Raw genomic sequence first — 57,671 nt, 5'->3', positions numbered from 1 at the left:
TTGGCGAACTCAAGGCCGCCGGAAAAACCCGCGACCCGGACGAATCCGTCGTCAAGCTGATGCTCTAACTCAAGGGCTGGCGCTTTAGGGCGAATTTTCTAGACTCATCTGCTTGAATGCCCGCGCGGCAACGTCAATGACTGGCCTGCTTGCGAAAAAAATTAAACTCGGGTAACCAATGGAGCTGGCAAGTTCCCTGCAAAGGAACCGACGAGTTCCTGGCATACGTTTCCTCATTGGCCCTCGATGCGGAATTAACGGTCACCCGAGCAGCGTACCTGGTATCGGCTGTGTAGCTTGCGGCACACGATCCGGGTACTCGTCTGAAGGACAATGGAGCGTCGTAGATGAGCAACAAGAACAACGATGACCTGAAGTATCAAGCCTCGGAAAATACCCTGGGGTTGAATCCCGTCGTCGGCTTGCGCAGAAAAGATCTGCTGGCCTCTGCCCGCATGGTGCTGACCCAGGCCATCAAACAACCGCTGCACAGCGTCAAGCACGTCGCCCATTTCGGCGTCGAACTCAAGAATGTCCTGTTCGGCAAATCCGAACTGCAACCGGCCGGCGACGACCGTCGCTTCGCTGACCCGGCGTGGAGCCAGAACCCACTCTACAAACGCTACCTGCAAACCTACCTGGCGTGGCGCAAGGAGCTGCACGCCTGGATCGACGACAGCAACCTCTCGCCCGCGGACATCAGCCGCGGGCATTTCGTGATCAACCTGATGACCGAAGCCATGGCCCCGACCAACTCGGCGGCCAACCCGGCAGCAGTCAAGCGCTTCTTCGAAACCGGCGGCAAGAGCCTGCTCGATGGCCTGTCCCACCTGGCCAAGGACCTGGTGCACAACGGCGGGATGCCGAGCCAGGTCAACATGGGCGCGTTCGAGGTCGGCAAGAGCCTGGGCGTGACCGAAGGCGCCGTGGTATTTCGCAACGACGTGCTGGAGCTGATCCAGTACCGGCCCATCACCGAGCAGGTCCACGAGCGACCGCTGCTGGTGGTACCGCCACAGATCAACAAGTTCTATGTATTCGACCTGAGCCCGGACAAGAGCCTGGCGCGCTTCTGCCTGCGCAGCAACGTGCAGACCTTCATCGTCAGTTGGCGCAACCCCACCAAGGAACAGCGCGAGTGGGGCCTGTCGACCTACATCGAGGCGCTCAAGGAAGCGGTGGACGTGGTCACGGCCATCACCGGCAGCAAGGACGTGAACATGCTCGGCGCCTGCTCGGGCGGTATCACCTGCACCGCGCTGCTGGGCCATTACGCCGCCCTCGGCGAGAAAAAGGTCAATGCCCTGACCCTGCTGGTCAGCGTGCTCGACACCACCCTGGACACCGACGTGGCGTTGTTCGTCGACGAACAGACCCTGGAAGCGGCCAAGCGCCATTCCTACCAGGCCGGTGTACTCGAAGGTCGCGACATGGCCAAGGTGTTCGCCTGGATGCGCCCCAACGACTTGATCTGGAACTACTGGGTCAACAATTACCTGTTGGGCAACGAGCCGCCCGTGTTCGACATCCTGTTCTGGAACAACGACACCACAAGGCTGCCGGCGGCGTTCCACGGCGACCTCATCGAAATGTTCAAGAACAATCCACTGATCCGTCCCAATGCACTGGAAGTGTGCGGCACGCCCATCGACCTCAAGCAGGTCACCGCCGACATCTTCTCCCTGGCCGGCACCAACGACCACATCACGCCGTGGAAATCCTGCTACAAGTCGGCACAGCTGTTTGGCGGCAAGGTGGAGTTCGTGCTGTCGAGCAGCGGCCATATCCAGAGCATCCTCAACCCGCCAGGCAACCCCAAGTCGCGCTACATGACCAGTGATGACATGCCGGCCAAGGCCGAGGACTGGCAGGAGAATTCAACCAAGCACACCGACTCCTGGTGGTTGCATTGGCAGGCCTGGCAGGCCGAGCGCTCGGGCAAACTGAAAAAAGCCCCGACCGTGCTGGGCAACAAGACCCACCCGGCCGGTGAAGCGGCGCCCGGCACTTATGTGCATGAGCGGTAATGGATGCAACTCGTCTGGCGCGGGAGTGGGCTTGCTCACGAATACATCCCGCCAGCCGACACTGAATGCAAGGCCCACACCGCTGGCGAACATGAAACTCATGTTCACAGCGGATCCAATGTGGGAGCGAGCTTGCTCCGGGCGGCGATCCGACGATGACGGCGGCACATCCAACAGCAATGTAGGCTGACACACCGCAATCACGAGCAAGCTCGCTCCCACAGGGGATCGGGGGAAAAATGAAAGACAGCGACCCAACCCACAGGGCTTGAAGCATGCCGCAACCGTACATCTTCCGTACCGTCGATCTGGATGGCCAGACCTTGCGCACCGCGGTACGTCCCGGCAAGCCTCACTTGACGCCGCTGCTGATTTTCAACGGCATCGGCGCCAACCTCGAGCTGGTGTTCCCGTTCATCCAGGCCCTGGACCCGGACCTGGAAGTCATCGCCTTTGACGTACCCGGTGTCGGCGGCTCATCGACGCCCAACCGGCCGTATCGCTTTCCTGGCCTGGCCAAACTCACCGCGCGAATGCTCGATTACCTGGACTACGGACAGGTCAATGTGATCGGCGTGTCCTGGGGAGGCGCCCTGGCCCAGCAGTTCGCCTATGACTACCCCGAGCGCTGCAAGAAGCTGGTGCTGGCGGCCACTGCGGCCGGGGCGGTGATGGTGCCGGGCAAACCGAAGGTGCTGTGGATGATGGCCAGCCCCCGGCGCTACATTCAACCGTCCCATGTGATGCGTATCGCCCCGCTGATCTACGGCGGTTCGTTCCGCCGCGACCCGAGCCTGGCAGCCAGCCATGCGGCCAAGGTTCGTTCGGCGGGCAAGCTCGGTTATTACTGGCAACTGTTCGCCGGCCTGGGCTGGACCAGCATCCACTGGCTGCACAAGATCCACCAGCCGACCCTGGTGCTGGCCGGCGACGACGACCCGCTGATCCCGCTGATCAACATGCGCATGCTGGCCTGGCGCATTCCCAACGCCCAATTGCACATCATCGATGATGGCCATCTATTCCTGATCACCCGGGCCGAGGCGGTGGCGCCGATCATCATGAAATTCCTCGAGGAAGAACGTCAGCGTGCAGTGATGCATCCGCATCCCTCGCCGCTGGGCGGCGGCTGAAACCGCCCATTAGCGCCTGGCAGGACGCCGGACCGCGCAGCGACCCGAAACAGCGACTATGTTGTCTGGTTCGGTGTGTTTGTTTTTAGCCTGATGACGAAGGAGTTGACTCATGCGCGACAAACCGGCGAAGGGTTCCATGCCCGCCCCTGCCAGCTTCATCAACGCACAAAGTGCGGTCACCGGCCTGCGTGGCAGGGACCTGCTGTCCACCTTGCGCAGCGTTGCCGTACACGGCTTGCGCAACCCGGTGCACAGTGCCCGGCACGCGTTGAAGCTGGGCGGTCAACTGGGCCGAGTGCTGCTGGGCGAGACCCTGCATCCCACCAACCCCAACGACCAGCGTTTCGCCGACCCCACCTGGCAGCTCAATCCGTTCTACCGCCGCAGCCTGCAGGCCTACCTGAGTTGGCAGAAACAGGTGACGAGCTGGATCGACGACAGCACCATGAGCCAGGATGACCGCGCCCGCGCCCACTTCGCCTTTGCCCTGCTCAACGACGCCGTTTCGCCGTCCAACACCTTGCTCAACCCGCTGGCGGTCAAGGAACTGTTCAACTCCGGCGGCACCAGCCTGGTTCGAGGCCTCAGCCATCTGGTGGATGACCTGCTGCACAACGACGGGTTGCCGCGACAAACCACGCCCCATGCCTTTGAAGTCGGCAAGACCCTGGCGACCACTCCCGGCGCAGTGGTGTTTCGCAACGAATTGCTCGAGCTGATCCAGTACCGGTCCATGAGCGAAAAGCAATACGCCAAGCCGTTGCTGATCGTGCCGCCGCAGATCAACAAGTTCTACATTTTCGACCTGAGCCCTTCCAACAGCTTCGTCCAGTACGCCCTGAAAAACGGTTTGCAGGTCTTCATCATCAGTTGGCGCAACCCCGACGTACGCCACCGTGAATGGGGCCTGTCCAGCTATGTCGAGGCCGTGGAAGAGGCCATGAACGTCTGCCGGGCGATCACCGGCGCCCGCGAGGTCAACCTGATGGGCGCCTGCGCCGGGGGCCTGACCATCGCCGCCCTGCAGGGCCACTTGCAAGCCAAGCGCCAGCTACGCCGGGTCGCCAGTGCCACGTACCTGGTGAGCCTGCTGGACAGCCAGATCGACAGCCAGGCCACGTTGTTCATCGACGAACAGACCCTCGAAGCCGCCAAGCGTCGCTCCTACCAGAAAGGCATCCTCGATGGCCGCGACCTGGCCCGGGTGTTCGCCTGGATGCGCCCCAACGATCTGATCTGGACTTACTTCATCAACAACTACCTGCTGGGCAAGGAGCCACCGGCCTTCGACATCCTCTATTGGAACAACGACTGCACCCGCCTGCCGGCGGCTTACCACGGCGACCTGCTGGACTTCTTCAAGCACAACCCACTGACCCATCCCGGCGGCCTGGAAGTGTGCGGCACGCCCATCGACCTGCAGAAAGTGACGGTGGACAGCTTCAGTGTGGGCGGCATCAATGACCACATCACGCCGTGGGACGCGGTGTATCGCTCGACCCTGTTGCTCGGTGGCGAAAAACGCTTCGTGCTTTCCAACAGCGGCCATGTCCAGAGCATCCTCAACCCGCCGGGCAACCCCAAGGCCAACTTCATCGAAAGCGCAAAATTGAGCAGCGACCCACGGGCCTGGTACTACGACGCCAAGCACGTCGAAGGCAGTTGGTGGACCCAATGGCTGGGCTGGATCCAGGAGCGTTCCGGTGCCCAGCACGAAACCCAGATGACCTTGGGCAATGCGAACTACCCGCCTCTGGACGCGGCTCCCGGCACCTATGTTCGCGTGCGCTGAAGGCCTTACCCCACGGCCAGGCGATTGGCCGTGGCATGACTTGATCATTAAGAAGACCGGATGAAAACCCGCGACCGCATCCTTGAATGTGCCCTGCAATTGTTCAACGAAAAGGGCGAACCGAACGTCTCCACCATGGAAGTTGCCAACGAAATGGGCATCAGCCCAGGCAACCTCTACTACCACTTTCATGGCAAGGAACCGCTGATCCTCGGGCTGTTCGAGCGATTCCAGGGCGAACTGGCGCCGCTGCTGGACCCTCCGGCGGACGTGCAGTTGGCGCCGGAAGACTACTGGCTGTTCCTGCACTTGATCGTCGAGCGCCTGGCCCAGTACCGGTTTCTGTTCCAAGACCTGTCGAACCTGGCCGGGCGCCTGCCGAAGCTGGCCAAGGGTATCCGCCAATTGCTCAATGCCCTGAAGCGCACCCTCGCCTCACTGCTGGCGCAGCTCAAGGCCCAGGGATTGCTGATCAGCGATACCCAGGCCCTGGGGCAGCTGGTGGAGCAGATCACCATGACCTTGCTGTTCTCCCTGGACTACCAGCGGATCCTCGACCGCGAAGGCGAGGTTCGGCTGGTGGTCTACCAGATCATGATGCTGGTGGCCCCGCACCTGCCGCCCGCGACCAAGGTGGCGACTGAGCAACTGGCGTTGCGCTACCTGGAAGAACACGACTAACCACCGACAGTGGCAGATCCATTGTGGGAGCGAGCTTGTGGGAGCAAAGCTTGCTCGCGATCCAGGCGCTGCGGTCCTCAAGAGACCGCGGCGTTTTCATCGCGGGCAAGCCTTGCTCCCACAAAGCTCGCTCCCACAGGTTGACCTGCATACAAACAAAAACGCCCGACCTTCACAGGCCGGGCGTTTTTGCATGTCCCGCAGAATCAGGACTGGGTGGTAGGCGTCGATGGAGCCGGCGCTGGAGTTGGCGTCGCGACCGGCGTCGGAGCGGCGGCGGAGTTCGCCGTGCTCGTTGGGGTCGCTGGTTTGGCGGCCGCGGTCGGCGCCTTCGGTGCAGCGGCTTTCGGCGCGGCCGGTTTTTTCACGGCCGGTTTTTTCGCCGCAGCAGGTTTGGCCGCCGCTTTTGCCGCAGGCTTGGCGGCGGGTTTCGCTGCCGGTTTGGCCGCTGCCGTTTTAGCCGCGGGTTTGGCCGCAGGCTTGGCTGCCGCTTTGGCCGCAGGTTTGGCCGCTACCGGTTTGGCCGCCGCCTTGGCAGCAGGCTTGGCCGCAGCAGTTTTAGCCGCAGGTTTGGCCGCTGCTTTCGCCGCAGGTTTGGCGGCGGGTTTTGCCGCAGCCTTGACCAATGGCTTGGCCGCCGTTTTAGCGGCCGGCTTGGCCGCCGCAGTCTTGGTCGCCACGGGTGCGACTTTGGCGCCGGTGAGTTTTTCGATCTGCTTGGTCAGGGTGTCGACCTTGCTGTGCAGTGCCTTGACTTCATTACGGCTCGGCACACCCAGGCGCGAGATCGCACTGTTCAGGCGCTTGTCGAAAGCCCCTTCCAGTTCGTCCCATTTGCCCAGTGCACGATCCTTCACGCCGCCGATTCGCGACTTGGCGGACTCGGCAGAGTCCTTGGCGGCATCGACTTGTTTGCCGACTGCCGTCTTGGTGAGTTTTTCGGCCTTTTCGCCGTCCTTAACCAGGGACTCGAAGAGCTTGCTGCCGTCAGTGTCGATCTTCGAGTACACGCCTAAACCAGCAAGCCAGATTTTGCGGGAATACTTTTCAATCTTCCCGGCCCACGAGCTGCCCTCTTTTTCTGTGATTTTTTTGCCAGCCATCCCGTTCTCCTTAATGTTTACGCGCGACACGTTCGAGCAATGCTGTCAGCTCATCGAGCTTAGCAGAGAGTGTCTCAACGTCATGTTTAGACGGAATGCCGATACGATTCAAGGCACTTGCAACACGGGCATCAAATACCTTCTCGACTTTATCGAGTTGTACTTCAACCCGGGCCTTGAAAGTATTGACGTCGCTCTTGGCTTCAATCAATTCACTGTTGGCCGCTTCAAGTTTTCCGGCAATTTTCTTTTTGCCTTTGGTTTCAATAACTTCGCCAGCCTTTACCAACTCCTGAAAGTACTCGCTGCCTTCCTGGCCGACCTTCGTGTAGGCGCCCAGGCCCGCCAGCCAGATCTTGCGCGCGTACGTTTTCACGTCGCTGAGCGTGGAAGATTCAACGTCGGTTTTTTTCTTCAGAATAACTTTGGCCATGGTGCACCTCACTCGAAAATGGTTTGAGGAACTGCCCGCACACGGTCGGGCTCAGGCACAAAGTAGTGACAATAATTAGAAAGGGCACCCTAACAACTGACACAAAACCTGAGGGTGATGACTTCCCCTGTGGGAGCGAGCTTGCTCGCGATGGCGGAGTGTCAGCCAACTTTGATGTGACTGAAACAATGCCATCGCGAGCAAGCTCGCTCCCACAGAAGGATGGATGGTGAACTTGAGTGCTGCATCCTCCTTTCGATCAATCAGGCCAACGCCTTATCCAGTGCCTTTTCGATTTCGCTCTTGATCGTGCCGCTCATGGCCGACATCAACATGCCCAGCTCCACGTCGACGCGGATCGAGTCCTCGCCCACATGCACTTCGCCCTTGACCCCGGAACGCTTGAGTTTCAGGGTGTCGCCCTCCCACTGCGGCTCCAGGCCATAGCTGTCGGACAACTTCTGCGCCAGCTTGTCGGCCTTCTCTCGCGCCGCTTCCTTGCCCAGGCCATGGGCACGCTCAACAGTTATACGGGCCATCGGGTGACTCCTGTTTTATCGGGACTTGCCTGAACGTTTCAGACCCTGGCTGCGTCAAAACGTCCCGGCGGTAGCCCATCTTACCTTCAGCCTTGCCAAGACAAAGCCCTCCACCGGGATTAGAATGTCCCGCATTCTTTTTTGGTGACCGCGATATGACTGATCAGCGCAAAGGCAGCGATGCCGAACCCACCACTCACTTCGGCTTCAAGAACGTGCCGGAAAGCCAGAAAGCGGAAAAAGTCGCTGAGGTTTTCCACTCCGTAGCCGCCAAGTATGACTTGATGAACGACCTGCTCTCGGGCGGCATGCACCGCCTGTGGAAGCGTTTCGCGATCGAACTGTCGGGCGTACGCAGCGGCAATCGCGTACTGGACATCGCCGGCGGCACGGGCGACCTGACGAAGAAGTTTTCCCACATCGTCGGGCCGACCGGCCAGGTGGTCCTGGCCGACATCAACGAATCCATGCTCAAGGTCGGTCGCGACCGCCTGCTGGACCTGGGTGTGGCCGGCAACGTCGAGTTCGTCCAGGCCGACGCTGAAAAGCTGCCGTTCCCCGACAACCATTTCGACTGCGTGACCATCGCCTTCGGCCTGCGCAACGTCACCCACAAGGAAGATGCCCTGCGCTCGATGCTGCGCGTGCTCAAGCCCGGTGGCCGCCTGCTGGTGCTGGAGTTCTCCAAGCCGACCAACGCGCTGATGTCCAAGGCCTATGACGCCTACTCGTTCGCCTTCATGCCGCTGATGGGCAAGCTGATCACCAACGACTCGGAAAGCTATCGCTACCTGGCCGAATCGATCCGCATGCACCCGAACCAGGAAACCCTGAAGTCGATGATGGTCGAGGCCGGTTTCGACCGCGTGACCTACCACAACATGACCGCAGGCATCGTCGCCCTGCACCGCGGCATCAAGCCCTGATGCTGCTCACCGGCCTGCTCGCCAGCGTCGAACTCGGCCTCAACCGGGTGCTGCGCCTGGACAGCACGGCGCTCGCGCGCCTGGCGCACTTGAGCGGCAAGGTGATCGCCGTGGACTGCCGCAGCCCGGCGTTGCGGTTGTTCATCCTGCCCAGCGACGAAGGCCTGCTGCTCGCTGCGCACTGGGAGGCCGAAGCCGACTGCACGCTGCGCGCCCCGGCGTCGAGCCTGCTGAACCTGGCCCTGGGCAAGGACAAGACCGCGGTGCTGCACCGCCCCGACGTGGAGCTCGACGGCGACAGCGGCGTACTGCTGGAGCTGGCGGCGATTCTCCAGGACCTGGAACTGGACTGGGAATACGAAGTGTCTCGCTGGATCGGTCCGGTGGCGACCCAACTGCTCAGCGGCCATCTGCGCAGCCGCAGCCGCTGGTATCGGCAGGGGTTCGCCAGCCTGGGGCAGAATCTGAGTGAATACCTGGCCGAAGAATCGCGTACCCTCGTAGGCCAACGCGAAGCACAAGCCCGTTTTAATGAACTGGACCAGATCAAACTTGACCTGGAACGTCTCGAGGCGCGTTTCGAGCGCCTTTCCCGATCCCTTGAAACCAAGCGATAACGCATGAAGCTGCTTGCCGTCCGCCGTTTGTTGCGCATCCAGCGCGTCGTGATCCGCTACCGCCTCGATGACCTGCTGTTCGCCCTGCCGCTGCCCTGGTTTCTCCTGGCCCTGCGCTTCGTGCTGCCGTGGCGCTGGTTTCCCCGGCGAACGCTGGACCTGAGTCGCGGTGCGCGCTTGCGCCTGGCGCTGCAGGACCTGGGGCCGATTTTCATCAAGTTCGGGCAGATACTTTCGACCCGTCGCGACCTGTTGCCCGAAGACATCGCCGATGAACTGATGCGCCTGCAAGACCGCGTGCCGCCGTTCGACTCCAAGGTGTCGGTGGCGCTGATCGAGGAACAACTGGGCAAGAAGATCAGCGAAGTCTTCAGCCGTTTCGACGTCGAGCCCCTGGCCTCGGCCTCCGTGGCCCAGGTTCACGCCGCGCAACTCAAGAGCGGTGAAGAAGTAGTGGTCAAGGTCATCCGCCCGGGCCTCAAGCCGATCATTGCCCAGGACCTCGCGTGGCTGTTCATCCTCGCCCGCGCCGCCGAGCGGTTGTCAGCCGATGCCCGCCTGCTGCACCCGGTGGACGTGGTCCAGGACTACGAAAAAACCATTTACGACGAACTCGACCTGCTGCGCGAGGCGGCCAACGCCAGCCAGCTGCGTCGCAACTTCGAGGGCTCGCCGCTGCTCTATGTGCCGCAAGTCTACTGGGACTGGTGCCGGCCGAAAGTATTGGTGATGGAGCGCATCTACGGCATCCAGGTCACCGACCTGGCGACCCTGGCCGACCAGCGCACCGACATGAAGATGCTCGCCGAACGCGGCGTGGAAATCTTCTTCACACAGGTGTTTCGCGACAGCTTCTTCCATGCCGACATGCACCCGGGCAACATCTTCGTCAGCACGGTGCAGCCGTGGAGCCCGCAGTACATTGCCATCGACTGCGGCATCGTCGGCAGCCTGACCCCGGAAGACCAGGACTACCTGGCGCGCAACCTGTTTGCCTTCTTCAAGCGTGACTACCGTCGCGTCGCCCAGCTGCACATCGATTCGGGCTGGGTGCCGGCCGAGACCAAGCTCAACGAATTCGAAGCGGCGATCCGTACCGTGTGCGAACCGATCTTCGAAAAACCGTTAAAAGATATTTCCTTCGGTCAGGTACTGATGCGCCTGTTCCAGACCGCGCGACGCTTCAACATGGAAGTCCAGCCACAGTTGGTGCTGTTGCAGAAAACCCTGCTGAACATCGAAGGCCTCGGCCGTCAGTTGTACCCGGACCTCGACCTGTGGAACACCGCCCAGCCGTTCCTCGAACGCTGGATGCGCGAGCGCGTCAGCCCCAAGACCTTGCTGGGCAACGTGCAAAGCCAGTTCGAGCAGCTCCCGCACCTGGCCAACATGACCCGCGACCTGCTCGAACGCATGTCACAGCCCCACGCACACGACCCGGCGCCCCCGTGGCACCGACGCAAGGACGACTGGCTGTTGCGCCTGCTGGGCGCGGCTCACCTGGGAGGTGGCGCAATGCTGGCGGCTGGTGGACCGTTGAGCGAATTGGGCCATTGGCCCGCCGGAATCATGGTGATCGTTGGTTTGTATCTGGTCGTTCGCCGATAGCCAGCACCGGTTCGCGCTGGCACACTGTTTCAACGCTGGGCCCGCCGACGTCAGGTGCGTGGTCCATGGTCGGAGTCAAAGATGAAAAACTGGCAGGACGAGATCAAATGGGACGCTGACGGCCTGGTGCCGGCCATCGCCCAGGACCACAAGACCGGGCGCGTATTGATGATGGCCTGGATGAACCGCGAAGCGCTGGCCCTGACCGCCACCGAGAACCGTGCCATCTATTGGTCACGTTCCCGCGGCAAGCTGTGGCGCAAAGGTGAAGAGTCCGGGCACGTGCAGCACCTGCATGAGATGCGCCTGGACTGCGACGGCGACGTCATCATCCTGATGGTCGAGCAAGTCGGTGAGATTGCCTGCCACACCGGCCGTCAAAGCTGCTTCTATCGCGTCTTCGAGAACGGCGACTGGAAAACCGTCGACCCGGTGCTCAAGGACCCGCACGCCATTTATTCAGGACATACCCATGAGTGACACCCTGACCCGCCTGGCCCAGGTGCTGGAAGAGCGCAAGGGCGCCGCGGCCGACAGTTCCTATGTCGCCAGCCTGTACCACAAGGGCTTGAACAAGATTCTGGAGAAAGTCGGCGAAGAGTCGGTCGAGACCATCATCGCCGCCAAGGACGCCGCCATCAGTGGCGATTGCAGCGACGTGATCTATGAGACCGCCGACCTGTGGTTCCACAGCCTGGTCATGCTGGCCCAACTGGGGCAGCATCCGCAGGCCGTACTGGATGAACTGGACCGTCGCTTCGGTCTGTCCGGGCACGTCGAGAAAGCCTCGCGCCCGTCCGCCTGATCAACTTTTGAGAGGAATAGCTCCATGGGTATTTTTGACTGGAAACACTGGATCGTCATCCTGGTCGTCGTGGTGCTGGTGTTCGGTACCAAGAAACTGAAAAACCTCGGCACCGATGTCGGCGAGTCGATCAAGGGCTTTCGCAAGGCCATGAACGACGACGAAAAACCGGCCGACCCGTCGGCGGCGGCTGGCCAACCGGCGCAGCCGACCCAACCGGTACACCCCCAGGCCAGCCAGCCTGTGAATGCGCCGCACACCATCGACGTGCAGGCACAGAAAGTCGAAGAGCCCGTCCGCAAAGACTCGTGAGCACTGACTAATGTTTGGGATCAGCTTCACTGAACTGCTGCTCGTCGGCCTCGTCGCCCTGCTGGTGCTGGGCCCCGAGCGCCTGCCGGGTGCTGCGCGCACCGCCGGTCTGTGGATCGGCCGCCTGAAGCGCAGCTTCAATGCGATCAAACAGGAAGTTGAACGTGAAATCGGTGCCGACGACATCCGTCGGCAACTTCACAACGAACATATTCTGTCCCTGGAGCAGGAAGCGCGGAAAATCTTCACGCCGACCCAACAGGAACCGACGCCGGTTCAGCCCGTGGCCGAACCGACGATTGCGCCCCAGGCGCCGGTGGATGGTGCGGGGCCGGTGGCTGAACCGGCGCCAGTGACACCGACGGCAGCGGATACAGCACCTCCTGCTGTCCCTGCGCCTAACGACCCTACTTTGCCGCCGCGAGCCCCATGAGCGATATCCCTGAAAACGACCAGCCGATGCCGCTGGTATCGCACCTCACCGAGTTGCGCACCCGCCTGCTGCGTTGCGTCGCGGCGGTTTTCATCATCTTCGCCGGGCTGTTTTCCTTCACCCAGCAGATCTACACCTTCGTCTCCACGCCGCTGCGCCAGTACCTGCCGGTAGGGGCGACAATGATCGCCACCGACGTGTCGTCGCCGTTCCTGACGCCGCTGAAGCTGACGATGATGGTCTCGCTGTTCCTGGCGATCCCGGTGATCCTGCACCAGATCTGGGGCTTCATTGCGCCGGGCCTGTACAAGCATGAAAAACGCATCGCCGTGCCGCTGCTGGTGTCCAGCATCCTGCTGTTCTACACCGGCATGGCCTTCGCCTATTACCTGGTGTTCCCGCTGATCTTCAAGTTCTTCGCCGCCGCCACCCCGGCGGGCGTGGAAATGATGACCGACATCAGCAGCTACCTGGATTTCGTCATGACGCTGTTCTTCGCCTTCGGCGTGGCGTTCGAAATCCCCGTGGCCGTGGTGCTGCTGGTGTGGATTGGCGTGGTCGACGTGGCCTATTTGAAGAAAATCCGCCCCTACGTGGTCATCGGCTGCTTCGTGGTCGGCATGATCCTGACCCCGCCGGACATCTTCTCCCAGACCCTGCTCGCGGTGCCTATGTGGCTGCTGTTCGAGATCGGCATCCTGTTCGGTGGCCTGGTGCGCAAGCGTCGGGAAGAAGAACCCGAGGAACAACCGGTCGATGACCACAACGACCAGCCGCCAGCGACCCAAGCGTGAACCTGCTGCTGCTCGAAGAGGCCGACTTCATCGGGCCGGACCGCGTGATCCTGAGCGATCGCCGGTTGACCCACATGCAGGAAGTCCATCGCAGCGTCGTCGGTGACAGCCTGCGCGTCGGGCGCATCGGCGGGCTGATGGGCACCGCCCAGGTGCTGCGCCTGGAAGCCCGCGAGGCCGAACTGCAAGTGACCCTCGACCAGCCTCCACCGGCCAAGTTGCCGCTGACGCTGGTGCTGGCCCTGCCGCGGCCGAAAATGCTTCGGCGGGTGTTCCAGACCGTCGCCACCATGGGCGTGCCGCGCGTGGTGCTGGTCAACAGTTATCGCGTGGAAAAGAGCTTTTGGCAGACGCCGTTCCTCGAGCCCGAGGCCATCCGCGAGCAACTGATCCTGGGCCTGGAACAAGCCCGGGACAGCGTGCTGCCGGAAATCGTCATCGAAAAACGCTTCAAGCCCTTCGTCGAAGACCGCCTGCCGGCCATGACCGACGGCACCTTGGGCCTGGTCGGTCACCCCGGCAACTACCCGCCCTGCCCTCGTGCGCTGACAGAACCGGTGACACTGGCCATCGGCCCGGAAGGCGGCTGGATTCCCTACGAGATCGACCTGTTGGCCAAGGCCGGCCTGCAACCGGTGCAACTGGGCGAGCGGATCCTGCGGGTCGAGACCGCGGTTACAGCGCTGCTCGCACGACTGTTCTGATCCTCTGTCGCTTGCCACCGCGTTCCAAGCTCATTTAGCTCATTTCTCCAGTTCCTCCCACAATCTGTCGATACAGCTACTATGAAAGGCAGTTCCGCCCTTCAAGGGAGTATCAGCATGTTCCGATGGCTAGGTAACGTAGGCGTCAATCGCAAACTCGGCTTTGGTTTCGGCTTGGTACTCTTCTTGACAGTAATGATCGCCTTCACCGGCTGGACCGGCCTGCGTAAGGTGATTGCCCACGGCGACACGCTGGGGCTCATCGCCAGCCTGAATGACGTGACCAAGGACCTGCGTTCCGCGCGCATGGATTACGACGCGACCCGCGGCGAAAAAGGCCCAGGTGACCTCAACGATCTCCTCGGTAAATTGGAGCCCGGGCTACGGACCGCGCGCCAATCGATCGAGCAACCGGCCGACGTGGCGATCATCGACAAGCAACTGGCGGCCGTCGCCGAGTACAGGACTGCCGTCGCCGATTTGATCCGCGCCACCGCCAGTCGTGAGGATGCCCGCAGCAAATTGGGCGCCAGCGCCGATAACGCCGTGACCCGTGTCTCCGACATTGAAAACGCCCTATTGCAAGGCGATAGCGTGACACAATTCAACGGTGTGGTGACCTTGGGCAAGGCCATCCAGCAGGCCCGTTATCAGGTTCGCGGCTACACCTACAGTGGCCAGGCCGACGCCGAGCAACCCGCGCAGGATGCCATCGATAACGCTTTGAAAATCCTCGACAGGATTGCGGCCCAACTGCCAGAAGAACACGCCGCCAAGCTGCACCAGGCCGGCGAATCGTTCAAGACCTATCGTGCAACCGTCAGCCAGTTCCGTGACGCCCAGACCGCAAACGCTGCTGCCATCAAGCGCATGTCCGACCTGGGGGTCGTGCTACGCGAGGCCAGCAGAAATCTCACAGTGTCCCAGACGACCGTGCGCAATCAGGAAGCTGCCCAGGCCGAGACTATCCTGGGATTGGCCGCCGCACTGGCCCTTCTGCTCGGTTTGATCGCGGCCCTGGCGATCACCCGGCAGATCGTCGACCCGCTGGACCAGACTCTCAAGGTTGCCGAATACGTGGCCGCTGGCGACTTGACCCACAACCTCACCTCCGAGCGCCGCGACGAATTGGGCCAGCTACAGAGCGCCATGCAAAGCATGACCGTGGGCCTGCGGCAATTGATCGGCGGCATCAGCGACAGTGTCACTCAAATCGCCAGTGCCGCTGAACAGCTCTCGGCCGTCACCGAGCAGACCAGCGCCGGGGTCAACAAACAGAAAGAGGAAACCGACCAGGTCGCCACCGCCATGCACGAAATGACCGCCACGGTGCAGGAAGTGGCACGTAATGCCGAGGAGGCCTGCGAAGCGACGGTCGCCGCCGACCAGCAGGCTCGCGAAGGCGAAAAAGTCGTGGGTGAAGCCATCGCCCAAATCGAACGCCTGTCCAAGGAAATGGGCAATTCCACCGAAGCCATGGGTCATCTCAAGCGCGAGAGTGACAAGATCGGCAGCGTGCTGGACGTGATCAAGTCCGTGGCCCAGCAAACCAACCTGCTTGCCCTCAACGCGGCCATCGAGGCGGCCCGAGCCGGTGAAGCCGGGCGTGGTTTCGCCGTCGTGGCGGACGAGGTTCGTGGCCTGGCCCAGCGTACCCAGAAATCCACCGAAGAAATCGAAGCACTGATCGGCAACCTGCAATCGGGCACCGAACAGGTCGCCACCACCCTGGACAACAGCCGCAACCTGACCGACAGCAGCGTCGAACTGACCCGCCGTGCCGGTGGCTCACTGGAAAACATCACCCGCACGGTCTCGGCGATCCAGTCGATGAACCAGCAGATCGCCGCTGCGGCCGAGCAGCAGAGCGCCGTGGCCGAAGAGATCAACCGCAGCGTCGTGAATGTTCGCGATGTCTCCGAACAAACCGCCTCCTCCAGTGAGGAAACCGCCGCCTCCAGCGCCGAACTGGCCCGGCTGGGGGGGCATTTGCAGACACTGGTGGGACGCTTCAAAGTCTGATCAAAAGGGCAGGCATAAAACCTGTGGCGAGGGAGCTTGCTCCCGCTAGGCTCTGTAGGAGCTGGCGAAGGCTCGGGCCGCGTTCGGACGATCTTTTGATCTTGATCTTTCGCTCGAGATTCAAGTGCCTGGGGAAAGATCGCAGCCTCGTTGCACTCGACAGCTCCTACACAGCTCCTACACAGCTCCTACAAGACGCACCCAGCGGGAGCAAGCTTCCTCGCCACAAAAAATCCCAGCGCATCTATTTTCTACAGATCCCCATCACATGGTCGATACTCTTTTCATAAGACCTAATAAAAGGTTCCAGGAGTATCAGCATGTTCAGTTGGCTAACCGAAAAGCTGGGAAACGTAAGTGTCAATCGCAAACTGGGTTTCGGTTTTGGCCTGGTGCTGCTCATGACCGTCCTGAGCACGTTCGCGGGCTGGAACAGCCTGAGCAGCGTGATCAGCCGCGCAGATAAACAGGCGTCCATCGCCAGCCTCAATGAGTTGGCCAAGGATTTGCGAATCGCCAGTCTCGACTATGAGATGCGGCGCGGCGAACAAGGGCCAACAGCCGTCAATGAATTCGTGGGCAAGCTTCAAGAAAACATACAAGCGGCCCTCAAACGGTTTGTACGTCCGGCAGACCAGGAGTTGCTCAATCAGCAGCTGGCTATCCTCGATGAGTACAAACGCGCCTTTGCCGACCTGACCCAGGCGACGCAGAACCGCGAATCGGCCCGCTCCAAGCTGGGCGCCAACGCCGACAATGCCGTAGCCAAGGTGAAAGAGGTCGAAAATGCCTTGCGCCAAGGCGACAGTGTGGCGCAATTCGACAGTGTGGTTGAGCTGAGCAAACTGCTCCAGCAAGCCCGCTACCAAGTTCGCGGCTACACCTACAGCGGCAAGGCCGATGCCGAGCAACCGGCTCTGGATGCCATCGATAGCGTGTTGAAAAACCTTGAAAGCCTGACGGGCAAACTGCCGGAACACGCCACCAACCTGCAACAAGCCTCTGAATCGATGAAGGCTTATCGCGCTGCCGTCAGCCAGTTCCGCGACTCACAGGTCGCCAGCGCCTCGGCCCTCAAGAAAATGGCCGACCAAGACACCCGCTTGAACGGCCTGGATAATCAATTGACGACTTCGCAGATCGAGAAACGCGACCAGGAAACGGCTCAAGCGAAAGAAACGCTGATCATCGTCACCATCCTGGCATTAGCGTTTGGCCTGCTGGCCGCATGGATCATTACCCGGCAGATCGTCGCGCCACTGCAACAGACCCTGGTGGCCGTCGAACGTGTCGCCTCCGGCGACTTGAGCCATAACCTGGTGGTCACTCGCCGCGACGACATGGGTCAACTACAAGGCAGCCTGCAGCGAATGGTCATCAGCCTGCGGCAACTGATCGGGGGTATCAGCGACGGCGTCACGCAAATCGCCAGCGCCGCCGAACAGCTCTCGGCCGTTACCGAGCAGACCAGCGCCGGGGTCAACAGCCAGAAAGTGGAAACCGACCAGGTTGCCACCGCCATGCATGAAATGACCGCCACCGTGCAGGAAGTGGCGCGTAATGCCGAGGAAGCCTCCGAAGCGGCAGTCGCCGCTGACCAGCAAGCTCGCGAAGGCGAAAAAGTGGTCGGCGAAGCCATCGCCCAGATCGAACGCCTGTCCAAGGAAGTGGGCAACTCCACCGAAGCCATGGGCCATCTCAAGCGCGAGAGTGACAAGATCGGCAGCGTGCTGGACGTGATCAAGTCTGTCGCCCAGCAAACCAACCTGCTGGCCCTCAACGCCGCCATCGAAGCGGCCCGGGCCGGTGAAGCCGGACGTGGTTTCGCGGTGGTGGCCGACGAGGTGCGCAGCCTGGCCCAGCGCACCCAGAAGTCCACCGAAGAAATCGAAGAGCTGATCCTCGGCCTGCAATCGGGCACCGAACAGGTCGCTACCACCCTGGACAACAGCCGCAACCTGACCGACAGCAGCGTCGAACTGACCCGCCGTGCCGGTGGTTCACTGGAAAACATCACCCGCACGGTCTCGGCGATCCAGTCGATGAACCAACAGATCGCCGCCGCCGCCGAGCAGCAGAGCGCCGTGGCCGAAGAGATCAACCGCAGCGTCGTGAACGTTCGCGATGTCTCCGAACAAACCGCTTCCTCCAGCGAAGAAACCGCCGCCTCCAGCGCCGAACTGGCGCGGTTGGGGGTTCATTTGCAGACGCTGGTAGGTCGCTTCAAGGTCTAACCAGAGGGCAGGTATAAAACCCGTGGCCAGGGATTGCTCGCGCTGGGGCGCGAAGCGGCCACTACTGTGACATCTATTCTCTACAGATCCCTTCCAACCGGTCGATATAGCTCCCAGCACATAAACTCAGCGCTGCAGGGAGTAACAGCATGTTCCGATGGCTAGGTAATGTAGGCGTTAATCGCAAACTCGGTTTCGGCTTCGGCCTGGTGCTGTTCCTGACCGTGATAATCGCCTTCACGGGCTGGACCGGCCTGGGTAACGTCATCAGCCGTGGCGACAAGCTGGGGTTCATTGCCAGCCTGAACGATTTGACCAAGGACTTGCGCYTGGCACGCATGAACTACGACACCTCGCGGGGCGAGAACGGCCCCCAGCAAGTCAACGACCTGATTGGCAAACTCGACGCCGGGCTGAAAACCGCCCGCCAACTGATCGAGCAACCGGCCGATGTCGCACTGATCGATAAACAATTGGCCGCCGTGGCCGAGTACAAAAAAGCCTTCGCCGAGATGACCCGCGCTACCGCCAGCCGAGAAGATGCCCGCAGCAAGCTCGGTGCCAGTGCAGACAATGCCGTGGCTCGCGTCGCTGAAGTAGAGAAGTCATTGCTGCAAGGCGACAGCGTTGCCCAGTTCAACAGTGTTGTGACCCTGAGCAAGGCGGTCCAGCAAGCGCGCTATCAAGTTCGCGGCTACACCTACAGCGGCAAGAGCGAGGCCCAGCAACCAGCCCTCGAGGCCGTCGACAATGTCCTCAAACTGCTCGCACGCTTGCCAGAGCAATTGCCCGAAGAACATGCCGCCAACCTGCAACAGGCCAGCGACTCGATCAATGCCTATCGCACAGCCGTCAGCCAGTTCCGCGACTCTCAGATCGACAACGCCGCGGCACTCAAGCGCATGGCAGATCAAGGTGACGTATTGATCGACGCCAGCCAAAAGCTGACCGTCTCCCAGACCGCCGTGCGCGACCATGATGCCGCCGAGGCCAAGACCTTCCTGGTCTCGGCTGCCGTACTGGCTCTGTTGTTCGGTGTCATCGCCGCCCTGGTCATCACCCGGCAGATCGTCGGCCCTCTGGGCCAGACCCTCAAGATCGCCGAACGCGTGGCTGCCGGCGACCTGACCCACAACCTCACTTCCGAGCGCCGCGACGAACTGGGCCAGTTACAGCGCGCCATGCAGAACATGACCGTGGGCCTGCGGCAATTGATCGGCGGCATCAGCGAAGGCGTCACGCAAATCGCCAGCGCCGCCGAACAACTGTCGGCCGTTACCGAACAGACCAGCGCCGGAGTCAACAGCCAGAAAGTGGAAACCGACCAGGTCGCCACCGCCATGCACGAAATGACCGCCACAGTGCAGGAAGTGGCCAGCAATGCCGAAGAGGCCTCCGAAGCGGCCGCCGCCGCCGATGCCCAGGCACGCGAAGGCGATAAAGTCGTCGGCGAAGCGATTGCCCAGATCGAGCGCCTGGCACTCGAAGTGGGTAATTCCACTACCGCCATGGGCGAGCTGAAGCGAGAAAGCGACAAGATCGGCAGCGTGCTGGATGTGATCAAGTCCGTCGCCCAGCAAACCAACCTGCTGGCCCTCAACGCCGCCATCGAGGCAGCCCGGGCCGGTGAAGCCGGCCGTGGGTTTGCGGTGGTCGCCGACGAGGTTCGCAGCCTGGCCCAGCGTACCCAGAAGTCCACCGAAGAAATCGAAGAGCTGATCCTTGGGCTGCAATCAGGCACTGAGCAGGTCGCGGCGACCCTGGACAACAGCCGCAACCTGACCGACAGCAGCGTCGAGCTGACCCGCCGTGCCGGTGGGTCGCTGGAAAACATCACCCGTACCGTCTCGGCGATCCAGGCGATGAACCAGCAGATCGCGGCGGCGGCTGAACAGCAGAGTGCGGTGGCCGAGGAGATTAATCGTAGTGTGCTGAATGTGCGTGATGTGTCGGAGCAGACGGCGTCGTCCAGTGAGGAGACTGCCGCTTCGAGCGCTGAGTTGGCGCGGTTGGGGGGGCATTTGCAGACGTTGGTGGGGCGGTTCCGGGTTTGATGCCTTGCGGCTGGCTCACTTAGATTTGTGTGTATATCCGTTTTTTTGGTAACGGCTGCTTAGGGTTCCGCTCTTACAGCGGGTCACTTTCGAAAAGCCCGGAAGCCGGCCCAGTCGAAAGTAACCAAAGCGCTCATGCCCCACCACTCGGTGCCTCGCCTACGTTCGGCCATCGTGGTTAACGGGGCGCCCGAGATCAACGTCCACCACGAGGCGGCCTGGTAGCCGACCTGGTTCTTGATGGGACCGCGTTTCTCCTGTGGGAGCTTGCTCGCGAAAGCGGTGGGTCAGTTTGCGGTAATGTTGGATATCCACAAGGGTTTTGGGAACGGCACGGTCCTGTGGCGAGGGAGCTTGCTCCCGCTGGGGCGCGCAGCGGCCCCAAAAAAGCGATGAGCGCTGCGCACTCAAGCGGGAGCAAGCTCCCTCGCCACAAAAGCTTCCCAGCCATCACGCCACAGATTGTTCAACGGTAAATGCTGTGGGAGCGAGCTTGCTCGCGATGGCGGTGCTTCAGCCACATGGATGCTGGGCTTGCTGGCCCCTTCGCGAGCAAGCTCGCTCCCACAGAGGAAACGCGGTCCCCATCAAGAACCAGCTCGGCTACTAGGCCGCCTTCGCGAGCAGGCTCGCTCCCACAGGGGAAACGCGGTTCCACCAAGAGCCAGGTCGGCTACTAGGCCGCCTCGGAAAGGACGTTGATCTCGGCGCCCCGTTAACCACGATGGCCGAACGCAGGCATTGTGGAGTGGGCATCCCGGCATGGATGCCGGGATAGCCGCGCTGGGCCATGGATGGCCCTTCGCGGCGGGCCCACGGAGCAATGCCGGAGTGAGGGCACACCGAGCTTAAGCGAGGTGCCGAGTGGTGGGGCAAAAGCGTTTTGCTTACTTTTGCGCTTCTCAAAAGTGAGCCGCTGTAAGAGCGGAACCCTAAGCAGCCGTCACCTAAATAACGGATATACATACAAAAATACCTGCCTCCCACAATCCGTCATCCCAAGGCTACACAGCCTTGCGCCATTGCCTACAACTACGCCAGAATCCGCCGGCTTGTACGCCTTGGCCCTGGGCTCTAACGTTTGCAGGTCGCTGTCAGTTCAGCGATCGGGTTTAGCAGCCTGGACAATCCTAGACGTACGCTCTCCACATGCGTGAGCAGGCTTCAGCGCCTGCACATCTATGTCATGGCGGTTGTGCGTGGGAGACCTTCGGGTCTGCCGGGTTCTAGGGTCCCGGTCTGCTAACCCGCGTACAGTCGCCACCCTTCTCGTTTAGCAGCGATATCTGGCGGCTCCATTACCCTAGGAGCGTCAACCATGCACAAGGTCACACCCAACCCACCGGAACCAGAAACCGACCCCAAGAAACTCCAGGAAGCCACCGACCGCGCACTCGATTACTACCTGAAGCCCAAACAACCCAAACCCGAAGAAAAACAGCCGCCGGGCCAGCTCTTCACCGTCGTCGACGGTATCGACACTGAAAGCCTATTGGCCAACCTCAGCGAAAACCTGGCCTCAGCCGATGCCATGGTCAGCGACCTTGCGTTCGACCTGAAAGGCTCGCGACGCCATGTTGCCTTCGGCATTCAGCAACTGATCGAACTGAGTAGGTTATTGGCAAACCGGATGTTGGATACCATCAATCCACAACACTGACCGCACCACAAAATCGGGGGCGGCTGCGCCATCCAGCGGGAGCAAGCTCCCTCGCCACAAAGGCGATCCGCAGATAGAAAGTACGCTTAACAAAAAGCCCCGCTTCCTTTCAGAAGCGGGGCTTTTTGCGTATCAGGCCACTTGAGGCTGTGCGCTCAACGGCTGAAGCGGTAACAACGGTGCATGAGGATCAGCGTTGATCGATTCGCGCCACGCCGCCAGCCACTCGGGATGACCCTCGCTCCAGACCTGCTCATGCAGGCGGGACAAGGCCACCGGGTCGCTCAGCAGAGCCAGTCGCTCGGCGTTGCTGAGACCGGCCGGGCCGGCCTTCAAGGCGTGACGAACACGTTCGACCCGCAGCCATTCGATTGGCTCGGCCTTGCCGTGACGCGAGGTTGCCAACGCATACGCCAAGGCGTTCTGTTGCGGATCGACCACCGCCCGGATGAAACCGTCTTTGAGCGCATGCCAACGGTTTTCATGGGTGTACTGGTCCGTCGACAGCAGTTCCTGTGGCGGCGCGTATTCCTCAGGGATCAGGAACAGGCTTTCATCACGGGACTTCAAGCCCAGGCCCACGCGGCTGGAAATCACCGATACCGGAATCGACAGCATCAACGAACCGACAATCGGCACCAGCCACCACAGGAAGCTCGGGTTCAGCCAGATCACCAGCAAGGCCCAGAAGAAGCCCAGCAAGGTTTGCGGGCCGTGGCGCTTGACCGCTTCGCTCCATGGCGTGGAGTCGTCGTCACGTTGTGGCGAGTTCCAGGTTGCAGCCCAGCCCAGGAATGCGGCGAGCACGAAACGGGTGTGGAAAATCATCCGCACCGGCGCCAGCAGCATGGAGAACAGCATCTCCAGGAGCATCGACAGCGTTACCTTGAACTTGCCACCGAACTCCTTCGCACCCTTGGCCCAGATCAGCACGATACTCAGCAACTTGGGCAGGAACAGCAGCACGATGGTGGTCGAGAACAGGGCGATGGCTTTTTCCGGGTGCCATTGTGGCCACAACGGATAGAGCTGACGCGGTTCAAGGAAGTACTGCGGCTCCATCAGCGTGTTCACCGCCAACAACGCAGTGGACAGCACCAGGAAGAAGAACCACAGCGGCGCCGACAGGTAGGACATCACGCCGGTCAGGAACACCGCTCGGTGCACCGGGTGCATGCCCTTGACCAGGAACAGCCGGAAGTTCATCAGGTTGCCGTGGCACCAGCGACGGTCACGCTTGAGTTCGTCCAGCAGGTTCGGCGGCAGTTCTTCGTAGCTGCCCGGCAGGTCATAGGCAATCCACACGCCCCAGCCGGCACGGCGCATCAGCGCCGCTTCGACGAAGTCGTGGGACAGGATGGCACCGGCGAACGCGCCTTTACCGGGCAGCGGCGCCAGGGCGCAGTGCTCGATGAACGGCTTCATGCGAATGATCGCGTTGTGGCCCCAGTAGTGGGATTCACCCAACTGCCAGAAGTGCAGGCCGGCGGTGAACAGCGGACCGTACACCCGGGTGGCGAACTGCTGCATGCGCGCATACAGCGTGTCCATGCCCGAGGCACGTGGCGCGGTCTGGATGATGCCGGCGTCCGGCGTGGCTTCCATCAGGCGCACCAGGCTGGTCAGGCACGTACCGCTCATGACGCTGTCGGCGTCGAGCACGACCATGTACTTGTAGTCGCTGCCCCAACGACGGCAGAAGTCGTCGAGGTTGCCGCTCTTGCGCTTCACGCGACGGCGACGGCGACGATAGAAGATCTTGCCGAAGCCCCCGGCTTCACGGCAGACGTCCAGCCAGGCCTGTTGTTCGGCCACGCAGATATCGGTTTCGTTACTGTCGCTGAGCACGAAGAAGTCGAAACGATCCAGGTCACCGGTGGCGGCCACCGACTCGAAGGTTGCGCGCAAACCGGCGAATACCCGCGGCACGTCTTCGTTGCAGATCGGCATCACCAGCGCGGTGCGGGCGTCCTTGGGAATCGGCTCGTTGCCGGCGCTGGCACCGGAGATGCGGTACTTGTCGTGACCGGTGAGCAATTCGAGAAAGCCCATCAGCGCCGTCCAGAAACCCGCCGAGACCCAGCAGAACAGGATCCCGAACAGAATCAGGATGCTGGTTTGCAGCGCATACGGCAGTACTTGCGTGGCGGTCTGCAACAGCGGTTGGTGCAGAACTTCTTCCAGGTCCACGAACGACCAGCCCTGGTACGGCATGATGCCTTTCATGTACCAGCCGGCGACGATGGTCTGGCCGAGCATCAAGATCAGCAGGATGTAGCGACGGGTCGAGCCCACGGTACGCCAGCGTGCATGTGGCAGCACGCGCTCATCCTTGGGCGGCTTCGGCGGGTTGGTACGACCGGTCAGGCGCCGCCAGCCACGCACCAGGATATTGGTGCGCCACGGCTCCGGCACGACCTTGGTCCGACGAATCGGCGGCGTGGCTTTCAGGCACACCCGGCCGCTGGCGTCGAGCCCCAGCATTTCGGCGTCCTCGAGCTCCTCGGCAGTGTTCAGGGTCAGCCGGCGGCCCACCGAGGCTTGCGCCGCCTCGGCGGGCTCGTCGAAGGTCGATGAGGACAGGCGTTCGTGCAATTCGCTGAAGGACTTGCAGCCCGCCAGCTCGGCGCGCTGCTCGTCGGTCATGGGCAAATGGGCCAGGTACTCGCTGAGTGTCTCTGGCTGTACTGAAGTATTACTCATCGGCTGGCAACTGATTGCTCCAGGTCTCGGTCAAGACTTGTTCAGTCGGTTCCGATTCCTGCGGGGTTGGGGTCGGTTCAACAGCGGCGTCTGCCGCCTTGACGGCCTTGGCTTCGTCTTTCGCTTTTTCGTTCGCGAGTTCTTTTTCGGTCTGCTGGCGAGCGACTTTGTCGGCCTTGGCCAGGGTCGTGGTCACGGAGTGCGCGGTGGCCGGGGCTTCGACAGGCGTCAATGGACGGACCAGCGCCGCACGCATTTCGGTGGCCTGTTTCGAATCCTTGATCTTCAACCGCAGGGTCAAGCGCCAGCCCTTGGTTTCAGGGTTGTAGCGCACGCTATTCTCGACGATCTCGCCGTTTTCGCCGACGCTCACCTGGCTACGCACATCGGCGTCTTCCGGCAGGGCTTGCAGGGACGGACCTTCGAAGTCCACCAGGTAGGCCACGCTGCCGTCCGGCTGACGAATCAGGTTGGACTGTTTCACGTCACCGGTGGAGCGCAAGGTCTGCTGGACCCAGGCGCTGTCCGGCGAGTGCAGGCTGGATTCGTCGAGAGTCCAGTGCAGGCGGTAGCTGAAGTCCAGCGGCTGGCCTGGCTCAGGCAGCTTTTCCGGGCTCCAGAAGGCAACGATATTGTCGTTGGTTTCATCGGCGGTCGGAATTTCTACCAGGTCGACGGAGCCCTTGCCCCAATCGCCTTTCGGTTCGATCCAGGCACTTGGACGCTTGTCGTAGCGGTCGTCCAGGTCTTCGTAATGGCTGAAGTCACGCCCCCGTTGCAACAGGCCGAAACCACGCGGGTTTTCTACCGAGAAGTTGCTCACGGCCAGGTGTTTCGGGTTGTTCAGCGGGCGCCAGATCCACTCGCCGTTACCGGCATGGATCGACAGGCCACTGGAATCATGCAATTCGCGACGGTAGTTCAGCACTTTGGACGGTTGGTTGGCGCCGAACAGGTACATGCTGGTCAATGGGGCCACGCCCAGCTTGGTCACGCGGTCACGCAGGAACATGCGCGACTTCACGTCGACCACGGTGTCGGTGCCCGGACGCAAGGTCAGGCGATAAGCGCCAGTGGCGCGTGGCGAATCCAGCAGGGCAAAGATCACCAGGTGCTTGTCGGTCGGCTTCGGACGTTGGATCCAGAACTCGCGAAAGCGCGGGAATTCTTCACCCGATGGCAACGCGGTGTCGATGGCCATGCCGCGGGCGGACAGACCGTAGGTCTGGCCCTTGCCGATGACGCGGAAATAACTCGCGCCCAGCATGGTCATGATCTCGTCCTGCTTGTCAGCCTTGTTGATCGGGTACAACACGCGAAAACCCGCGTAACCCAGCTGTTCGGTGGCCTTGGGATCGAATTTCACATCGTCGAAGTCAAAGCGCGACGGGTCGTACTTGATCTCTTCGACGGTGGTCGCGGTGATTTCGTTGATCTTCACCGGCGTGTCGAAATGCATACCCTGGTGATAGAAGGACAGCCTGAACGGTGTCTTCTGGTCGGCCCATTCGGCTTTTTCGGTACGGAAACGGATTTTTTGATAGTCAGCGAATTTCATTTCGCGGAATTCGTTCGGCAGATTACTGCGCGGGGCTTCGTATTTTTGCCCAGCCAGTTCTTGAGCCTTCGCCGATACATCATCCAGGCTGAATGCCCACAGTTGGCCCGCGCCGAACAGGCACAGCAGGGCCGAGCCCGCTACCAGGGCGTTTCTAAACCGTTTGGCAGTCATTTTTGGTGCATTACAGGGACTAACAATCACGAGCAACCCTCGCCGAAAACTGATCAAAAAACCAACGGCCAGATAAAGTATCTGCACGGTAACGGCATTGAAAAACCGTTCCTGCGGACCACTCTTGCCAAGTTGGCGAGCATTGTTCCGACTCCGATGGGACAAAATGATTCCCCAAACGGTCCAGGACAAGTCTCTACCTAAGTCAAATGGACCAGCGAACGCTGATCCCCCGTAGCGCGCGATTATCTAGTAGCCCGCGTGACAACGCATCAGGGGTAGCAAAGTATTTATCGAGAAAACTCCCAGTTTTGCCTCGAAACAGGCCCGAAAAGATGTTTCAAACGCTTTCAGACCTGTAACAGGAACGTTACCGGACCATCATTGACCAAATGCACCTGCATGTCGGCGCCGAATCTACCTGATGCCACAGTGCCATGCACCTGTTTTGCCTGGGTGAGCAAATAGTTGAACAACTCTTCTCCCAGGGCCGGAGGTGCGGCTGTCGAAAAACCCGGGCGCAAACCACTTTTGGTGTCGGCCGCCAAGGTGAACTGCGACACCAGCAGCAACCCACCACCGACATCCGCCAGGGACAGGTTCATCTTGCCGTCGGCGTCGCTGAATACTCGATAGTTAAGCAGCTTATGCAGGAGTTTGTCGGCGCTGGCCCGAGTATCCCCGGGCTCGACGGCCACCAACACCAGCAAGCCCTGATCCACGGCGCCGACGATCTCGCCTGATACTTCGACCCGCGCTCCGCGAACTCGTTGCAACAGCCCCTTCATGCTTCTTCAGGCGGCAGGTCGAGCAGGCGCCGGGCCATTTGCGCAGCGGCGCGAACCAGGGCGTCGGTGATCCCCGGCTCCGAAGCGGCGTGACCCGCGTCGCGAATCACCTGCAGTTCGCTGTTGGGCCAGTTCTGATGCAACTCCCAGGCATTGTCCAGCGGGCAGATGACGTCGTAGCGGCCATGCACGATGACGCCCGGCAAATGGGCGATCTTGCCCATGTCGCGAATCAACTGGTTGGGTTCGAGGAAAGCGTTGTTGGTGAAGTAGTGGCATTCGATCCGGGCGATCGACAGCGCCCGCTGCGGCTCGGAGAAGCGATCGACCACCAGCGGGTTCGGACGCAGGGTCGCGGTGCGACCTTCCCAGGTGGACCAGGCCTTGGCCGCGTGCATCTGGGCGATCTGGTCGTTACCGGTCAGGCGCTTGTGGAAAGCGCTGAGCAGGTCGTCGCGCTCGTCCAACGGGATCGGTGCGATGTAGTCCTGCCAGTAGTCGGGGAACAGGCGACTGGCGCCGGCCTGGTAGAACCATTCGATTTCCTGCGGCCGGCAGAGAAAGATCCCACGCAGGATCAGGCCGTGTACGCGCTCGGGATGAGTCTGGGCATAGGCCAGGGCCAGGGTCGAGCCCCAGGAACCGCCAAACAGCACCCACTTCTCGATGCCCAGGTGCTTGCGGATGCGCTCCAGGTCTTCGACCAGATCCCAGGTGGTGTTGTTCTCAAGGCTGGCATGGGGGGTGGACCGACCGCAGCCGCGCTGGTCGAAAGTAACGATGCGGTACAGGTTCGGATCGAAGTAGCGCCGGCTCTGTGCATCGCAGCCAGCACCCGGGCCGCCGTGAATGAACACCACCGGCAGGCCTTCCGGGGAACCGCTTTCATCGACATAGAGCGTGTGGGTGTCATCGACAGCCAGATCGTGCCGGGCATGGGGTTTGATCTGCGGGTACAAAGTCTGCATTGCGCGCTCCGTAAGGGGTCGAGTCATCCCTGTGGGGACGTCTATTTAGTCTGCCGTACGGCATCATAAACCCGAATTACCTTAATGAGCATGTCCCCTGCGCAGTCAAAGCATGTCAGCCAGGTACGCCAGCAGCGTGCGATACATCCGATCGACCTCCGGCACCTGCCCCCGACCGCGCAGGCAACCGTGGACCAACCCTTCGCCCATGTACAACACAGACGCCACGCCTGCGGCGTTCAGCCGCTCGCTATAAAGGATGCCATCGTCGCGCAGAGGGTCCCATTGCGCCACGGCGATCAACGCCGGCGGCAAGCCGCTCAGGTGATCGGCGAGCAACGGCATGGCGAGAGGGGACGGTTGAGCGCCGTTCAGGTAGAGGGTGTGATAACTGTCCAGATCGTTGCTGCTCAACAGCGGCGCATCGGCACATTCGTGGCGCGAGGGTAGCGTTGCCGGGCCACCGAGCGCCGGATAGATCAGCACCTGGGCCCGGGGCAACGCTTGCCCGGCATCGCGCAAGGCCAGGCATAACGCAGCGGCGAGATTACCGCCGGCACTGTCACCGACCACCAGCCGACGACGCGGGTCGATGGCAAAGGGCGCGGCTGCCAGATGACGCCACACGGCGAGGCAATCGTCCAACCCGGCTGGAAACGGATGCTCTGGCGCCAGCCGATAATCCACCGCCACCACCAGCGCACCAAGGGCAGCCGCCAGCTCCATGCAGATGAAATCATGGGAGTCCAGGTCCCCCACCACCCAGCCACCACCGTGCAGATAGAGGATGCACGGCCAGCCGACGGGTGGCGCGGCACCCCGTGGGTGATAGGCGCGCACAGCCACAGCGGCCAGCTCGAAATCCTCGATGGCCAGTGTTGGCGGGCATGCCGGGGTGAACGCCCGGCACATTTGGCTGTAGGCCTGGCGCGAACCGGCGAGGCTGTCGTCCGGGCTGGTGAAGCTCAGGGTTTTGTCGATGAAGGCTGACATCTGCTCTGAGAGTGGATATGAGGCCATGAAGAACACCACCTATTGAAATGTGGGAGCAAGGCTTGCCCGCGATGGCAGTGGTACATCCAATCGTTATGTCGACTGACACATCGCTATCGCGGGCAAGCCTTGCTCCCACAGATAAATCACTCCACCACAGATAAATCACCCCGCCACAGCCAAGCAGGTCAATTCTTGAGACTGGCCTGCACCGTCGCCACGCCATCCTTGCCGTCGAAGCTCGTGACTGCGGCCAGCCACTTCTGCAAATCCTCGGGATGATCGCGCAACCATTGCCGGGCGACGTCCTGGGGCGTCTTGCGTTCCATGATCGGCACCATCAACTGACTCTCCTGGGCGGCGGTGAAGGTGAGGTTTTCCAACAACCGGTTCACGTTCGGGCAGCGCTGGGCGTAGTCCGGCGCGGTCACGGTGGAGACCGTTGCGGCGCCTTCGTTCGGGCCATAGACATCTTCACTGCCGGTCAGGTAGGTGATGTTCATGTTGATGTTCATCGGGTGCGGGGTCCAGCCGACGAAGACCACGAACTCCTTGCGATTCACCGCCCGCTGCACCGCGGCCAGCATGCCCGCTTCACCGGATTCGATCAGCTTGAAGTCCTTCAGGCCAAAGTGGTTGGTTTCAATCAGGGTCTTGATGGTGGTGTTGGCCCCGCTGCCCGGCTCGATCCCGTAGATCTTGCCACCGAGCTGGTCCCTGAACCGGGCGATGTCGGCAAAGGTCTTGAGCCCCGCCGCCGCCACGTAGTCTGGAACAGCCAGGGTGGCCTGGGCGTCGGCCAGGCTTGGCGTGTCCAATACCTTCACTTGGTTGGCCGCCAGGAATGGCGCGATGTTCTTGTCCATCGCCGGCTTCCAGTAGCCCAGGAAAATGTCGAGACGCTTGTCGCGGATGCCGGCGAAGATGATCTGCTGCACGGCGCTGGTCTGCTTGCTGTCGTAGCCCAGCCCGGTGAGCAACACATCGGCCATGCCGCTGGTGGCGATCACGTCGGTCCAGTTGACCACGCCCATGCGCACGGTCTGGCACGACGCAGGCTCGGCGGCCATCGCCCCGGCGCTCAAGAGGGTGGTACCGCAGAGGATCGACAGACAGCGCTTGAACAGTCTTTTCATCGGGAAGGTCTCGTGCGGCAGCGGATTATTGTAGGTCGGTGTCTTGCTGCACCGTGCCCAAAACATTACGCAGCGCCGAGGGGCTGAAGATGAACTGTGGCGACTCGGTTTTGCACGGTGGCGACAGTTGCTCCCGAGACTCAAGGACAAAAACAAACCTGTGGCAAGGGGGGTCTGTGGGAGCAAGGCTTGCCCGCGATGAAAACAACGCGGTCTCTCTGAAACAGCGGCGCCTGTATCGCGAGCAAGCTTTGCTCCCACAGATAAGCCCCCTCGCTACAGGAGTATTGGTAGGTGTTTATTTCTTGTAAGCCTGCTGCCCCCACGCCAGGAAGCCTTCTAGCAGTTCCTTGAGCACCACCTGAGTCGGCGCCGCCAGGTCAGCGCGGTAGTTGAACGGTTCGAACTCTTCCATGTAGGTGCTCTGGCACAGTTCCAGTTGCACCGCGTGGATGTCTTCGGCCGGGTTGCCGTAGTGCCGGGTGATGTGCCCGCCCTTGAACCGCCCGTTGAGCACGTGGGTGAATTCACCGTGGCGAGCGCAGATGGCTTCGAGCTGGCCGGCCAGGGTCGGGTCGCAACTGGCACCGTTGAAGGTGCCGAGGTTGAAGTCCGGCAACTTGCCGTCGAACAGGTGTGGGATCACCGAACGGATCGAATGGGCATCGAACAGCAAGGCATAGCCGAACTCGGCCTTGAGCCGCGCCAGTTCCTGCCACAGCGCCTGGTGGTAAGGCATCCAGACCTGTTGCAGATACGTCGCCCGCTCCTCGGCCGATGGCTCCAGCCCTTCGCGAAACAACGGCACGCCATCGAACAGCGTCGCCGGGTACAAACCGGTGGTGGCGCCGACGTACATCGGCTTGTCATCGGAGGGACGGTTGAGGTCGACGACGAACCGCGAGTACTCGGCGGCCAGGGTGCTGGCGCCCAGCTCGGCGGCAAATTCGTAGAGCCTTGGGATGTGCCAGTCGGTGTCTGGCAGGCTTTGGGCCTTGGGGATCAACCCGGCCTGTACCGCCGGGGTCAGGCGCAGGCCGGCGTGGGGCATGCTGATCAACAGCGGCACGCGCCCTTGCTTGAAATTCAGGACCTTCTCCACAACCGTTCTCCTCAATCGATTTCCACGCTGTGACGCACGACGCGTTTTTCCAGATCGCCACCGAGCCAGTACGCCAGGTCGGCCGGGCGGTCGATGTGCCAGGCGACAAAGTCGGCGACTTTACCGACTTCCAGCGAACCGTGGGTCTCAGCCATGCCCAAGGCCTGGGCGGCATGAATCGTCGCCCCCGCCAGGGCTTCTTCCGGGGTCATCCGGAAACAGGTGCAGGCCATGTTCAACATCAGGCGCAGCGACAGCGCCGGCGAGGTGCCAGGGTTGAGGTCGCTGGCCACGGCGATTTTCACACCGTGCTTGCGCAGGGCCTCCATGGGCGGCAGTTGGGTTTCGCGCAGGAAATAAAACGCGCCCGGCAACAGCACCGCCACGGTGCCGGATTCGGCCATGGCCTTGGCATCGTCCTCGGTCATGAATTCCAGGTGATCGGCCGACAGCGCCTGGTAACGTGCCGCCAGGCTTGAACCGTGCAGGGATGACAGTTGCTCGGCGTGCAGCTTCACTGGCAGCCCCAGTTGTTGCGCGGTGATAAACACCCGCTCGACCTGCGCCGGGGAAAACGCCAGGTATTCGCAAAAGGCATCCACCGCATCCACCAGTCCTTCGGCTGCCAGGGCCGGAAGCATCTCGGTGCAGATGTGCTCGATGTAATCGTCGGCGCGATCCTTGTATTCCGGCGGCAAGGCGTGGGCCGCCAGGCAAGTGCTGCGCACGCTGACCGGCAACTCGGCGCCAAGGCGGCGGATGACCCGCAGGATCTTGCGCTCGCTGGCCAGGTCCAGGCCGTAGCCGGATTTGATTTCCACCGTGGTCACGCCGTCGCGCATCAGGCTTGCCAGGCGTTTGGCGGCGCTGGCGAACAGCTCGTCTTCACTGGCGGCGCGGGTGGCGCGCACGGTGCTGGCGATGCCGCCACCGGCGGCGGCGATCTCGGCGTAGCTGACGCCTTGCAGGCGCTGCTCGAACTCACCGCTGCGGTTGCCGCCAAATACCGCGTGGGTGTGACAGTCGATCAGCCCCGGCGTGACCCAGGCCCCCTTGAGGTCGTTGACCGCCGGGTAGTCACCCGTCGGCAATTCGGCACGCGGGCCGATCCATTGGATGTGCTCGCCCTGGGTGACGATGGCGGCGTCTTCGATGATCGAGTAGACGCCCTGGGCCATGGTGGCGGCGTGGCAGTTTTGCCAGAGGGTTTTCATCCCGGTTTCCTCGTCGCATTCAAAATCGAATCGCGAGCAAGCTCGCTCCCACAGGGATCAAGGTGTACCCAAAATCCCCTGTGGGAGCGAGCTTGCTCGCGATGAGGCCCTTACAGGCTCGGCAACAGCTGCGCCGGGACCAGCTCGTTCAGGCACCGGCTCGCCAGCAATTCACTGGCCGCATTGATGTCCGGCGCAAAGAAGCGGTCCCTCTCATAGAAAGGCACTTCTGCACGCAACAGACCCCGGGCCCGCTCCAACTTCGTGGAGGTCTTCAAACCGCCGCGCAGGTCCAGCCCCTGGCAAGCCGCGAGCCATTCCACCGCGAGGATCCCACGGGTGTTCTCGGCCATTTCCCACAGACGCTTGCCAGCGGCCGGGGCCATGGAGACGTGGTCTTCCTGGTTGGCCGAGGTCGGCAGACTGTCCACCGAATGGGGATGGGACAGCGCCTTGTTTTCACTGGCCAGGGCCGCCGCGGTGACCTGGGCGATCATGAAGCCGGAGTTCACCCCGCCATTGGCGACAAGGAACGGCGGCAGTTGCGACATGTGCTTGTCCATCATCAACGAAATGCGGCGCTCGCTCAGGGAGCCGATTTCGGCAATCGCCAAGGCCATGTTGTCGGCCGCCATCGCCACCGGTTCGGCGTGGAAGTTGCCACCGGAAATCACGTCGCCCTCGGCGGCGAACACCAGCGGGTTATCCGACACCGCGTTGGCCTCGATCACCAGCACCTCGGCGGCCTGGCGGAACTGGGTCAGGCAGGCGCCCATCACTTGCGGTTGGCAGCGCAGGGAGTACGGGTCCTGAACCTTGTCGCAATTCTGGTGCGAATCGGAAACTTCGCTGCGCTCGCCCAGCAGATCGCGGTAGGCAGCGGCGGCGTCGATCTGGCCTTTCTGGCCACGGGCGGCATGGATGCGTGCATCGAATGGCGAACGCGAGCCGAGCACCGCTTCCACCGTGAGGCCGCCCAGGGCCAGGGCACCGGCAAACAGGTCTTCGCCTTCGAACAGGCCACGCAGGGCAAACGCGGTGGACACCTGGGTGCCGTTGAGCAGCGCCAGGCCTTCCTTGGCGGCCAGGGTCAGCGGCGCGAGGCCAGCCACTTTCAGCGCGTCGACGGCCGGCAGCCATTCGCCCTTGTAGCGGGCCTTGCCTTCGCCCAGCAGCACCAGGGACATGTGGGCCAGCGGCGCCAGGTCACCGGACGCACCGACCGAACCCTTGAGCGGAATGTGCGGGTAGACCTCGGCATTGATCAGCGCAATCAGCGCATCGATCACCTGCCGACGGATGCCGGAAAAACCGCGGCTCAGGCTGTTGACCTTGAGCACCATGACCAGCCGCACCAGCGCATCGCTGATCGGCTCGCCCACGCCGGCGGCATGGGACAGCACCAGGGAGCGCTGCAGGTTTTCCAGGTCTTCGCTGGCGATGCGGGTCGAGGCCAGCAGGCCGAAACCGGTGTTGATGCCGTAGGCGGTGCGGTTCTCGGCAAGGATCTGTTCAACGCAGGCGACACTGGCCTCGATCTGCGCCGACGCGCTGGCGTCGAGGCTCAAGATCACGGGTTGCTGATAGATGTCACGCAATTGAGCCAGGCTCAATTGGCCGGGAATCAGGTTTAAGGCAGTCATGTATTGCTCCTTTTGAGAGTTTTGTTTTTACCCGCCAGTCGCTCCGGAATGCTCCGTTATCCGTCACCTTCGCCTTTTGGGCGATGCTTTATGGGCAATAGGTGCCTTGGCACGCTGGCGCTTTTTTGATCAATTCAAATTCGGTAATACGCTGTGCAGCACGCTCGGGTCTTTAAGCAGGCCGGCGGCACTGGCGATGTCCGGCGCCAGCCAGCGATCCTGGTCGTAGGCCGGCACGCGCTCGCGCAACAGTTTCCAGGCGATGTCGGTGCCGGCGCCGAAGCGCTGGGCCTTGAGAAACTCAAAGGCCTGGGCCGCCAGCAGGTATTCGATGGCGAGGATCTGCGTGCAGTTTTCCAGCGCCCGGTGCAGCTTCAGGGCGGCGTTGGTGCCCATGCTCAAATGGTCTTCCTGCAACCCGGAGGTGACGAAATTATCGAGCACCGCCGGTTGCGCCAGTTGCTTGTTCTCCGCGCACAACGACGCGGCGACGTATTGCACGATCATCATCCCCGAGTTCACCCCGGGGTTGGCCACCAGGAAGGCCGGCAGACCGCTGACGTGGGGGTTGATCAAGCGGTCGAGGCGACGCTCGGCGATGGAGCCGATCTCAGCCATGGCAATCGCCAGCAGATCCGCCGCCAAGGCGACTGACTGGCCGTGGGGATTGGCCTGGGACATGACCCGGAAGTTCTCCGGCGTCCCCAGCAGCAGCGGATTATCGGTCACTGCGTTGAGTTCGGTTTCGATCTGTTGCCGGGCGTGGGCCAACTGGTCGCGAGCCGCGCCGTGCACCTGGGGAATCGAGCGGATACTCAAGGCGTCCTGGGTGCGAATGCCCAGGCTCGCGGCGATGACTTCGCTGCCGTCGAGCAACGCCCGCAAATTGCTCCCGACCTTCTGCATGCCCGGGTGCGGCTTGAGTGCAATGACGTCGGCATCGAACGCGGCAATCTGCCCGCGCAGGGCCTCGAAACTCATCGCGCCGATCACGTCGGCCCATTGCACCAACCGCGTCGCATCGGCCAGGGCCAGGCAGCTCAGACCGGTCATGCACGGTGTGCCGTTGACCAGGCACAAGCCGTCCTTGGCACCCAGTTGCACCGGTTGCAAACCCTCTGCGGCCAGGGCCTGTTGCGCCGGGACTATTTGCCCGCGATAGCTGACCTGGCCGACGCCCAGCAGCGCGATGCCGATGTGGGCCATGTGGGTCAGGTAACCCACCGAACCCTGGGACGGCACTTGCGGTGTGATGCCGCGATTGAGCAGCGCCAGCAGCGCTTCGACCACCCGGCGATGGATGCCGGACTTGCCCTGGCTGTAGTTGTGAATGGCGGCGCAGATAATCGCCCGGGTCTGTTCATCGGAAAGCGGCGCACCGACGCCACAGGCATGGCTGAGCAAGGTGTTGCGCGACAGTTGGCTGAGTTGTTCGTCCTTGAGCGAAACATTGCACAAGGCCCCCAGGCCGGTGTTGACGCCATAGGCGCGCTCGCCGGTTGCGACGATGCGCTGGACGATGGCCTGGGCATTGTCGATCCGCGCCCACGTCTCAGTCGATAACTCGAGCACAGCACCAAAGCGCGCGACGGCGACGACGTCCTGCCAACGCAACGGAGCGCCGGTGATTACAATTTTTTCAGCCTGGGACATCTTCAACCTCATGAAAAATTCATTTCAGCATCACATCTGGCTTAAGGCATAGCCTTTGTGGCGAGGGAGCTTGCTCCCGCTGGACTGCGCAGCAGGCCCAAAAGAAGCGGCCGCTGCGCGCCCGAGCGGGAGCAAGCTCCCTCGCCACAAAAGCGCGCCGACCACCACAAATCCCTCAAACCACCGCCGCCCGCCGTTGCACAAACCGATCGACATACTCATCCGCCGGCGAGTGCAGGATCTCGCGCGGTGTGCCGACCTGGATCAGCTTGCCGTCCTTGAGAATCGCGATGCGGTTGCCAATGCGCACGGCCTCGTCGAGGTCGTGGGTGATGAAGACGATGGTCTTGTGCAGGGTCTTTTGCAGCTCCAGCAACTGGTCCTGCATTTCCGCGCGGATCAGTGGGTCGAGGGCGCTGAAGGCTTCGTCCATCAGGATGATGTCGGTATCCGCCGCCAAGGCCCGGGCCAGGCCGACGCGCTGGCGCATGCCGCCGGAGAGCTGGTGCGGGTATTTGTTCTCGTAGCCCTTCAGGCCCACGGTATCGATCCAGTGCAACGCCCGCTCGGCGCACACCTGCTTGCTCTCGCCGCGCACTTTCAAGCCATAGGCGACGTTGTCCAGCACGCTCTTGTGGGGCAGCAGGCCGAAGCTCTGGAACACCATGCTGATCTTGTGCCGGCGAAATTCGCGCAGGGCGTCCATGTCCAGTTGCAGGATGTCTTCGCCGTCCACCAGGATCGCGCCGCTGGTAGGGTCGATCAGCCGGTTGAAATGGCGCACCAACGTGGACTTGCCGGAACCGGACAGGCCCATGATCACGAAGATCTCGCCAGTGCCGATACTCAGCGACAGGTCGTTCACGCCGACCACGCAACCAGTTTCGGCCAGCACCTGGTCCTTGGTCTTGTTCTGGCGGATCAGCTCCAGGGCTTCCTTGGAGCGATTGCCGAAAATCTTGAAGACATTCTTGACTTCGATCTTGCTGATGGCTGCGTTGCTCATTTGCTCACCTCGTGCCGAGGACGACCATAGGCCTGGGTAATGCGGTCGATGACCACGGCGAGAATCACGATCGCCAGCCCGGCTTCCAGGCCGCGTCCGACGTTGAGGGTCTGGATGCCCACCAGCACGTCTTCACCCAGGCCACGGGCGCCGATCATCGAGGCGATGACCACCATCGACAGGGCCATCATGGTGGTCTGGTTGATCCCGGCCATGATGCTCGGCAGGGCCAGGGGCAGTTGCACGCCGAACAGCTGTTGCCAGCGGTTGGCGCCAAAGGCGTTGATGGCTTCCATCACTTCGCCGTCCACCTGGCGAATGCCCAGGTCGGTCAGGCGAATCAGCGGCGGCGCGGCGTAGATCACCGTGGCGAAAATCGCCGGGACCTTGCCCAGGCCAAACAGCATCAACACCGGAATCAGGTACACGAAGCTCGGCATGGTCTGCATGATGTCCAGCAGCGGCATCAGCACCGAACGCAGGCGATTGCTGCGTGCCGAGAGAATGCCCAGCGGAATGCCGATCAACACCGAGATCAGCGTCGCCACCAGCATCAGGGCGAGGGTCTGCATCAGTTTGTCCCACAGGCCCACCGCACCCACCAGGAACAACAGGCCGACGATCACCGCCGTGGCGACGACCTTGCGGGTGGCGTGCCAGGCAATGCCGCCGACGATGGCCAGCATCAGCCACCAGGGCGCCATGCGCAGCAGGCCTTCGAGGTTGACGATGGCCCACAGCAAGGTGTCGGAGATCTGCCGGAACACATCGCCATAGTTGGTCACCAGGGCGTCGACCCAACCGTTGACCCAGTCGGCGATGGAGAAGGTAAAGCTTTCGGGAAACATAAGAGACTCTCGATCAAGTGGATGCGGTGAACGTCCCGGCCAGCCCTACGGTTGGCCGGGAAGTATTCGACCTACAGAGCCGCGTCGATTTTCTTGGCAGCGTCTTCGCTTACCCAGGCGTGCCAGACTTCAGGATGTTCCTTCAGGAAGATCTTCGCCAGTTTCGGCGACTCGATTCGTTCCTTGGCCATGCGCCCGAGGTTCTGGTTCAGGATATCGATCGGCAGGTTGACCTTTTCCAGCACCGTCACCAATTCAGGTGCCTCGTCGTGGAAGGTCTTGGACAGGCCGACCTTGATGCTCACGCTTTTATCCACGCCCGGTTTTTCTTCCAGTTTCACCAGGTCCACCTGGCCCATCAGCGGCGTTGGCGACCAGTAGTAGAACAGGATCGGCTCGCCACGCTTGTAGCTCGACAGCACCGCGGCATCCAGCGCTGGGCCGGTGCCTGGGCGGAAGTTGGTGTAGGTTTTTTCCAGGCCATAGCTTTTCAGCATTTCGCTGTTGTCCAGCTCGCAGGTCCAACCGGCCGGGCAGTTGTAGAAACGGCCCTTGGACGGCTCTTCCGGGTCCTTGAACACGGCGGCGTACTGGCCCAGGTCAGCGATGTTCTTCAGGCCTGGCGCCTTGGCTTCGAGTTTGCGCTTGGCGTCGCCTTCAACCACGTAGCGCGGCACGTACCAGCCTTCGATGGCGCCCACGACCGGGGCACCGACGCCGACTACCTTGCCGGCCTTCTCGGCCTTGTTCCAGACTTCACTGCGGCCGACCCACTCTTCGGCAAACACCTGGATGTCGTTGCTGCTCAGGGCATTCTCCATGGTGATGGAGTTGCCTGGCAGGCTGTCGGTCTTGCAGTCGTAGCCTTTTTCCAGCACCACTTGCAGGACGTCGGTCAGCAGCATGGCGCTTTCCCAGTTCAGGCCGGCGAACTTCACCGGTTTGCCCGACTCGCACCAACCCGCCGCTTGTGTGGCGCCGGCGCTGGCCAGCAGGCCCATGGAAAGCAATGTGGTCAGCAGGGTCTTGTTCGACTTCATTATGTGACGCTCCTAATCAGTTGGATTGGCTTACGGCAGTCAAGAGGCATCCAGCCCTGTCAACGTCCCATCAGACCGCTTGGATGCGGCCCGCCCTGCTCGGTTGTGCGTCAACCGTGTCCTGCTCGAGCGGCAGGATCAATTGATCGGGTACAGCGCTGTGCCACTTCTTGGCGACGACGTAATACAGCGCCGCCGGAACCACCAGACCGATGATCCAGGAGATATCCACACCGCCCATGGCTTCCACCAGCGGACCGGTATAGAACTTGGTGGCGATAAACGGCAGTTGAACCAGGACACCGAAGACATAGACGCTGATGCCGAGGGCGTTCCAACGACCGTAGCGACCGTTCGGGTCGGCCAGTGCCGGCACGTCATAGCGCTCGCGAGTGATGCAGTAGTAGTCCACCAGGTTGATCGCGCTCCAAGGCGTAAAGAACGCCAGCAAGAACAGGATGAAGGACTTGAACGCACCGAGGAACGAGTGCTGGCCGAGCAGCGCGATCAGCGTCGCAGCGCCGACGATGACCAGCACGAAGACCAGGCGCTGCAGGCGCGTAACGTTCAGGTGACCACGAAAACCGCTGATGATGGTCGCGATGCACATGAAGCTGCCGTAGGAGTTCAGCGTGGAGATGGTGACCTTGCCGAATGCGATGCTGAAATACAGCAGCGCAGCGGTGGCGCCGGTCCCACCCAGGCCCACGATGTAGGCCACTTCGTGACCCGCGAACTGCCCATTGGCCGAGGCCGCGGCAAACACGCCGAGGATCATCGCCACCTGTGCGCCGATGACTGAACCGACGCCTGCGGCAAAAAAGGTTTTCACCGAAGAGGTCTTGCTCGGCAGGTAACGCGAATAGTCCGCCACGTAGGGGCCGAAGGCGATCTGCCAGGATGCCGCGAGCGACACCGCAAGCAGGAAACCGCTCCAGCTGAAATGGCGGATTTGCAGGAGTGCGCCAACGTCCGTCTGACTCATCAGCCGAGCGAACAGGTAAACAAAGGCGATCACACCAATGATGCTGGCGACACGGCCAATGAAGTGAATCACCCGATAACCGAGCACCGTGACCAGCACGATGACACTGGCGAAAATGAGGATGCCGACACTGTCGCTGACGCCAAACAACTGGCCCAGCGCCTGGCCGGAAAGCACGGTTCCCGTTGCGGTGAAACCCAGGTACATCAGGCACACCAGCACGATCGGGATGGCCGCGCCATACACACCAAACTGCACCCGGCTGGAGATCATCTGCGGCAGGCCCAGCTTGGGCCCTTGCGCGGCATGCAACGCCATGACGCCACCGCCGAGCAGTTGGCCGATCAGCAAACCGATCAACGACCAGAACACATCACCGCCAAGCACCACCGCTAATGCGCCGGTGACAATTGCAGTGATTTGCAGGTTGGCCCCCATCCAGAGGGTGAACTGGCTCAACAATCGGCCGTGTCTCTCCGTTTCCGGGATGTAGTCGATCGAACGTTTCTCGATCAACGGCTTGCTGCTTGCACGTGTGCTGGTGACAGCCATGGTTCAACCTCTGTGGATTGTTCTGGTTCGGGCAGTGTTTTTTTGTGGGAGCGAGCCTGCTCGCGATGGCGGTCTATCAGCCAACACACTTGTTGAATGTGCCGGCCTCATCGCGAGCAGGCTCGCTCCCACAGTTTTTGCATTTATTTGCCGGTAATCATCGGCAGGTTCAGCCCCTGTTCCTTGGCGCAATCAATGGCGATCTGGTAACCGGCATCGGCATGACGCATCACGCCAGTCGCCGGATCGTTGTGCAGCACGCGGGCAATGCGCTCGGCCGCTTCGTCGGTGCCGTCGCAGACGATCACCATGCCCGAGTGCTGGGAGAAGCCCATGCCGACGCCGCCACCGTGGTGCAGCGACACCCAGGTCGCGCCGCTGGCGGTGTTGAGCAAGGCGTTGAGCAACGGCCAGTCGGAGACCGCATCGGAACCGTCCTGCATGGATTCGGTTTCACGGTTGGGGCTGGCCACGGAACCGGAGTCCAGGTGATCGCGACCGATGACGATCGGGGCCGACAATTCGCCGCTACGGACCATCTCGTTGAACGCCAGGCCCAGCTTGGCGCGCTGGCCCAGGCCAACCCAGCAGATACGTGCCGGCAAGCCCTGGAAGCTGATGCGCTCGCGGGCCATGTCCAGCCAGTTGTGCAGGTGGGCGTCGTCGGGGATCAGTTCCTTGACCTTGGCGTCGGTCTTGTAGATGTCCTGCGGATCACCGGACAGCGCGGCCCAGCGGAACGGGCCGATACCGCGGCAGAACAGCGGACGGATATAGGCCGGTACGAAGCCTGGGAAGTCGAAGGCATTTTCGACGCCCTCTTCCTGGGCCATCTGGCGGATGTTGTTGCCGTAGTCGAAGGTCGGCACGCCCATTTTCTGGAAGGCCAGCATGGCTTTGACGTGGACGGCCATCGATTGCTTGGCGGCCTTCACCACAGCGGCGGGTTCGGTCTTGGCGCGGGCACGGTACTCGTCCCAGGTCCAGCCGGCCGGCAGGTAGCCATTGAGTGGGTCGTGGGCGCTGGTCTGGTCGGTGACCATGTCCGGGCGCACACCACGACGGACCATTTCCGGCAGGATTTCGGCAGCGTTCCCACACAACGCGATGGAAATCGCCTTGCCTTCGGCGGTGTATTTCTCGATGCGCGCCAGGGCGTCGTCGAGGTCGGTGGCTTGCTCGTCGACATAGCGGGTTTTCAGGCGGAAATCGATGCTCACCTGCTGGCACTCGATGTTCAGCGAGCACGCACCGGCCAGGGTCGCGGCCAAGGGTTGCGCACCGCCCATGCCGCCCAGGCCGGCGGTCAGGACCCAACGGCCCTTGAGGTTGGAGTCGTAGTGCTGGCGACCGGCCTCGACGAAGGTTTCATAAGTGCCTTGCACGATGCCCTGGCTGCCGATGTAGATCCAGCTCCCGGCGGTCATCTGGCCGTACATGGCCAGGCCCTTGGCGTCGAGTTCGTTGAAGTGCTCCCAACTGGCCCAGTGCGGCACCAGGTTGGAGTTGGCGATCAGTACGCGAGGGGCGTTGCTGTGGGTCTTGAACACGCCCACCGGCTTGCCGGATTGCACCAGCAGGGTTTCGTCGTCATTCAGGTTGGTCAGGCTTTCGACGATCTTGTCGTAGCACTCCCAGTTGCGCGCCGCGCGGCCAATGCCACCGTAGACCACCAGCTCCTTGGGGTTCTCGGCCACTTCCGGGTCGAGGTTGTTCATCAACATGCGCAGCGGCGCTTCAGTCAGCCAGCTCTTGGCGGTCAGCGTGTTACCGCGAGGGGCACGGATTTCAACGTCACGGTATTTTTCAGGTTTGCGGGTAGCGTCGGTCACAGCAAAAACTCCTCAGCGATCAATCCAGACCAGCCCGGGCAGTGGGCAGCGATTTAGCGAACGTTGCGTTGAATATCGGTGACTCATACGCATACGTCTTTACTTGTATGTACAAGCATATGCAATCAAGCGGCCAACTTATTGAAGGCGATGTTCAGGAACGGTTGGGGAATTGGCTGAAAGCCTTGTGATTTATGGGCTGCTGAGCAGCATGAAATTTTTGAAGAGGGTTTTCGAGGGGGAAATCGGAGGGGCCCAGAAGCGTGGTGTTGCGCCACGCTGGGGCGTTCGGTAACAAGTTGGTGCGCGGGTAGGGAACAATGAGCGCGCTTTTTGTGGCGAGGGAGCTTGCTCCCGCTGGGCTTTTGTAGGAGCTGGCGAAGCCTGCGATCTTTTGATCTTTCGCTTGGGATTCAAGTGTCTTTGGAAAGATCGCAGCCTCGTTGCACTCGACAGCTCCTACACAGCTCCTACAGGCCCAGCGGGAGCATGCTCCCTCGCCACAAAAGCTCTTTTGCAGGGCGGCTTAGTGGGCCGTCAGCTCAATCACGCAGCATTGACCGTGAGTGGAGACATCCACCAACCCGCTGTTACCGCTCAGTTGCAAACAGTCGTAGAGGCCCAGGTCCACGGCGGACTCACCGATCTTGATAGCCAGTCCCGGGGCGGCACTGAACACCAGCACCGTTTGCGCGTCACTGAAAAACCGCTGCTGGCCGCCCAACCACTGCAACCGCGCGCGGTAACGTTGCGGCGCGTAGATCAGGTTGAAGTCGCGAATCGGTCCGCCCAGCAGTGTGCAAAACACATGGCTCTCGCCGCTGAACGTAAAAGGGTCCAGCGGATGCAGAGCCCGCGTGACTTGGCCATCGACGTTCAGGGTCATGCCGCTCCCTTGCAAGACACTGATGACCCGCTCGTAACCGGCGAAGGTGGAGAAACCGCCCGACTCACCGATGTCGGCAATCGACAGGCGCCAGCCGAAACCTTCCAGGCCGGCGCCGGCATCGCGAGTGATTTCCTCAGTGCTGCCGCCACCGTTTTTCCACGGCATGCGTGGGTAGTCTGCCGCGCGCAAAACCTTCAAATGGCTCATTTATGAAAGCGCCCTTCCAGACTGTGACGGGAGCCCGGATGGATCAGGCGTGCGGCGGTCACCGGCTGGCGCCCGGACCAGGTACGACGGCGGATCAACAGACACGGCTCGCCCTTTTCGATCTGCAGCAACTTGCATTCACTCGGCTCGGCCAGGATCGCCTCGACCACATGCTCGCCTTCGGTCAGCGGCGCGACCTGGTTCAGATAGGCGTAGGGCGTTTGCACGGTGAAGTCCTGCTTGAGGTATTCAGGCGCCACCAGTGCGTTGACGAAGCGGTCCTCGATTTGCACGGGGATGTCGTTCTCGAAATGCACGATCAGCGAATGGAACACTTTCTGGCCTTCGCGCATATCCAGGGCCAGGGCCCGCTCGGAACCGGCCGCCTCTTCTTCCAGGGTGATGACCTTGCAAGTGTGGCGATGACCACGGGAGGCGATTTCGTCGGCGATGTTATGCACTTCGAACAACGCGGACTGGCTCTTGGGCTCGGCCACGAAGGTGCCGACACCCTGCATGCGCACCAACAGGCCGTCGGCGGTCATTTCCCGCAGCGCACGGTTGATGGTCATGCGACTGAAGCCCAGTTGGCTGACCAGTTCGCTTTCCGACGGCACGCGGTAATGCGGCGGCCAGTTTCCACTGTCGATCTGCTGGGTGATCATCTGTTTGACGCGGGCGTACAGGGGGGCCGGACTGTCACCCATGTTTGCGGCCAGCGGCGGTTTGGCAGGCGGAGTCGACACGGCGGTTCCTTGTTCTGCGGATAAGAATGCTAGCTTGCCGGAGTTTACCGGCCAGGCAAACGTCTGTATATGTATATACAAATTACGCACAATGAGGTTGAACCATGTCCGCCTTCTTTGCCGAACGCGCGCTGCTGCCTAGTGGATGGGCCCATGATGTACGTCTTGAGGTCGATGCCGAAGGCGTCCTGACCCATATCCAGGCCGGCTCCCACGCAGACGGCGCCGAACGGCTGGGCGGTCCGCTGTTGCCGGGTATGCCGAACCTGCACTCCCATGCCTTCCAACGGGCCATGGCCGGGCTGGCGGAAGTGGCGGGCAATCCCAACGACAGTTTCTGGACATGGCGCGACTTGATGTACCGCCTCGTCGGAAAAATCAGCCCCGACCAACTCGGTATCATTGCCCGCCAGCTGTACATCGAAATGCTCAAGGCCGGCTACACCTCGGTCGCCGAATTCCACTATGTGCACCACGACACCGATGGCGCGCCCTACGCCGACCCGGCGGAGCTGGCCCTGCGCATCAGCCACGCCGCCAGCGCTGCCGGCATCGGCCTGACGCTGCTGCCGGTGCTTTACAGCCACTCCGGTTTTGGCGGCCAGGCCCCTAACGACGGGCAGCGCCGGTTCATCAACAGCACCGAAAACTACTTGAAGCTTCAGTCGCGCTTGCAGCCGATCCTGGCCGGGCAGCCGTCCCAGGCGCTGGGTCTGTGCTTCCACTCGCTGCGTGCCGTAACGCCCGGGCAGATCCAGGATGTGCTGGCCGCCAGTGACCGCGAGTGCCCGGTGCACATTCACATTGCCGAGCAGCAGAAGGAAGTCGACGACTGTCTGAGCTGGAGCGGCGCCCGCCCGCTGCAATGGCTGTACGAAAACACCGAAGTCGACCAGCGCTGGTGCCTGGTCCACGCTACCCACGCCAACGCCCAGGAAATCAGCCTCATGGCCAGGAGCCGGGCGATTGCCGGCCTGTGCCTGACCACCGAAGCCAACCTGGGGGACGGGATTTTCCCGGCCGTGGATTTCCTCGCCGAGGGCGGGCGCCTGGGGATCGGCTCTGACAGCCATGTGTCATTGAGCGTGGTCGAAGAATTGCGTTGGCTGGAATATGGCCAGCGCCTGCGGGATCAACGGCGCAACCGCTTGTATCGAACGGATCAGCCGATGGTCGGCCGCACCTTGTTCGATGCGGCGCTGGAAGGCGGTGCCCAGGCCCTGGGGCAACCGATCGGCGCCCTCGAAATCGGCAAGCGCGCCGACTGGCTGGTGCTCGATGGCAGCGACCCATATCTGGCCACGGCCCAGGGCGACGGGATCCTCAATCGCTGGCTGTTTGCCGGCGGCGATCGCCAGGTACGCGATGTGATGGTCGGCGGCCGGTGGGTGGTGCGCGATGGGCGGCATGCGGGCGAAGAGCAAAGCGCCCGGGCGTTTACCCAGGTCCTGCGCGACCTTCTGGGCTGACCCAATCAACCCTGTGGGAGCGAGCTTGCTCGCGATAGGGCCATTACCTTCAACCTACAGGTTGACTGAAAGTCCGCTATCGCGAGCAAGCTCGCTCCCACATTGGCTTTCGGGTGGCAGTTAGTCCGAGGTTTTGGCCATCTGTCGATCCGACGCGCGCCAGATCAGGCGTGTGGTGTCGTAACCCTGCTGGCGTGCCTTGCTCAGCAGCTCCTCGCGCACGACGCTATTGACGGTCGGCGTACGGGACAGCAGCCACATGTAGCGACGGCTTGGGTCGCCGACGATGGCGGTCTTGTAGTCATCGCTGACGTACAACACCCAGTATTGCCCTTTCGCCACGCCCGGCACGATCCGCGAAAACCAGTTATCGAACTCGACCCAGAGCTTGTCGGTCTTGCCCGGCACCTGCGGCGTGGCGGTGCCCCTGGCTTCTTCCCACTGCCAGTCCGAGGTCAGGCAGCGATTGAGCACTCCCACACTGCCGTCTGGCTTGAGGGTGTAGTGAGCTTCCGATTGCGCGCAATTGCGCTGGAAATACATGGGCAGGCGGGCCAACTCATACCAGGTCCCTTGGTAGCGCTTGAGATTGACGCTGTTGACCGTCTTGGGTGACAGCGGATCTTCGCCAGAAGTGGCACAGCCAGCCAAAATCAGGCCAGCCAAAAGCACAAAAACTAACCGCATCATTATTTTTCTCCCGCGGGCACGTGGCCCCGGTTTACTTCAGGCCTTGGCCGGAAAACATCAACACTTTGTCACCGGCGTACTGCACGCTGATAAAGCTTTTCTGGTCGCCCCAGGTACAGCTGGACATGCCGAGCGCGCCCGAACAATCGGTCGGTTTCCCCAGTAACGTTTCGACTTCGGACTTGGGCATGCCAGCCGACAGCTTCGAGTAGTTTTCCTGGTTGACCTTGCTGCATGCAGTCAATACGACACACACAAACAACAAGGCGATAGATCGCAGCGACATGGTGTAACTCCTGGAACGGAAGGGGGCTGGCAGGTGCCAACCAGAAGCTTAGAAGAGAAAACCCCTATCTGGTTCCCCGACGCCCCCGGTATTTATTGGGCCTGGGCAGGTGTTTCATCGATGAAACACCTACTTTGTGRCGGCGTCGTGCATTTCGTCGGAATTGAACCGCTACCGGCTGATGGGATGGTCTGGCGCGCCGATAAAAAGAAACAGCGCAAACTACTGCGTTATGGCAAATTGACATCCAGTCCTGACCCGTCCCTCCGCGGTAGTGTTATTAATGACCAGAAACATGAAATTCAGCCATAAAATCCTGTTGGCTGCCGCCCTCGTGGTGGCCGTCGCATTCGCCTGTTTCATCCTGTTCAACGACTATCGTCAACGCCAGAGCTTGAACGCCAGCACCGAAACCTCCATGCAGGAACTCGGCAACCTGACCAGCCGCAACATCCAGACGTGGGTCGACGGCCGCATCCAGTTGCTGCAATCGCTGGCCCAGCAGATTGCCGTGGACGGCAGCAGTGCCGACAGCCTCAAGCGCGCCGTGGGCCTGCCGGCCTACACCAGCAATTTCCAGCTCAGTTATTTTGGTGGCACCGACGGCGTGATGTTCTCGGTACCGGCCGGCAATCGCGCCGCCGATTACGACCCGCGCGCCCGCGGCTGGTACAAGGCCGCCAACAGCGCACAGCAAACCATCGTCACCGAACCCTACATTGCCGCCTCGTCGGGCAAGCTGGTGATCACCGTCGCCACCCCAGTGCAGCACCACAACCAGATGATCGGCGTGGCCGGCGCGGACATCGACCTGTCCAGCATCAGCGCCATCATCAATTCGCTGAACTTCGGCGGCCACGGCCACGCGTTCATCGTCAGTGCCGACGGCAAGATCCTGATCCACCCTGACAGCAAGCGCGTGCTCAAGACCCTGGCCGAGGCCTACCCTAACGGCGCGCCTCAAATCAGCCCGGGCGTGAAAGAAGTCGATCTCGACGGCAAGACCCAATTCATCTCCTTCACCCACGTCAACGGCGTGCCAGGAGCCGACTGGTACGTGGCACTGGTGCTCGACAAGGACACCGCGCTGGCGATGCTCAGTGAGTTCCGTACGTCGGCGCTGATCGCCATGGTCATCGCCGTGGTGTTCATCATCGCCCTGCTCGGCATGTTGATCCGCGTGCTGATGCAACCGCTGCTGACCATGGGCCGCGCCATGCATGACATCGCCGAAGGCGAAGGCGACCTGACCCGGCGCCTGGTCATCCACGGCCAGGACGAATTCGGCGCGCTGGGGACTTCGTTCAACCGCTTTGTCGAGCGCATTCATACCTCGATCCGTGAAGTGGCCTCGGCCACCGGCCAGGTCAACGAAGTCGCCCTGCGCGTGGTCAGCGCGTCCAACTCGTCGATGTTCAACTCCGACCAGCAGGCTTCGCGCACCAGCAGCGTGGCCGCGGCCATCAACCAGCTCGGTGCCGCCGCCCAGGAAATCGCCCAGAACGCCGCCCTCGCCTCGCAACATTCCAGCCATGCGCGCAGCCTGGCTGAAGATGGCCAACAAGTGGTGGATAAAACCATCGCGGCCATGCAGCAGTTGTCGGCCAAGATCAGCGATTCGTGCGGCAACATCGAAACCTTGAACAGCAACACCGTGAACATCGGCCAGATTCTTGAGGTGATCACCAGCATTTCCCAGCAGACCAACCTGCTCGCCCTCAACGCCGCCATCGAAGCGGCCCGTGCCGGTGAAGCCGGACGCGGCTTCGCCGTGGTGGCCGATGAAGTGCGCAACCTGGCCCACCGCACCCAGGATTCGGCGCAGCAAGTGCAGAAGATGATCGAAGAACTGCAAGTTGGCGCCCGGGAAGCGGTACTGACCATGACCGACAGCCAGCGCCAGAGCGAAAGCAGCGTCGGCATCGCCAACCAGGCCGGCGAACGCCTGGGCAGCGTGACCCAGCGTATTGGTGAAATCGACGGCATGAACCAGTCCGTGGCGACCGCCACCGAAGAACAGACCGCCGTGGTGGAGTCAATCAACGTCGACATCACCGAGATCAACACCCTGAACCAGGAAGGCGTGGAAAACCTGCAAGCCACCTTGCGGGCCTGTGCCGACCTGGAGCAGCAGGCGGCACGGTTGAAGCAGTTGGTGGGTAGCTTCCGGATCTAGTCCGGAAGGGCCCCATCGCGAGCAAGCTCGCTCCCACACTGGATTTCCATTCGCTGAAAGTCCTGTGGGAGCGAGCTTGCTCGCGATAGCGGCATCAGCCTCACAGCAAAATCAGAACCTGGACCCAGGCCTGCTCAAAAACTCCAGTTCATCAGCCGTGGACTCGCGCCCCAACACCGCATTGCGATGGGGAAAGCGGCCAAACCGGGCAATGATCTTCTGATGCCGTTCAGCATAATCCAGGTTGTCTTCAAACACTGCCCGCTGCGCCTCCGGCTGGTCTCGCACCAGGTCGATAAACCGCGACACGGCCTCGTTCTGCACCGCGAGGTTTTCGCAGTGTTCGAGCACGAGGTAGATGAATACGCGTTGGATCGGTTTGAGTTGCCGGTCGAAATCCGCTGCCATGCCCTGGGCCACCAGCGCTTGGGCACGCAGGTCACCGGAGAAGGCCTTGGGGGTGTCGCGAAAGATCATTCGCGGGAGTTGGTCGAGTAGCAGCACCAGGGCCAGCCAACCTTCCGGGCGTTGCGCCCAGTCGGTCAATTCGCCGGCCAGTGCCAGCTCGACCTGATCGCCAAAGCGCTCGTTGGCCTGGCGATCATGGCGTTTGCCGAACCACAGCTTGCCTCTGTCAGCCGATATCTCGTCCGGTGTCTTGGCTGAACCAAACCACCAATCGAGCAACGGCTGCCAGGGCTCGGCCATGATTTATTCCTTGTGGTAGGCCGTGGCGCGCGCCACTTCTTCTTTCGAGCCAAGGAACACGGCCACGCGCTGGTGCAGGCCTTCAGGCTTGATATCGAGGATACGCTGGTGGCCGTCGGTGGAAGCGCCGCCCGCCTGTTCCACCAGGAACGACATCGGGTTGGCTTCGTACATCAGGCGCAGTTTGCCCGGCTTGGACGGCTCACGGCTGTCGCGCGGGTACATGAACAGACCGCCACGGGTCAGGATACGGTGCACATCGGCAACCATCGCGGCGACCCAGCGCATGTTGTAGTTCTTTTTCAGCGGGCCTTCTTCGCCCGCCAGCAACTCTTCAACGTAGCGTTTTACCGGGGCTTCCCAGTGACGCTGGTTGGACATGTTGATGGCGAATTCCTGGGTGGTTTCAGGAATGGTGATGTCTTCGTGGGTCAGTACGAAGCTGCCCATTTCGCGGTCCAGGGTGAAGCCCTTGACGCCGTCGCCCAGGGTCAGCACCAGCATGGTCTGAGGGCCGTAGATGGCATAGCCGGCGGCGACCTGCTCGGTGCCTGGCTGCAGGAAGGCCTTTTCATTCAAGGCTTCGTTCTGGCTCAGGTATTCATTCGGGCAACGCAGTACCGAGAAGATGGTGCCAACCGGCGCGTTGATGTCGATGTTCGACGAACCGTCCAGTGGGTCAAACACCAGCAGGTAGGCACCCTTGGGGTATTTGCCCGGGATCTGGTAGGCATTGTCCATTTCCTCGGACGCCATGCCGGCCAGGTGACCGCCCCATTCGTTGGCTTCGAGCAGGATTTCGTTGGACAGCACGTCGAGCTTCTTCTGCACTTCGCCCTGCACGTTTTCAGTGCCCATGCTGCCCAGGACACCACCCAGCGCGCCTTTGGAGACGGCGTGGCTGATTTCCTTGCACGCACGCGCCACCACTTCGATCAAAAAGCGCAGATCGGCAGGGGTGTTGTTGCTGCGGGTCTGCTCAATCAAATAGCGACTCAAGGTAACGCGGGACATGGACGGCTCCGAAGAATAGGGGACGGAAAAACCAGCGCAGTTTAGCGCGAGTCGGGACTTAATTCCTCCTATGAGACGGGATATGGAGGATTGAGTTCACGGGGTGGGGCTCGCTTGGGTAATTCTGTTGGTTGAGAGGGCGCCATCGCGAGCAAGCTCGCTCCCACAGTTGACCAAGTTGTTTCGACGAACGCGGTCTATTGTGGGAGCGAGCTTGCTCGCGATCGGGGGCGAAGCACCCGCCTCAGGATTTGACCGGCGGCTTGCGCAACAGGCTGAACGCCATCGCCGCGAGGAACAGCACGCTGAGCAGCAGCACCGCCCACAAGCCGATTTTCTTCCAGTTGGTCTCGACCGTCGCAGGCGTGGTTACCGTGGCCGCAGCCGGGGTCGACGTGGCTGCGCCGTTCACGGTCGCCGTACCCAGCGTCGCCAGCCGTGACGGCTTGTAATCGGGCACCAGCGTGGTCAAGGGCAAGCTGGCCGCTTTCACGGTTGCGCTGCCCAGGGCCAGGCTGTAGGGCCCTTCGCCGCGCGCCAGGAACACCACCTGGGTCGGACGCACGGCAAAGCGCAGGGCCGGGGCTTCGCTACCCAGGCCGCCGCCACGCTCGTCCACGGTCAATTTCAATTGCTGCACGGTCTGGCCGGACAGTTGCAATTGGTTTTGCAGCACATCCTGGCCGTTCTGGGTCAGGCGATAGAGCAAGCCACTGCCCAGCGGTTGCCACGGATGGCTGCTTTCACGGCGACCGGCCAGGGTCACCGGCGCCAGGCTGTTGGCTTGGCTCAGCTCGACCTGCACCTGCTCGATGTTCAGCCCCATGGGCAACTGCCAGGTGTATTCACCGGCCTTCGTGGTGCTGCCGGCCAATGGCTGCGACCATGCCAACGGCAACGGCAGGCTTTCGCGACTGGCGCTTTGCAGCTGGGCCGAAGTCAGGATCGGCGCGGAGGACGGCGAATCCCACAACAATCGCAGGTAACGCGCCGATTGCCCCGGCAAGCTCACTTCATGCTGCTCGACCCGCTCATCGGCAAAGGTCAAGCGCGCCACCTGGCCTTCGCCCCACGACTGCCAGTGTTGCAAGTCGTCACTGGCTTCGATGGTGAACCGCTGGAAACCGTCGCGCTCACTGGTCCAGTCGAGGACCAACTGCTGCAACGGCGCCTTGAGCGCGCTGGCATCCAACAACCAGCCACGCAACTCCTCCTCCCCTGCTTCGAGCCGGCTGGAGGGTTGGACTTCCACCAAGGTACCGTTGGCGTTCGATTGCACCCGCACACTCGGCGCGCGCTCATCGTCATCGGCGGCGTTGTACAGCGGGAACCACTTCACGTCGGTGAGGGTGCGGTTTTCCCGGCTCTGGGCCGACTCACGCACCAGGGCATAGGCCTGGGCCTGGCCGGCCGCGTTGAAGACCCGCAGGTCGCTCAGGTCGGTCTGGCGCGCCTGCAACTGCACGTCCAGCGGCAACGGCAGGCGATACCACGGCCCCTCGCCGCTCAAGGCCAACGGCACCTGATGGGAGAAATCCGCCGGTTGCTCCTGGGCTACGGCCGACAATGCCGTCCATAACCCCACCACACCCAGCCCGATTCGACTCAACTTGCGACTCAAGATGACACTCCCTCACTGACAGGCATAGGCGGCTCATCCTGCGCGACCGTCTCCGGGCGCTTGGGCGGCAGCGGCGCAAAATAGCCCACTACCAGCAGCAACACGCCTACACCGATAAACGAAACAATCCGCGCCAGACCGCCACGGTTACTCAATTCGACAAAGAACAGCTTGGCCACTACCACGGCGATCAACGCCGCACCGATCAGCCACACTTCACGACGGTGGCGCACATGCCCACCGATCATCAGCCCCAGGGCGATCAGGGTCCAGACAATGGACAACCCGGCCTGCACGAACATCGACTCGAGCAGCGCGTCCAGCTCGTACGGGACATCCATCCACTGGTGGGCAGTGCGCATCACCAGGGCGGTGAAGAACGCGAACAACGACACACCGGCGATCAACTGGGCGATGCGCCCGACGCGATTCCAACGGTTCGTCGATTGCTCCACGGCGTTACGGGCCCACACATAGATGCCGAACAAGGCGAACAGCAGGCCCAGCTCCAAGGGATTGAGCAACGGCACATAAGGCAGTGGCTCTGAGTTGCCATCGCTGAAGGTGTTGGTCAGCCAGAACCAACCGAGCATCAATAGCGCCATCGGCGCCGCTGCGTAGACACGGTACTCGCGCGGTTGGGCCGATACCGGCCACGGCAAGGTACGCGGCGTGGCCATCAGCACCAGGTACAGGCCTGGCAGGATCGCCCAGGCCAGCCAGCGCCAGGCGTTGTACTGCTCGGACAGCAACAGCAGGCCGTAACGCAACTCCAGCATCAACACCGCCATCAGCAACCAGCAACCGAGCACGTGGGCCGTACTGCGCGCCGGGGCCGGCAGCATCGGCGCCAGGCGCTTGAGAGAAAGGAAATGCACGGCAAATACCGCCAGCCAGGCCAGCCAGCCGAAATTCGCGGCCGGGTGATAGTGGCTGTGCCCCGTTGCCACCAGCACGCAGCCCGCCGCCGGAATCAGCAAGGTGCACAGCAGCCCCAGCGCCGGCCATTTCAGCCGCTGCGCCAAGACCGTCCACACCGCCACGCTGATCGCCGCGACCAGCAGCAGCCAGCTGCCTTGCAGGTTCGCCGGGGCAAAGCGCAAGACTTCGCTGACCCACGCCAGCGCCCACCAACCGGCGCCCCAGATCAGCAGCAACTCGGACAAGCGCTGCAAGCTCAAGGCCTCGAGTTCCCGCGCCGCGTGCGCCCGTTGCAGGCGCCATGCGCCCACCAGGGCTGCCAGCCCCAGCACCAGCGGCGTCCAGAAGCCGCTATGGGCCAGCGGTCGCAGATCCTCGGCGTTGAGCGGCCCCAACAGCGCCGGCCCCGCGGTCAGGAACGCCGCACCGCCCAGCAGTTGCAGCAGCAGGCCGAAGACAAAACTCACGCGCTGTTTCAGGTACAGGCTCAGCCAGATGATCAACAGGCCGCTGGCCGCCCACACACCGCTCGCCGTTTGCCACGGCAGGACGAACAGCACCGCAAGGTTGATCAGCACCAACCCCGCCAGCAACACCACCGACAAGCCGCGCAGCAACCGGACATCGTTGCGCACCATGTCGTCACGTGCCGCCAGCAACATGCCGCCAATCAACGCCAGGCCGATCAGCGAGGCGCTGAGCAAACCGCTCCAGCCCGCGCTTAACACCGCCGCCGAATCCCCCTCGGCGCCTTGCAAGCGCAGCAGGAACAGCGCGCCGCCCAGCAATTGCACCCCAAATGCGCTGAACAGGAAGCTGCGCGACTGCAGGCGCAGGCCAACAAACAGCGTTGCCAACCCAGCCAGGGCCCAGGCGATGGCGGTGCCGTGGGTGAAGAAGAACAGTGGTGCCAGCAGATAGAGGAAACTCAACCCCAGCACAGCCAGCACCGGCAGGCCTTGGCGCTCCCAATGGGCGCTGTGTCCGGGCTCAGCCTTGTGCAGTTGGTAGAAGGTGAACAGCAAGGCGCCGCCGAGCATCAACGCACCCAGCGCAGACCCATCGAGCAGGCTGCCGTCGCCGATACGCAATTCGCTGACGAACGCCAGTGCCGAGCCCAACTGCAGCAACAAGGCAAAAGCCCGGGCGAATGGGCGCTGCTGGCGCAGGCCCAGCCAGAAGATCCCTGCGCCCTCCACGGCCCACGCCGCTGCGGTCCAGCGGGCGTCGAGCCCCAAAGGGATCGCCAGGCTGGCAAAAATCACCCCCAGGGCAAGGCAGGTTTCCGCCAGCAGCAGGGCGCGACCGCCCATCAATACCCGCGCCAGGCCCATATAGATCATGCCCAGGGCCAGGGCGCTGAACGCAGCGGCGAACTCGAAATGCTGCACCAACGCGAACTGCAAGCCGAAGCCCACCAGCGGCGGGCCGAACAGCATGGTGCCGTCCACGTAATCGCCCTTGCGCGCCGACCAGTGCAACAGCGCATCGCGGCTGGCGTCTTCGGGAGCATCGCTCATTTCCAGCAACTTGCGCCGGGTAAACAGCAAGCCAATCGCCAGGTAGATGAGGAAGAACAGGATCAGGAACGGTTCGGTGCTCCAGAGCAGTTCCGGTGTGTAGGAACGCATGCCCCAGGCGAAACCGATGCCGAAGGTGCCGACAAAACCGATCAGGTTGAGCAGGCGCCAGGCCTTGAACCAGGCAATCGCAAGGATGCCGGCGTTGAGCAGGATGAAATAGCTGAACAGCGCGACGTGGTTGCCACTGCCGGTGGAGGTCAGGATCGGCGCGGCAAACCCGCCCAGCGCCGCAGCCGCAGCCAGGCCCAGGGCGTTCTGGGTAATCGCCAGGATTGCCGAGAACACCGTCACCGCGACCAGCAAGCCCAAGGCCGCCTTGGAATCGAGCAACGGATGCAGGCGCATGGCCGCGAACACCGTCAGGTACAGCACCGCGATCCCGGTGCCCTGGAGCATAAGCGCATAGTTGCTGTTGCGTTGGCGCAACCACCAGCCCAGGCCCAACAGGCCCAATGCACTGGCCGCGACGCCGGCGTAACGCAATTCGATCGGCACCACCATGCCTTCGGTGGCATAGCGCAGCAAAAACGCCAGGCCGAGGAACAACAGCACCACGCCGACCCGCAGCACAGTGTTGCCACCGAACAGCCAGTTGCGCGCGCCAATCACGGCGCGGTCGAACAGATTCGGGCCGCGGGGGGCCGCGGGTTTCGAAACCCTCGGTTCCAGGGGCATCGGTTCCAGGGGCAGCGGCGCGAAGTCGCGGTCGGCATGCCGACTGGTCGTGGTCGGCGCGGTTTTCCAAACGTCATCGGGCAACGGCTGGCTGGCTTGGGAGGCCATCGTGGGAACGGGCTCGAGATCTGGCGGCAACTCCCAGACCAGCCCTGGCTCGGTGCGCGCTTCGGGCTTCGCGGCCTGGGGCACGACAACCTCGGGCGCTGGCGCAGGCTCACTCGACGCGGCAACGGCCCCGCGCTCGAACACTGCCAGGCGTGCCTCCAACGTGAGTAAGCTCTGCTGGGCCTCCTGCAACAAGATCTGTTGCTTGGCCGCCTGGATACCCAGGCGCCCCAATCGAAACGACTGGGCGATGCCAAGCCCCACCAAGGCGCCTATCAGCGCATCGGCGAACGACTCGTCCACCACCCAGCCGAGTGCCAGGCCCAACAGCGTCAAGATCCATTGCATGGTCGATATCCCTAAGCGGCCCGTTGCGGGCGTAACCGGGGTGATGCGGTGCCTGGATCAGTCTAGTGGAAACCCCCAAACCCTGTGGGAGCGAGCTGTGTGGGAGCAAAGCTTGCTCGCGATCCAGGCGCTGCGGTCCTCAAGAGACCTCGGCGTTTTCATCGCGGGCAAGCTTTGCTCCCACACCGCTCGCTCCCACATTGGATTGTTGGCACTTCCAGTGCTGAGCCCGGCCACATAGCCCGGCGAAACTGGCGCCTAGTATATCGACGAAGCCCAACCGCCGTTGGGCTTCGCTCACATTTCTTACAGTAAATGCTACTCCAGGGCTTTCCAGATGTCGGTGGCATACTCGCGGATGGTCCGGTCCGAAGAGAACCAGCCCATGCGCGCGGTGTTGAGCACCGCCGAACGCCACCATTGCTTGGAGTCGTGCCAACGCTCTTCGACCTTGGCCTGGGCGTTCCAGTACGAGTCGAAGTCGGCGCAGACCAGGAAGCGGTCGTAGTCCACCAACGAGTCCACGAGCCCGGCGTAGCGCATCGGATCATCCGGCGAGAACACGCCGCCGCGAATCGCCTGCAGCACGTCGTTGAGCCGATGGGACGCGGCGATGTCCGGCGCGGCGCTGAACTCGCCGTTTTGCTTGCGGGCCTCCACCTGCTCGGCGGTCAGGCCGAAGATGAACATGTGCTCACCGCCGACGCGCTCATGCATCTCCACGTTGGCGCCGTCCATGGTGCCGATGGTCAGTGCGCCGTTGAGGCCGAACTTCATGTTGCTGGTGCCCGACGCTTCGAAACCGGCCGTGGAGATCTGCTCCGACAGGTCCGCCGCCGGAATGATGCTTTCGGCCAGGCTGACGTTGTAGTTGGGCAGGAACACCACTTTGAGCAAACCACGCACGGTCGGGTCGTTGTTCACCACCCGGGCGATGTCGTTGGTCAACTTGATGATCAGCTTGGCCTGGTGGTAACTGGCGGCGGCCTTGCCGGCGAAGATTTTCACCCGCGGCACCCAGTCCACTTCCGGCTCGGCGCGGATCGCCTGGTACAGCGCCACGGTGTGCATCAAGTTGAGCAACTGGCGCTTGTACTCGTGGATCCGCTTGACCTGCACGTCGAACATCGCCGCCGGGTTCACGGCGATGCCCAGGCGCTCGTGGATCAAGTAAGCCAGGGCCTTCTTGCTGTGCAAACGCTGCTCGGCGAACAGCTTGCGAAACGCCGGCTTGTCGGCAAACGGTTCCAGTTCGATCAAGCGTTCCTCGGGGTTGTCGAGCACGCTTGGGCCGAGGGCATCGACCATCATCGAGGTCAATTCGGAGTTGGCCTGGAACAGCCAGCGGCGGAAGGTGATGCCGTTGGTCTTGTTGTTGATCCGATCCGGATAGAGTTTGTGCAGCTCGGAAAACACCGTGCTGCGCATCAGTTGGGTATGCAACCCGGACACGCCGTTGACACTATGGGACCCGAGGAATGCCAGGTTGCCCATGCGCACCCGGCGGCCATTGTCCTCTTCGATCAGCGAAACCGAACGCAGCACATCGAAATCGTGCACACCCTTGGCCCGCAGCGAATCGATGTGCTGGGCGTTGATCAGGTAGATGATCTGCATGTGCCGGGGCAACATGCGCTCCATCAGCCCCACCGGCCAGGTTTCCAGGGCTTCGGGCAGCAACGTGTGGTTGGTGTAGGACAGTGTGTCCTGGGTGATCTGCCAGGCCGCGTCCCACGCCACGTCGTAGACGTCCACCAGTTGCCGCATCAGCTCGGCCACGGCAATGGATGGGTGAGTGTCGTTGAGCTGGATCGCCGCGTGGTCGCCCAGGGTCAGCACCGAGGTGTGCATGTTGCGATGACGGCGCAGCAGGTCTTGCAGCGAGGCGGCCACGAAGAAGTATTCCTGGCGCAGGCGCAGTTCCTGGCCAGCCTCGGTGCTGTCGGCCGGGTACAGCACGCGGGAAATACTTTCGGCTCGGGCCACTTCGGCTACCGCGCCCAAGTGGTCGCCGGCGTTGAAGCGTTCCAGGTGCAGGTCTTCCACGGCTCGGGCGCGCCACAGGCGCAGGGTATTGACGCTGGCACCGCGCCAGCCTACTACCGGCGTGTCATAGGCAATGGCCCGCACGGTTTCGGCCGGGGACCAGACTTGG

General features: G+C 62.0%; 46 protein-coding genes and 2 pseudogenes (2 of these 48 only partly in view). 21 read left to right on the top strand and 27 right to left on the bottom strand.

The features are described 5' to 3' along the window. The 5 genes from AB4Z20_RS17430 to AB4Z20_RS17410 form a co-directional block, all read left to right on the top strand. Positions 1–68: the 3' end of a gamma-butyrobetaine hydroxylase-like domain-containing protein gene (locus AB4Z20_RS17430; RefSeq protein WP_253471080.1), read on the top strand. Its footprint begins 310 nt before the window's first position; the window shows 68 of its 378 coding nt (coding positions 311–378); its start codon lies off the left edge, out of view; the stop codon is at positions 66–68. Between the two features lie 279 nt (positions 69–347). Beyond that, a complete protein-coding gene (phaC, locus tag AB4Z20_RS17425) occupies positions 348–2,027 on the top strand; it encodes a class II poly(R)-hydroxyalkanoic acid synthase (protein WP_214510907.1) in 1,680 nt (559 codons plus the stop codon). A 275-nt stretch (positions 2,028–2,302) separates the two neighbouring features. Next, on the top strand, positions 2,303–3,160 hold the full coding sequence (phaZ, locus tag AB4Z20_RS17420) for a poly(3-hydroxyalkanoate) depolymerase (protein WP_253471075.1): 858 nt from the start codon (positions 2,303–2,305) through the stop codon (positions 3,158–3,160). Positions 3,161–3,272: 112 nt separating this feature from the next. Next, positions 3,273–4,955, top strand: coding sequence for a class II poly(R)-hydroxyalkanoic acid synthase (phaC, locus tag AB4Z20_RS17415; protein WP_258690220.1), 1,683 nt, complete (start codon positions 3,273–3,275; stop codon positions 4,953–4,955). Positions 4,956–5,015: 60 nt separating this feature from the next. Next, positions 5,016–5,636, top strand: a complete 621-nt coding sequence (locus tag AB4Z20_RS17410) for a TetR/AcrR family transcriptional regulator (protein ID WP_092146795.1) — start codon at positions 5,016–5,018, stop codon at positions 5,634–5,636. A 206-nt stretch (positions 5,637–5,842) separates the two neighbouring features. Here AB4Z20_RS17410 and AB4Z20_RS17405 read toward each other — a convergent pair whose 3' ends face one another. The 3 genes from AB4Z20_RS17405 to AB4Z20_RS17395 all read right to left on the bottom strand — a co-directional run bounded on the left by AB4Z20_RS17405 (position 5,843) and on the right by AB4Z20_RS17395 (position 7,711). Next, entirely contained in the window at positions 5,843–6,739 is an 897-nt protein-coding gene (locus AB4Z20_RS17405) for a phasin family protein (RefSeq protein WP_253478372.1), read from the bottom strand. Positions 6,740–6,749: 10 nt separating this feature from the next. Then, the gene (locus AB4Z20_RS17400; RefSeq protein ID WP_003196940.1) at positions 6,750–7,172 is read right to left on the bottom strand and encodes a phasin family protein; all 423 of its coding nucleotides are present in this window, start codon (positions 7,170–7,172) and stop codon (positions 6,750–6,752) included. 263 nt (positions 7,173–7,435) lie between these two features. Continuing rightward, on the bottom strand, positions 7,436–7,711 hold the full coding sequence (locus AB4Z20_RS17395) for a polyhydroxyalkanoic acid system family protein (protein ID WP_072397964.1): 276 nt from the start codon (positions 7,709–7,711) through the stop codon (positions 7,436–7,438). 155 nt (positions 7,712–7,866) lie between these two features. On the opposite strand from AB4Z20_RS17395, the gene ubiE reads away from it, so the two are divergent. From ubiE to AB4Z20_RS17325, 14 genes and pseudogenes are all read left to right on the top strand, one after another. After that, a complete protein-coding gene (ubiE, locus tag AB4Z20_RS17390) occupies positions 7,867–8,637 on the top strand; it encodes a bifunctional demethylmenaquinone methyltransferase/2-methoxy-6-polyprenyl-1,4-benzoquinol methylase UbiE (protein ID WP_003196937.1) in 771 nt (256 codons plus the stop codon). Then, positions 8,637–9,261: pseudogene (locus tag AB4Z20_RS17385) on the top strand (ubiquinone biosynthesis accessory factor UbiJ). Before ubiE ends, AB4Z20_RS17385 begins: the two are co-directional and overlap by 1 nt. Beyond that, positions 9,258–10,862, top strand: a complete 1,605-nt coding sequence (gene ubiB / locus AB4Z20_RS17380; RefSeq protein WP_320389790.1) for a ubiquinone biosynthesis regulatory protein kinase UbiB — start codon at positions 9,258–9,260, stop codon at positions 10,860–10,862. Before AB4Z20_RS17385 ends, ubiB begins: the two are co-directional and overlap by 4 nt. A gap of 81 nt (positions 10,863–10,943) precedes the next feature. After that, complete coding sequence (gene hisI / locus AB4Z20_RS17375) at positions 10,944–11,342, top strand: phosphoribosyl-AMP cyclohydrolase (protein WP_215008071.1); 399 nt, start codon at positions 10,944–10,946, stop codon at positions 11,340–11,342. Next, a complete protein-coding gene (locus tag AB4Z20_RS17370; RefSeq protein ID WP_003186671.1) occupies positions 11,335–11,667 on the top strand; it encodes a phosphoribosyl-ATP diphosphatase in 333 nt (110 codons plus the stop codon). Before hisI ends, AB4Z20_RS17370 begins: the two co-directional genes overlap by 8 nt. A 24-nt stretch (positions 11,668–11,691) precedes the next feature. Next, on the top strand, positions 11,692–11,979 hold the full coding sequence (locus tag AB4Z20_RS17365) for a twin-arginine translocase TatA/TatE family subunit (RefSeq protein ID WP_072344995.1): 288 nt from the start codon (positions 11,692–11,694) through the stop codon (positions 11,977–11,979). A gap of 10 nt (positions 11,980–11,989) precedes the next feature. Then, a complete protein-coding gene (tatB, locus tag AB4Z20_RS17360; protein ID WP_253471071.1) occupies positions 11,990–12,412 on the top strand; it encodes a Sec-independent protein translocase protein TatB in 423 nt (140 codons plus the stop codon). Then, on the top strand, positions 12,409–13,206 hold the full coding sequence (gene tatC / locus AB4Z20_RS17355; protein WP_253471069.1) for a twin-arginine translocase subunit TatC: 798 nt from the start codon (positions 12,409–12,411) through the stop codon (positions 13,204–13,206). Before tatB ends, tatC begins: the two co-directional genes overlap by 4 nt. Beyond that, a complete protein-coding gene (locus AB4Z20_RS17350) occupies positions 13,203–13,910 on the top strand; it encodes a 16S rRNA (uracil(1498)-N(3))-methyltransferase (RefSeq protein ID WP_442090307.1) in 708 nt (235 codons plus the stop codon). Before tatC ends, AB4Z20_RS17350 begins: the two co-directional genes overlap by 4 nt. Before the next feature lie 117 nt (positions 13,911–14,027). Then, positions 14,028–15,932: a methyl-accepting chemotaxis protein gene (locus AB4Z20_RS17345; RefSeq protein WP_442090306.1), complete on the top strand. Its 1,905-nt coding sequence runs from the start codon at positions 14,028–14,030 to the stop codon at positions 15,930–15,932. A gap of 320 nt (positions 15,933–16,252) precedes the next feature. Next, positions 16,253–17,263, top strand: a pseudogene (locus AB4Z20_RS17340) (methyl-accepting chemotaxis protein); the annotation flags it as partial. Between the two features lie 9 nt (positions 17,264–17,272). Continuing rightward, positions 17,273–18,166: a methyl-accepting chemotaxis protein gene (locus AB4Z20_RS17335; RefSeq protein ID WP_371916714.1), complete on the top strand. Its 894-nt coding sequence runs from the start codon at positions 17,273–17,275 to the stop codon at positions 18,164–18,166. Between the two features lie 149 nt (positions 18,167–18,315). Next, positions 18,316–20,220 carry a methyl-accepting chemotaxis protein gene (locus AB4Z20_RS17330; RefSeq protein ID WP_253471061.1) on the top strand — a complete coding sequence of 635 codons (1,905 nt, stop codon included), beginning with the start codon at positions 18,316–18,318 and terminating at the stop codon, positions 20,218–20,220. 1,318 nt (positions 20,221–21,538) lie between these two features. Then, positions 21,539–21,880: a DUF6124 family protein gene (locus AB4Z20_RS17325; RefSeq protein WP_214510918.1), complete on the top strand. Its 342-nt coding sequence runs from the start codon at positions 21,539–21,541 to the stop codon at positions 21,878–21,880. Between the two features lie 132 nt (positions 21,881–22,012). Here AB4Z20_RS17325 and mdoH read toward each other — a convergent pair whose 3' ends face one another. The 17 genes from mdoH to hutC form a co-directional block, all read right to left on the bottom strand. After that, positions 22,013–24,583: a glucans biosynthesis glucosyltransferase MdoH gene (gene mdoH, locus AB4Z20_RS17320; protein WP_253471058.1), complete on the bottom strand. Its 2,571-nt coding sequence runs from the start codon at positions 24,581–24,583 to the stop codon at positions 22,013–22,015. Further along, positions 24,576–26,315 (bottom strand): glucan biosynthesis protein G, encoded by a 1,740-nt coding sequence (locus AB4Z20_RS17315; protein WP_250886196.1) that lies wholly within the window; start codon positions 26,313–26,315, stop codon positions 24,576–24,578. The genes mdoH and AB4Z20_RS17315 overlap by 8 nt, the downstream gene beginning before the upstream one ends. Before the next feature lie 350 nt (positions 26,316–26,665). Beyond that, complete coding sequence (dtd, locus tag AB4Z20_RS17310) at positions 26,666–27,103, bottom strand: D-aminoacyl-tRNA deacylase (RefSeq protein ID WP_253471056.1); 438 nt, start codon at positions 27,101–27,103, stop codon at positions 26,666–26,668. Continuing rightward, positions 27,100–28,071 (bottom strand): prolyl aminopeptidase, encoded by a 972-nt coding sequence (pip, locus tag AB4Z20_RS17305; RefSeq protein ID WP_003196909.1) that lies wholly within the window; start codon positions 28,069–28,071, stop codon positions 27,100–27,102. Before pip ends, dtd begins: the two co-directional genes overlap by 4 nt. A gap of 105 nt (positions 28,072–28,176) precedes the next feature. Then, on the bottom strand, positions 28,177–29,091 hold the full coding sequence (locus AB4Z20_RS17300; protein ID WP_442090305.1) for an alpha/beta hydrolase: 915 nt from the start codon (positions 29,089–29,091) through the stop codon (positions 28,177–28,179). Positions 29,092–29,252: 161 nt separating this feature from the next. Next, a complete protein-coding gene (locus AB4Z20_RS17295; protein ID WP_442090304.1) occupies positions 29,253–30,200 on the bottom strand; it encodes a choline ABC transporter substrate-binding protein in 948 nt (315 codons plus the stop codon). A gap of 298 nt (positions 30,201–30,498) precedes the next feature. Beyond that, positions 30,499–31,302, bottom strand: a complete 804-nt coding sequence (hutG, locus tag AB4Z20_RS17290) for an N-formylglutamate deformylase (protein ID WP_253471052.1) — start codon at positions 31,300–31,302, stop codon at positions 30,499–30,501. A gap of 11 nt (positions 31,303–31,313) precedes the next feature. Next, positions 31,314–32,516, bottom strand: a complete 1,203-nt coding sequence (gene hutI, locus AB4Z20_RS17285) for an imidazolonepropionase (RefSeq protein WP_442090303.1) — start codon at positions 32,514–32,516, stop codon at positions 31,314–31,316. Between the two features lie 110 nt (positions 32,517–32,626). Continuing rightward, on the bottom strand, positions 32,627–34,159 hold the full coding sequence (gene hutH / locus AB4Z20_RS17280) for a histidine ammonia-lyase (protein ID WP_442090302.1): 1,533 nt from the start codon (positions 34,157–34,159) through the stop codon (positions 32,627–32,629). A gap of 129 nt (positions 34,160–34,288) precedes the next feature. Then, entirely contained in the window at positions 34,289–35,812 is a 1,524-nt protein-coding gene (gene hutH, locus AB4Z20_RS17275) for a histidine ammonia-lyase (protein ID WP_442090309.1), read from the bottom strand. A gap of 175 nt (positions 35,813–35,987) precedes the next feature. Then, positions 35,988–36,818, bottom strand: coding sequence for a quaternary amine ABC transporter ATP-binding protein (locus AB4Z20_RS17270; protein WP_003196894.1), 831 nt, complete (start codon positions 36,816–36,818; stop codon positions 35,988–35,990). Next, the gene (locus tag AB4Z20_RS17265; RefSeq protein ID WP_003186705.1) at positions 36,815–37,666 is read right to left on the bottom strand and encodes an ABC transporter permease; all 852 of its coding nucleotides are present in this window, start codon (positions 37,664–37,666) and stop codon (positions 36,815–36,817) included. Before AB4Z20_RS17265 ends, AB4Z20_RS17270 begins: the two co-directional genes overlap by 4 nt. Before the next feature lie 71 nt (positions 37,667–37,737). Beyond that, on the bottom strand, positions 37,738–38,706 hold the full coding sequence (locus tag AB4Z20_RS17260) for an ABC transporter substrate-binding protein (RefSeq protein ID WP_003196892.1): 969 nt from the start codon (positions 38,704–38,706) through the stop codon (positions 37,738–37,740). A 70-nt stretch (positions 38,707–38,776) separates the two neighbouring features. Beyond that, entirely contained in the window at positions 38,777–40,243 is a 1,467-nt protein-coding gene (locus AB4Z20_RS17255) for a purine-cytosine permease family protein (RefSeq protein WP_442090301.1), read from the bottom strand. Between the two features lie 143 nt (positions 40,244–40,386). Further along, positions 40,387–42,075 carry a urocanate hydratase gene (gene hutU, locus AB4Z20_RS17250; protein ID WP_092222286.1) on the bottom strand — a complete coding sequence of 563 codons (1,689 nt, stop codon included), beginning with the start codon at positions 42,073–42,075 and terminating at the stop codon, positions 40,387–40,389. A gap of 526 nt (positions 42,076–42,601) precedes the next feature. After that, positions 42,602–43,171 (bottom strand): HutD/Ves family protein, encoded by a 570-nt coding sequence (locus tag AB4Z20_RS17245; RefSeq protein WP_253471044.1) that lies wholly within the window; start codon positions 43,169–43,171, stop codon positions 42,602–42,604. Beyond that, the gene (hutC, locus tag AB4Z20_RS17240) at positions 43,168–43,878 is read right to left on the bottom strand and encodes a histidine utilization repressor (protein WP_214511053.1); all 711 of its coding nucleotides are present in this window, start codon (positions 43,876–43,878) and stop codon (positions 43,168–43,170) included. Before hutC ends, AB4Z20_RS17245 begins: the two co-directional genes overlap by 4 nt. Positions 43,879–44,021: 143 nt before the next feature. Between hutC and AB4Z20_RS17235 the strand changes: the two genes are divergently transcribed. Continuing rightward, complete coding sequence (locus AB4Z20_RS17235; protein WP_442090300.1) at positions 44,022–45,386, top strand: formimidoylglutamate deiminase; 1,365 nt, start codon at positions 44,022–44,024, stop codon at positions 45,384–45,386. Positions 45,387–45,506: 120 nt separating this feature from the next. Here AB4Z20_RS17235 and AB4Z20_RS17230 read toward each other — a convergent pair whose 3' ends face one another. After that, on the bottom strand, positions 45,507–46,076 hold the full coding sequence (locus tag AB4Z20_RS17230) for a lipocalin family protein (RefSeq protein ID WP_253471040.1): 570 nt from the start codon (positions 46,074–46,076) through the stop codon (positions 45,507–45,509). Between the two features lie 31 nt (positions 46,077–46,107). Further along, complete coding sequence (locus AB4Z20_RS17225) at positions 46,108–46,362, bottom strand: hypothetical protein (protein ID WP_003196877.1); 255 nt, start codon at positions 46,360–46,362, stop codon at positions 46,108–46,110. Between the two features lie 283 nt (positions 46,363–46,645). Between AB4Z20_RS17225 and AB4Z20_RS17220 the strand changes: the two genes are divergently transcribed. Then, positions 46,646–48,538, top strand: coding sequence for a methyl-accepting chemotaxis protein (locus AB4Z20_RS17220; protein WP_442090299.1), 1,893 nt, complete (start codon positions 46,646–46,648; stop codon positions 48,536–48,538). A 111-nt stretch (positions 48,539–48,649) separates the two neighbouring features. On the opposite strand, the gene AB4Z20_RS17215 is transcribed toward AB4Z20_RS17220, so the two are convergent. From AB4Z20_RS17215 to AB4Z20_RS17195, 5 genes are all read right to left on the bottom strand, one after another. Further along, positions 48,650–49,246 carry a DUF924 family protein gene (locus AB4Z20_RS17215; protein WP_253471036.1) on the bottom strand — a complete coding sequence of 199 codons (597 nt, stop codon included), beginning with the start codon at positions 49,244–49,246 and terminating at the stop codon, positions 48,650–48,652. 3 nt (positions 49,247–49,249) lie between these two features. After that, entirely contained in the window at positions 49,250–50,260 is a 1,011-nt protein-coding gene (locus AB4Z20_RS17210) for a class 1 fructose-bisphosphatase (protein ID WP_018607993.1), read from the bottom strand. A gap of 244 nt (positions 50,261–50,504) precedes the next feature. Further along, positions 50,505–51,881, bottom strand: coding sequence for a DUF3999 domain-containing protein (locus tag AB4Z20_RS17205; protein ID WP_258690209.1), 1,377 nt, complete (start codon positions 51,879–51,881; stop codon positions 50,505–50,507). Continuing rightward, the gene (locus tag AB4Z20_RS17200; RefSeq protein ID WP_442090298.1) at positions 51,878–55,516 is read right to left on the bottom strand and encodes a DUF2339 domain-containing protein; all 3,639 of its coding nucleotides are present in this window, start codon (positions 55,514–55,516) and stop codon (positions 51,878–51,880) included. Before AB4Z20_RS17200 ends, AB4Z20_RS17205 begins: the two co-directional genes overlap by 4 nt. Positions 55,517–55,834: 318 nt before the next feature. After that, positions 55,835–57,671 carry the 3' portion of a glycogen/starch/alpha-glucan phosphorylase gene (locus AB4Z20_RS17195; protein ID WP_253471030.1) on the bottom strand. The gene runs 614 nt beyond the window's last position, so the window shows 1,837 of its 2,451 coding nt (coding positions 615–2,451); its start codon lies beyond the right edge, outside the window; it ends in the stop codon at positions 55,835–55,837.

This window comes from Pseudomonas sp. KB_12 (assembly GCF_052114545.1).
GTDB classification, from domain to species: Bacteria; Pseudomonadota; Gammaproteobacteria; order Pseudomonadales; family Pseudomonadaceae; genus Aquipseudomonas; species Aquipseudomonas brassicacearum.
Note: the sequence above shows the minus strand (reverse complement) of the source record. Positions and strands in the feature narration are given on the sequence as shown.

Coding starts and splice junctions, on each gene's coding strand:
- phaC (WP_214510907.1), top strand. CDS start 348: ATGAGCAACAAGAACAACGATGACCTGAAGTATCAAGCCTCGGAAAAT.
- phaZ (WP_253471075.1), top strand. CDS start 2,303: ATGCCGCAACCGTACATCTTCCGTACCGTCGATCTGGATGGCCAGACC.
- phaC (WP_258690220.1), top strand. CDS start 3,273: ATGCGCGACAAACCGGCGAAGGGTTCCATGCCCGCCCCTGCCAGCTTC.
- AB4Z20_RS17410 (WP_092146795.1), top strand. CDS start 5,016: ATGAAAACCCGCGACCGCATCCTTGAATGTGCCCTGCAATTGTTCAAC.
- AB4Z20_RS17405 (WP_253478372.1), bottom strand. CDS start 6,739: ATGGCTGGCAAAAAAATCACAGAAAAAGAGGGCAGCTCGTGGGCCGGG.
- AB4Z20_RS17400 (WP_003196940.1), bottom strand. CDS start 7,172: ATGGCCAAAGTTATTCTGAAGAAAAAAACCGACGTTGAATCTTCCACG.
- AB4Z20_RS17395 (WP_072397964.1), bottom strand. CDS start 7,711: ATGGCCCGTATAACTGTTGAGCGTGCCCATGGCCTGGGCAAGGAAGCG.
- ubiE (WP_003196937.1), top strand. CDS start 7,867: ATGACTGATCAGCGCAAAGGCAGCGATGCCGAACCCACCACTCACTTC.
- ubiB (WP_320389790.1), top strand. CDS start 9,258: ATGAAGCTGCTTGCCGTCCGCCGTTTGTTGCGCATCCAGCGCGTCGTG.
- hisI (WP_215008071.1), top strand. CDS start 10,944: ATGAAAAACTGGCAGGACGAGATCAAATGGGACGCTGACGGCCTGGTG.
- AB4Z20_RS17370 (WP_003186671.1), top strand. CDS start 11,335: ATGAGTGACACCCTGACCCGCCTGGCCCAGGTGCTGGAAGAGCGCAAG.
- AB4Z20_RS17365 (WP_072344995.1), top strand. CDS start 11,692: ATGGGTATTTTTGACTGGAAACACTGGATCGTCATCCTGGTCGTCGTG.
- tatB (WP_253471071.1), top strand. CDS start 11,990: ATGTTTGGGATCAGCTTCACTGAACTGCTGCTCGTCGGCCTCGTCGCC.
- tatC (WP_253471069.1), top strand. CDS start 12,409: ATGAGCGATATCCCTGAAAACGACCAGCCGATGCCGCTGGTATCGCAC.
- AB4Z20_RS17345 (WP_442090306.1), top strand. CDS start 14,028: ATGTTCCGATGGCTAGGTAACGTAGGCGTCAATCGCAAACTCGGCTTT.
- AB4Z20_RS17335 (WP_371916714.1), top strand. CDS start 17,273: ATGGGTCAACTACAAGGCAGCCTGCAGCGAATGGTCATCAGCCTGCGG.
- AB4Z20_RS17325 (WP_214510918.1), top strand. CDS start 21,539: ATGCACAAGGTCACACCCAACCCACCGGAACCAGAAACCGACCCCAAG.
- mdoH (WP_253471058.1), bottom strand. CDS start 24,583: ATGAGTAATACTTCAGTACAGCCAGAGACACTCAGCGAGTACCTGGCC.
- AB4Z20_RS17315 (WP_250886196.1), bottom strand. CDS start 26,315: ATGACTGCCAAACGGTTTAGAAACGCCCTGGTAGCGGGCTCGGCCCTG.
- dtd (WP_253471056.1), bottom strand. CDS start 27,103: ATGAAGGGGCTGTTGCAACGAGTTCGCGGAGCGCGGGTCGAAGTATCA.
- pip (WP_003196909.1), bottom strand. CDS start 28,071: ATGCAGACTTTGTACCCGCAGATCAAACCCCATGCCCGGCACGATCTG.
- AB4Z20_RS17300 (WP_442090305.1), bottom strand. CDS start 29,091: ATGGCCTCATATCCACTCTCAGAGCAGATGTCAGCCTTCATCGACAAA.
- AB4Z20_RS17295 (WP_442090304.1), bottom strand. CDS start 30,200: ATGAAAAGACTGTTCAAGCGCTGTCTGTCGATCCTCTGCGGTACCACC.
- hutI (WP_442090303.1), bottom strand. CDS start 32,516: ATGAAAACCCTCTGGCAAAACTGCCACGCCGCCACCATGGCCCAGGGC.
- hutH (WP_442090302.1), bottom strand. CDS start 34,159: ATGACTGCCTTAAACCTGATTCCCGGCCAATTGAGCCTGGCTCAATTG.
- hutH (WP_442090309.1), bottom strand. CDS start 35,812: ATGTCCCAGGCTGAAAAAATTGTAATCACCGGCGCTCCGTTGCGTTGG.
- AB4Z20_RS17270 (WP_003196894.1), bottom strand. CDS start 36,818: ATGAGCAACGCAGCCATCAGCAAGATCGAAGTCAAGAATGTCTTCAAG.
- AB4Z20_RS17265 (WP_003186705.1), bottom strand. CDS start 37,666: ATGTTTCCCGAAAGCTTTACCTTCTCCATCGCCGACTGGGTCAACGGT.
- AB4Z20_RS17260 (WP_003196892.1), bottom strand. CDS start 38,706: ATGAAGTCGAACAAGACCCTGCTGACCACATTGCTTTCCATGGGCCTG.
- AB4Z20_RS17255 (WP_442090301.1), bottom strand. CDS start 40,243: ATGGCTGTCACCAGCACACGTGCAAGCAGCAAGCCGTTGATCGAGAAA.
- AB4Z20_RS17245 (WP_253471044.1), bottom strand. CDS start 43,171: ATGAGCCATTTGAAGGTTTTGCGCGCGGCAGACTACCCACGCATGCCG.
- hutC (WP_214511053.1), bottom strand. CDS start 43,878: ATGGGTGACAGTCCGGCCCCCCTGTACGCCCGCGTCAAACAGATGATC.
- AB4Z20_RS17235 (WP_442090300.1), top strand. CDS start 44,022: ATGTCCGCCTTCTTTGCCGAACGCGCGCTGCTGCCTAGTGGATGGGCC.
- AB4Z20_RS17230 (WP_253471040.1), bottom strand. CDS start 46,076: ATGATGCGGTTAGTTTTTGTGCTTTTGGCTGGCCTGATTTTGGCTGGC.
- AB4Z20_RS17225 (WP_003196877.1), bottom strand. CDS start 46,362: ATGTCGCTGCGATCTATCGCCTTGTTGTTTGTGTGTGTCGTATTGACT.
- AB4Z20_RS17220 (WP_442090299.1), top strand. CDS start 46,646: ATGACCAGAAACATGAAATTCAGCCATAAAATCCTGTTGGCTGCCGCC.
- AB4Z20_RS17215 (WP_253471036.1), bottom strand. CDS start 49,246: ATGGCCGAGCCCTGGCAGCCGTTGCTCGATTGGTGGTTTGGTTCAGCC.
- AB4Z20_RS17210 (WP_018607993.1), bottom strand. CDS start 50,260: ATGTCCCGCGTTACCTTGAGTCGCTATTTGATTGAGCAGACCCGCAGC.
- AB4Z20_RS17200 (WP_442090298.1), bottom strand. CDS start 55,516: ATGCAATGGATCTTGACGCTGTTGGGCCTGGCACTCGGCTGGGTGGTG.